This is a genomic window from Pseudomonas acericola (SeqCode), assembly GCF_053456465.1.
The window spans coordinates 57,672-115,342 of the sequence record NZ_JBRFJB010000001.1 but is presented as its reverse complement, the minus strand read 5'-3'; the positions used below and the strand labels follow the sequence as shown (position 1 = coordinate 115,342).

The 57,671-nt window shown below is 58.8% G+C and carries 48 protein-coding genes (2 of these 48 cut by a window edge); 20 read left to right on the top strand and 28 right to left on the bottom strand.

Annotation, left to right across the window (positions count from 1 at the left end; all coding sequences use genetic code 11):
- The 11 genes from ACU688_RS00510 to ffh all read right to left on the bottom strand — a co-directional run.
- Positions 1–2,611, bottom strand: partial view of a transporter substrate-binding domain-containing protein gene (locus ACU688_RS00510; protein ID WP_448184010.1) — the 5' portion only. The gene continues 947 nt to the left of window position 1, outside the view; the window shows 2,611 of its 3,558 coding nt (coding positions 1–2,611); it begins with the start codon at positions 2,609–2,611; its stop codon lies off the left edge, out of view.
- Between the two features lie 134 nt (positions 2,612–2,745).
- A complete protein-coding gene (thrC, locus tag ACU688_RS00505) occupies positions 2,746–4,155 on the bottom strand; it encodes a threonine synthase (protein WP_448183285.1) in 1,410 nt (469 codons plus the stop codon).
- A 103-nt stretch (positions 4,156–4,258) separates the two neighbouring features.
- Positions 4,259–5,563, bottom strand: coding sequence for a homoserine dehydrogenase (locus ACU688_RS00500; RefSeq protein ID WP_448183284.1), 1,305 nt, complete (start codon positions 5,561–5,563; stop codon positions 4,259–4,261).
- A gap of 129 nt (positions 5,564–5,692) precedes the next feature.
- On the bottom strand, positions 5,693–6,424 hold the full coding sequence (locus tag ACU688_RS00495; RefSeq protein ID WP_017736772.1) for a thioredoxin fold domain-containing protein: 732 nt from the start codon (positions 6,422–6,424) through the stop codon (positions 5,693–5,695).
- Positions 6,425–6,566: 142 nt separating this feature from the next.
- Positions 6,567–7,463 (bottom strand): site-specific tyrosine recombinase XerD, encoded by an 897-nt coding sequence (gene xerD, locus ACU688_RS00490; RefSeq protein ID WP_448183283.1) that lies wholly within the window; start codon positions 7,461–7,463, stop codon positions 6,567–6,569.
- 152 nt (positions 7,464–7,615) lie between these two features.
- A complete protein-coding gene (locus ACU688_RS00485; protein ID WP_017736774.1) occupies positions 7,616–8,029 on the bottom strand; it encodes an acyl-CoA thioesterase in 414 nt (137 codons plus the stop codon).
- Between the two features lie 82 nt (positions 8,030–8,111).
- Positions 8,112–8,462 carry a 50S ribosomal protein L19 gene (gene rplS, locus ACU688_RS00480; protein WP_003175895.1) on the bottom strand — a complete coding sequence of 117 codons (351 nt, stop codon included), beginning with the start codon at positions 8,460–8,462 and terminating at the stop codon, positions 8,112–8,114.
- 45 nt (positions 8,463–8,507) lie between these two features.
- Entirely contained in the window at positions 8,508–9,281 is a 774-nt protein-coding gene (trmD, locus tag ACU688_RS00475; RefSeq protein WP_177413985.1) for a tRNA (guanosine(37)-N1)-methyltransferase TrmD, read from the bottom strand.
- Positions 9,263–9,799: a ribosome maturation factor RimM gene (rimM, locus tag ACU688_RS00470; RefSeq protein ID WP_003175898.1), complete on the bottom strand. Its 537-nt coding sequence runs from the start codon at positions 9,797–9,799 to the stop codon at positions 9,263–9,265. The genes trmD and rimM overlap by 19 nt, the downstream gene beginning before the upstream one ends.
- A gap of 5 nt (positions 9,800–9,804) precedes the next feature.
- Positions 9,805–10,056, bottom strand: a complete 252-nt coding sequence (gene rpsP, locus ACU688_RS00465; protein ID WP_003238923.1) for a 30S ribosomal protein S16 — start codon at positions 10,054–10,056, stop codon at positions 9,805–9,807.
- 250 nt (positions 10,057–10,306) lie between these two features.
- Complete coding sequence (gene ffh / locus ACU688_RS00460; protein ID WP_003193965.1) at positions 10,307–11,683, bottom strand: signal recognition particle protein; 1,377 nt, start codon at positions 11,681–11,683, stop codon at positions 10,307–10,309.
- Between the two features lie 234 nt (positions 11,684–11,917).
- Here ffh and ACU688_RS00455 point away from each other — a divergent pair, with 234 nt between their 5' ends.
- From ACU688_RS00455 to ACU688_RS00445, 3 genes are all read left to right on the top strand, one after another.
- Positions 11,918–12,730, top strand: coding sequence for a cytochrome C assembly family protein (locus ACU688_RS00455; RefSeq protein WP_124525025.1), 813 nt, complete (start codon positions 11,918–11,920; stop codon positions 12,728–12,730).
- Between the two features lie 12 nt (positions 12,731–12,742).
- Positions 12,743–13,981, top strand: a complete 1,239-nt coding sequence (locus tag ACU688_RS00450) for a transporter associated domain-containing protein (RefSeq protein WP_448183282.1) — start codon at positions 12,743–12,745, stop codon at positions 13,979–13,981.
- Positions 13,982–14,360: 379 nt separating this feature from the next.
- Positions 14,361–15,674 (top strand): MFS transporter, encoded by a 1,314-nt coding sequence (locus tag ACU688_RS00445; RefSeq protein WP_207040576.1) that lies wholly within the window; start codon positions 14,361–14,363, stop codon positions 15,672–15,674.
- Positions 15,675–15,769: 95 nt separating this feature from the next.
- On the opposite strand, the gene purT is transcribed toward ACU688_RS00445, so the two are convergent.
- The 5 genes from purT to ACU688_RS00420 form a co-directional block, all read right to left on the bottom strand.
- Complete coding sequence (gene purT / locus ACU688_RS00440; protein ID WP_124525028.1) at positions 15,770–16,951, bottom strand: formate-dependent phosphoribosylglycinamide formyltransferase; 1,182 nt, start codon at positions 16,949–16,951, stop codon at positions 15,770–15,772.
- A gap of 69 nt (positions 16,952–17,020) precedes the next feature.
- Positions 17,021–17,488 (bottom strand): preQ0 transporter, encoded by a 468-nt coding sequence (locus ACU688_RS00435; protein WP_448183281.1) that lies wholly within the window; start codon positions 17,486–17,488, stop codon positions 17,021–17,023.
- 165 nt (positions 17,489–17,653) lie between these two features.
- The gene (locus ACU688_RS00430; protein ID WP_448183280.1) at positions 17,654–17,869 is read right to left on the bottom strand and encodes a DUF1289 domain-containing protein; all 216 of its coding nucleotides are present in this window, start codon (positions 17,867–17,869) and stop codon (positions 17,654–17,656) included.
- The gene (locus ACU688_RS00425) at positions 17,866–18,390 is read right to left on the bottom strand and encodes a gamma carbonic anhydrase family protein (protein WP_448183279.1); all 525 of its coding nucleotides are present in this window, start codon (positions 18,388–18,390) and stop codon (positions 17,866–17,868) included. The genes ACU688_RS00430 and ACU688_RS00425 overlap by 4 nt, the downstream gene beginning before the upstream one ends.
- A gap of 35 nt (positions 18,391–18,425) precedes the next feature.
- A complete protein-coding gene (locus tag ACU688_RS00420; RefSeq protein WP_017736785.1) occupies positions 18,426–19,028 on the bottom strand; it encodes a CoA pyrophosphatase in 603 nt (200 codons plus the stop codon).
- Between the two features lie 146 nt (positions 19,029–19,174).
- Here ACU688_RS00420 and ACU688_RS00415 point away from each other — a divergent pair, with 146 nt between their 5' ends.
- The 7 genes from ACU688_RS00415 to nagE all read left to right on the top strand — a co-directional run bounded on the left by ACU688_RS00415 (position 19,175) and on the right by nagE (position 27,664).
- Entirely contained in the window at positions 19,175–19,723 is a 549-nt protein-coding gene (locus ACU688_RS00415; RefSeq protein WP_124525033.1) for an NUDIX hydrolase, read from the top strand.
- A 24-nt stretch (positions 19,724–19,747) separates the two neighbouring features.
- On the top strand, positions 19,748–20,251 hold the full coding sequence (locus ACU688_RS00410; protein ID WP_017736787.1) for a L,D-transpeptidase family protein: 504 nt from the start codon (positions 19,748–19,750) through the stop codon (positions 20,249–20,251).
- A 263-nt stretch (positions 20,252–20,514) separates the two neighbouring features.
- Positions 20,515–21,273 (top strand): GntR family transcriptional regulator, encoded by a 759-nt coding sequence (locus tag ACU688_RS00405; protein ID WP_448183278.1) that lies wholly within the window; start codon positions 20,515–20,517, stop codon positions 21,271–21,273.
- A gap of 9 nt (positions 21,274–21,282) precedes the next feature.
- Entirely contained in the window at positions 21,283–22,389 is a 1,107-nt protein-coding gene (gene nagA, locus ACU688_RS00400; RefSeq protein ID WP_448183277.1) for an N-acetylglucosamine-6-phosphate deacetylase, read from the top strand.
- Entirely contained in the window at positions 22,382–23,392 is a 1,011-nt protein-coding gene (locus ACU688_RS00395) for an SIS domain-containing protein (RefSeq protein ID WP_448184009.1), read from the top strand. The genes nagA and ACU688_RS00395 overlap by 8 nt, the downstream gene beginning before the upstream one ends.
- Before the next feature lie 36 nt (positions 23,393–23,428).
- Positions 23,429–25,939, top strand: coding sequence for a phosphoenolpyruvate--protein phosphotransferase (ptsP, locus tag ACU688_RS00390; RefSeq protein ID WP_448183276.1), 2,511 nt, complete (start codon positions 23,429–23,431; stop codon positions 25,937–25,939).
- A gap of 27 nt (positions 25,940–25,966) precedes the next feature.
- Positions 25,967–27,664: an N-acetylglucosamine-specific PTS transporter subunit IIBC gene (nagE, locus tag ACU688_RS00385; RefSeq protein WP_448183275.1), complete on the top strand. Its 1,698-nt coding sequence runs from the start codon at positions 25,967–25,969 to the stop codon at positions 27,662–27,664.
- Positions 27,665–27,990: 326 nt separating this feature from the next.
- Here nagE and ACU688_RS00380 read toward each other — a convergent pair whose 3' ends face one another.
- Both ACU688_RS00380 and purL read right to left on the bottom strand, forming a co-directional pair.
- Positions 27,991–28,302 carry a YqfO family protein gene (locus ACU688_RS00380; protein WP_448183274.1) on the bottom strand — a complete coding sequence of 104 codons (312 nt, stop codon included), beginning with the start codon at positions 28,300–28,302 and terminating at the stop codon, positions 27,991–27,993.
- Positions 28,303–28,306: 4 nt separating this feature from the next.
- On the bottom strand, positions 28,307–32,203 hold the full coding sequence (purL, locus tag ACU688_RS00375) for a phosphoribosylformylglycinamidine synthase (RefSeq protein WP_448183273.1): 3,897 nt from the start codon (positions 32,201–32,203) through the stop codon (positions 28,307–28,309).
- A gap of 286 nt (positions 32,204–32,489) precedes the next feature.
- Between purL and mltF the strand changes: the two genes are divergently transcribed.
- Positions 32,490–33,950, top strand: a complete 1,461-nt coding sequence (gene mltF, locus ACU688_RS00370; protein ID WP_207040563.1) for a membrane-bound lytic murein transglycosylase MltF — start codon at positions 32,490–32,492, stop codon at positions 33,948–33,950.
- Positions 33,951–34,091: 141 nt separating this feature from the next.
- Here mltF and ACU688_RS00365 read toward each other — a convergent pair whose 3' ends face one another.
- The 5 genes from ACU688_RS00365 to treP form a co-directional block, all read right to left on the bottom strand.
- Complete coding sequence (locus tag ACU688_RS00365) at positions 34,092–34,364, bottom strand: PTS sugar transporter subunit IIB (RefSeq protein ID WP_448183272.1); 273 nt, start codon at positions 34,362–34,364, stop codon at positions 34,092–34,094.
- A gap of 2 nt (positions 34,365–34,366) precedes the next feature.
- A complete protein-coding gene (ptsP, locus tag ACU688_RS00360; protein ID WP_448183271.1) occupies positions 34,367–36,883 on the bottom strand; it encodes a phosphoenolpyruvate--protein phosphotransferase in 2,517 nt (838 codons plus the stop codon).
- A 125-nt stretch (positions 36,884–37,008) separates the two neighbouring features.
- Positions 37,009–38,229 (bottom strand): maltoporin, encoded by a 1,221-nt coding sequence (locus ACU688_RS00355; RefSeq protein ID WP_448183270.1) that lies wholly within the window; start codon positions 38,227–38,229, stop codon positions 37,009–37,011.
- Between the two features lie 69 nt (positions 38,230–38,298).
- Entirely contained in the window at positions 38,299–39,945 is a 1,647-nt protein-coding gene (gene treC / locus ACU688_RS00350) for an alpha,alpha-phosphotrehalase (RefSeq protein ID WP_448183269.1), read from the bottom strand.
- A gap of 125 nt (positions 39,946–40,070) precedes the next feature.
- The gene (gene treP, locus ACU688_RS00345; RefSeq protein WP_448183268.1) at positions 40,071–41,513 is read right to left on the bottom strand and encodes a PTS system trehalose-specific EIIBC component; all 1,443 of its coding nucleotides are present in this window, start codon (positions 41,511–41,513) and stop codon (positions 40,071–40,073) included.
- Between the two features lie 216 nt (positions 41,514–41,729).
- Here treP and treR point away from each other — a divergent pair, with 216 nt between their 5' ends.
- The 4 genes from treR to ACU688_RS00325 all read left to right on the top strand — a co-directional run bounded on the left by treR (position 41,730) and on the right by ACU688_RS00325 (position 46,570).
- Positions 41,730–42,434: a trehalose operon repressor gene (treR, locus tag ACU688_RS00340; protein ID WP_448183267.1), complete on the top strand. Its 705-nt coding sequence runs from the start codon at positions 41,730–41,732 to the stop codon at positions 42,432–42,434.
- Between the two features lie 89 nt (positions 42,435–42,523).
- On the top strand, positions 42,524–43,024 hold the full coding sequence (locus tag ACU688_RS00335; protein ID WP_448183266.1) for a sigma-70 family RNA polymerase sigma factor: 501 nt from the start codon (positions 42,524–42,526) through the stop codon (positions 43,022–43,024).
- Positions 43,024–43,965, top strand: a complete 942-nt coding sequence (locus ACU688_RS00330) for a FecR domain-containing protein (RefSeq protein ID WP_448183265.1) — start codon at positions 43,024–43,026, stop codon at positions 43,963–43,965. The genes ACU688_RS00335 and ACU688_RS00330 overlap by 1 nt, the downstream gene beginning before the upstream one ends.
- 115 nt (positions 43,966–44,080) lie before the next feature.
- Complete coding sequence (locus ACU688_RS00325; RefSeq protein WP_448183264.1) at positions 44,081–46,570, top strand: TonB-dependent siderophore receptor; 2,490 nt, start codon at positions 44,081–44,083, stop codon at positions 46,568–46,570.
- Positions 46,571–47,687: 1,117 nt separating this feature from the next.
- Here the strand turns inward: ACU688_RS00325 and ACU688_RS00320 are convergent.
- The 4 genes from ACU688_RS00320 to ACU688_RS00305 all read right to left on the bottom strand — a co-directional run bounded on the left by ACU688_RS00320 (position 47,688) and on the right by ACU688_RS00305 (position 52,866).
- Complete coding sequence (locus ACU688_RS00320) at positions 47,688–48,374, bottom strand: HNH endonuclease (RefSeq protein WP_448183263.1); 687 nt, start codon at positions 48,372–48,374, stop codon at positions 47,688–47,690.
- Positions 48,371–49,477, bottom strand: a complete 1,107-nt coding sequence (locus tag ACU688_RS00315) for an AAA family ATPase (RefSeq protein ID WP_448183262.1) — start codon at positions 49,475–49,477, stop codon at positions 48,371–48,373. The genes ACU688_RS00320 and ACU688_RS00315 overlap by 4 nt, the downstream gene beginning before the upstream one ends.
- 402 nt (positions 49,478–49,879) lie before the next feature.
- A complete protein-coding gene (locus ACU688_RS00310; protein ID WP_448183261.1) occupies positions 49,880–52,150 on the bottom strand; it encodes an NACHT domain-containing protein in 2,271 nt (756 codons plus the stop codon).
- Positions 52,150–52,866, bottom strand: a complete 717-nt coding sequence (locus ACU688_RS00305; protein ID WP_448183260.1) for a PIN domain-containing protein — start codon at positions 52,864–52,866, stop codon at positions 52,150–52,152. The genes ACU688_RS00310 and ACU688_RS00305 overlap by 1 nt, the downstream gene beginning before the upstream one ends.
- Positions 52,867–53,571: 705 nt before the next feature.
- Between ACU688_RS00305 and ACU688_RS00300 the strand changes: the two genes are divergently transcribed.
- The 5 genes from ACU688_RS00300 to ACU688_RS00280 are packed head-to-tail and all read left to right on the top strand — an operon-like array spanning position 53,572 to position 56,721.
- Complete coding sequence (locus ACU688_RS00300; RefSeq protein WP_448183259.1) at positions 53,572–53,817, top strand: TraK family protein; 246 nt, start codon at positions 53,572–53,574, stop codon at positions 53,815–53,817.
- 33 nt (positions 53,818–53,850) lie between these two features.
- A complete protein-coding gene (gene trbJ / locus ACU688_RS00295) occupies positions 53,851–54,591 on the top strand; it encodes a P-type conjugative transfer protein TrbJ (RefSeq protein ID WP_448183258.1) in 741 nt (246 codons plus the stop codon).
- A 2-nt stretch (positions 54,592–54,593) separates the two neighbouring features.
- On the top strand, positions 54,594–54,782 hold the full coding sequence (locus tag ACU688_RS00290; protein ID WP_122763835.1) for a hypothetical protein: 189 nt from the start codon (positions 54,594–54,596) through the stop codon (positions 54,780–54,782).
- A 2-nt stretch (positions 54,783–54,784) separates the two neighbouring features.
- On the top strand, positions 54,785–56,440 hold the full coding sequence (gene trbL, locus ACU688_RS00285) for a P-type conjugative transfer protein TrbL (RefSeq protein ID WP_448183257.1): 1,656 nt from the start codon (positions 54,785–54,787) through the stop codon (positions 56,438–56,440).
- The gene (locus ACU688_RS00280; protein ID WP_448183256.1) at positions 56,440–56,721 is read left to right on the top strand and encodes a hypothetical protein; all 282 of its coding nucleotides are present in this window, start codon (positions 56,440–56,442) and stop codon (positions 56,719–56,721) included. Before trbL ends, ACU688_RS00280 begins: the two co-directional genes overlap by 1 nt.
- A 542-nt stretch (positions 56,722–57,263) precedes the next feature.
- On the opposite strand, the gene repC is transcribed toward ACU688_RS00280, so the two are convergent.
- Positions 57,264–57,671, bottom strand: the 3' end of a protein-coding gene (gene repC / locus ACU688_RS00275) for a replication protein C, IncQ-type (RefSeq protein ID WP_448183255.1). Its footprint extends 495 nt past the window's final position; the window shows 408 of its 903 coding nt (coding positions 496–903); its start codon lies beyond the right edge, outside the window; the stop codon is at positions 57,264–57,266.

Here is a 57,671-nt window from a genome sequence, read left to right as displayed (position 1 = left end):
CCTGTTGTTCCACACCAATCCCCGGCCCACTGTCTTCGACACACAGGTGCAGGAATTCAACGCCGGCCTCATCACACTGGGCAGCGACGCTAACGCGGACCTCACCCTGCTGGGTAAACTTCAGCGCATTGCCCACCAGGTTATGCATGACCTGCCGCAGGCGCAGCGGATCGAACCAATAATCCCCTTGCGCCGCTGGGTCGAAGGCCAGGGTCAAAGCCAGGCCTTTTTTACTCGCCATCGCCTCAAACAGCCGCTGGATACCGTCGAAAAAACCCTTCAGGTCAGTGGTCTGCGGCACCAGTTGCAAATGGCCTGCTTCGATCTTGGCCAGGTCCAGGCTATCGCCCATCAACTCAATCAGCTCACGCGCGGAGCGATGGGCCACCTGCAAGGCTTCGGAGACGCGCTTGCCCTCAGCCAGGGCGCGTTCTTGTTCCAACTCAAGCAAGCCGATGATGGCGGTCATGGGGGTGCGAATTTCGTGACTGAGGGTTGAGAGAAACGCACTTTTTGCGTAGTTCGCGTCATCGGCGGCCTGGCGTGCGTCCATCAACTGATGCTCCAGGACCTTGCGCTCATTGATGTCGATCCACCCGCCAAGCAGCCCCTGCAATTGGCCGCGCGCATCGAAAAACGGCACCGTCCATTGGTAAACGTGGACAGTCCCGCCGTTGAACTCCAGTTGCCGATCAACAAACAACGACTGCTGTGTGGCCAGTTGCTCCATGTGCCCGGCATGCAGGCGCGCGGCCGTGGCTTCTGGCAGCAAGCCGCTTTCCATCAAGGTCAGGCCCTGGATCAGCTCCCGTCGGGTGGCCAACTGCTGTTCGTAACGGGTGTTACAGGTCACCAACCGGCCAGCCAGGTCCCGTACGAAAACCGGGTTGGGCATGCCATCGAGCAGGGCACGCTTGAAGGCCAACTGGTCGCTCAGTCGTTGCTCGGCCACCAGGCGCTGCTGGATCTGCCGCTTGAGCCGGCTATTCCAGACCAACGACACCAATACACACAACAGCGCCATGGCGACCGTCCAATAGGCCCAGGGCGGCACACGCTGCCAAGCCGACGTCGGGATCGGCACCGTGCCCAGCCAGCGCAAGCGCAACGCGCTCAACTCTGCCACCGGCATCGCTTCCAACGCCTTGTTCACAATGCTCAACAGCTCGGGCTGGTCCTTGCGCACCACCAGGCTGTTGGACGACCACTTGCCCTCCACACTGCGCCCGATGCGCAAGCCGTCGGACGGGTAGCTCTGCACCTCCACTTCATTCTGGATCGTCGCCGCCGCACGCCCCTGGATCACCTGCTCACGGGCCTGGGTATAGTTGTCGACGGAGAGAATCTCGATGTCCGGGTGTTCACGGCGAATAAAGTTTTCCAGCACATGCCGGGCCGGCAATGCCAACACCTGGCCGGAGAGCTCACTCAAGCTGGCCACTAACGGCGTGTCACTGCGCTGGACGAACACCCAACCGGCCCCGCCAAAACCATGGCTGAAGTCCAGGAATTGCCTGCGTTCCTGATTCTCGGCCAACGTGGTGTTCATATCCGCCCTGCCCGCTGCGAGTAACTCCAGGGTCTGCGCGGTGGAAGACACCTCCTCCATCACGAACTGCAAGCCGGTCATGCGGGAAATCCGGTTAAGCAGATCGATATTCAAGCCGACCCATTGACCGTCCTTGTCTTTGAAGAGGTACGGCGACTGTTGCTGGGACGCCACCACCACATGGGGATGGTGCAACAGCCACGCTTGCTCCTGGGCTGACAACACAATGCGGTCGGCGGCGATGCCCACCCCCAGGCCGGTGGTCCAGCGCGCGAGGATTTCACGTTGTATCGACTCGTCGATACTCGCCAGGGCGCGGTCCAGCATGCCGCCCAACAACGGGTCGGCCGTACGGGAAGCAAAGGCAAAGCCAATCGGCGCCAGCCGGCTCTCCACGTTTATCTGCAACCCCAGGTAAGGACGCAGTGACTTGTAGGCACGCACAATCACTTCATTGCCGATAAATGCATCGGCATCCCCCTGATTCAACGCTTCCAGGCCGCTGTAGAGGTTCGGGGCCAGCATGATCTGGCTGGCGGGATAGGCCCGATGCACGTTGCCGACATTGGCGTAGCCCTCCAGCAAGACCACCTTCTTGCCCTCAAGGTCTTCGTTCTGCGTGGTGTCGTCGCGGCGCACGACCACCACCGAACGATCCGGCATGTAGTCGCGGGTAAACCGCAAACCCGGCACATCCCGTTCATAGCCGTTGGCGCTGGTCAGAATATCGATGGCCCCACTGCGCAAGGCTTCCACCGCCTGCGCCCGCTCAGCGAAGCCCATCACCTGCATGGGCACATCGAGGCGCGCGCCGACCAGGCTCAGGTAGTCGGCGCTGATGCCCTGGTAGCGATTGTGGTCACGGGTGATATCAATCGGCTGGTAGTCAGCAATGGAGATGCCGACCTTCAGCGTTCGATGGCTCGCCAGCCATTGCTGCTCGGCGGCCGTCAACGGCAAGGGGGCCAGCGGGGTAAACGCCGGCACCAGTTTGAACGGCAGGCTGACGGCGGCCAGGCTTGCCGGCGGTTGACCGAGCAAGAGCAAACACAGCAGCCACAGGCACCTTCGGCTCAATAAACGCACTGTGTTGGAGACCTCTCTTTTTGTTATCGATTGCCCGCTGGAGTATGGCTTGCCCCAATGAAAAAGCCCGTCACGAAGACGGGCTTGAGCAACCTCGCAAAGCCGTTGGATCAGAGCGGCTTGCCACGATTGCCGTGCTGGCTCACAAACGCCTGCACTGCTTTCAGATCATTGGCCAACACGGTGCAACGCTCTTCACGCTCGAACAGGTCGGACAGGTGCGCCGGCAATTCCAGCGCCTTGCCAACACCCGCCTTCTCCACCGCTTCCGGGAATTTGACCGGGTGCGCGGTGCCGAGGATCACCATCGGGATGTCCAGGCTACGACGGCATTCGCGGGCGGCCTTCACACCGATGGCGGTGTGTGGGTCCAGCAACTCGCCGGTCTGGGCGTAGACTTCGGCGATGGTTTCGCAGGTCTCTGCGTCATCCACGGCCAGGGAGTCGAACAGCTTGCGGGTTTCGGTCCAGCGCTCTTCTTCAACGCTGAAACCGCCACCGCTCTTGAAGGTGTCCATCAAGCCGGCAATCGCCGCGCCGTTGCGACCGTGCATGTCGAACAGCAGGCGTTCGAAGTTCGACGAGACCATGATGTCCATCGACGGCGACAGCGTGGCGTGCAGGGTTTCCTTGACGTACCGGTTGCCGCTCATGAAGCGGTGCAGGATGTCGTTGCGGTTGGTGGCGACGATCAACTGGTTGATCGGCAAGCCCATGTTGCGCGCCAGGTAACCGGCGAAGATGTCGCCGAAGTTACCGGTCGGCACGGAGAACGACACCGAACGCGCCGGCCCGCCCAACTGCAGCGAGGCATGGAAGTAGTAGACGATCTGGGCCATGATCCGCGCCCAGTTGATCGAGTTCACTGCGACCAGGCGCGTGCCTTTGAGGAAGCTCTGGTCAGCGAAGCTGTTCTTGACCATTTCCTGGCAGTCATCGAAGTTGCCTTCGATGGCGATGTTATGGATGTTCTCACCGAAGATGGTGGTCATCTGGCGACGTTGTACTTCCGACACGCGCTGGTGCGGGTGCAGGATGAAGATGTCGACGTTTTCGCAGTGCTTGCAGCCTTCGATGGCGGCCGAACCGGTATCACCGGAGGTAGCACCGATGATCACCACGCGCTCGCCGCGCTTTTGCAGCACATAGTCGAGCAGGCGACCCAGCAGTTGCAGGGCGAAGTCCTTGAACGCCAGGGTCGGGCCGTGGAACAGCTCCAGCACCCACTCGTTGCCGTTCAGCTGGCGCAATGGCGCGATGGCGCTGTGGGAAAACACGCCGTAGGTTTCTTCGAGGATCTTCTTGAAATCTGCATCCGGGATGCTGCCGGTGACGAACGGGCGCATCACCCGGAACGCCAGCTCGTGGTACGGCAGGCCGGCCCAAGACGCGATTTCTTCCTGGGTGAAGCGTGGCAGGTTTTCCGGCACGTACAGGCCGCCGTCGGTGGCAAGGCCTGCCAGCAGGACGTCTTCGAAATTCAGGGCCGGTGCCTGGCCGCGGGTGCTGATGTAGCGCATGAAAGCAAACCTTTGGTTTGGGCTTCAAGCTTCAAGCTGCAAGCTGCAAGTTAAAGCGAATCGGCTTCCACTTGCAGCTTGTAGCTAATAGCTTGCAGCTAAATTAATTCAAATGTTCGACGCGAATACGGACGACCGGCCCAACCACGCCCTGAAGAGCTTCGAGGGCCCGAATGGCATCGTTCATGTGCTGTTCGAGCACGCGGTGGGTCAGCAGGATCATCGGCACCTGGCCGTTTTGCTCCTCGACTTCCTTCTGCATGATCGACTCTATGTTGATACCGCGCTCCGACAGGATGCTCGCGACCTGGGCCAACACACCCGGGTGGTCCTGGGCCTGGATGCGCAGGTAGTAGGCGCTTTCGCAGGCTTCGATCGGCAGGATCGGGTGGGCCGACAGCGAATCCGGCTGGAAGGCCAGGTGCGGTACGCGGTTTTCCGGGTCGCTGGTCATGGCGCGAACCACGTCCACCAGGTCGGCGATCACCGACGAAGCGGTCGGCTCCATGCCGGCGCCGGCGCCGTAGAACAGGGTCGAACCGGCGGCATCACCGTTGACCATCACGGCATTCATCACGCCATTGACGTTGGCAATCAGGCGGTCGGCCGGGATCAGGGTCGGGTGCACACGCAACTCGATACCGGCTGGGGTGCTGCGCGCCACGCCCAGGTGTTTGATGCGGTAGCCCAAGGCTTCGGCGTAGTTCACGTCGGCGGTGGTCAGCTTGGTGATGCCTTCGGTGTAGGCCTTGTCGAACTGCAGCGGGATACCAAAGGCGATGGACGCCAGGATGGTCAGTTTGTGCGCCGCGTCGATGCCTTCGACGTCGAAGGTCGGATCAGCTTCGGCGTAACCCAGGGCCTGGGCTTCGGCCAGCACGTCTTCGAAGGTGCGGCCCTTCTCGCGCATTTCAGTGAGGATGAAGTTGCCGGTGCCGTTGATGATGCCGGCAACCCAGTTGATGCGGTTGGCGGACAGGCCTTCACGGATCGCCTTGATCACCGGGATTCCACCGGCCACGGCGGCTTCGAACGCCACGATCACGCCCTTCTCACGGGCCTTGGCGAAGATCTCGTTGCCGTGCACGGCGATCAGCGCCTTGTTGGCGGTGACCACGTGCTTGCCATTCTCGATCGCCTTGAGCACCAGCTCGCGGGCCACGGTGTAGCCGCCGACCAGCTCGATGACGATATCGATTTCAGGGTTGGTGGCAACGGCGAAGACATCGTTGGTAATCGCAATACCGGTCGTTTCGAACTGAGGCTTTGGCGAACGCGTGGCAATTTGCGCCACTTCAATCCCGCGACCTGCGCGGCGGGAAATTTCTTCAGCATTACGCTGAAGTACGTTGAAGGTGCCGCCACCGACGGTCCCTAACCCACAGATGCCTACTTTGACCGGTTTCACTGAAGAACTCCCCATGAAACGGCCGACGCTAGGTCGGCCGTGGAAAACAGCCGCACGACTGCGGCTTGCAATTAACGACCCGCCGACGTGTCAGCGAGCCTTGATCGTCGATGCTTCGACGATGCTGGTTTATTTGGCACCGAGCGCCAGTTTGGCAACTTGTGGTGCCGGCTGGTAGCCCGGAATCACTTGGCCGTCGGCCAAAACGATGGCCGGTGTACCGTTCACACCGATGGACTGGCCGAGGGCGAACTGCTTGGAAACCGGGTTGGCGCATTTGGCCGCCTTGATTTCCTTGCCATCGACCATCTTGTCCATGGCGGCTTTCTTGTCGGCCGAGCACCAGACGGCTTGCAACTGCTCGTCACCCGGCGAGCCCAGGCCCTGGCGCGGGAACGCGACGTAGCGTACTTCCACGCCCAGCTTGTTCAGCGCGGGCACTTCGGCATGCAGCTTGTGGCAGTACGGGCAGGTGGTGTCGGTGAACACGGTGATGTGAGTCTTGGTCTCGCCAATGGCCGGGTACACCACGGTCTCGGCCACCGGAATACCATTGATCAGCTTGGATACGCCCAGGCGCTCGGCTTTCTCGGTGAGGTTGACCGGCTTGCCGTCTTTCAACTGGAACAGGTAGCCCTGGACGATGTACTGGCCGTCGGCACTGGCGTACAGCACGCGGCTGCCCTTGAGCTTGACTTCATACAGGCCGGCCATCGGACTGGCGCTGATGCTTTCGATCGGCGTGTCGAGTTGCAGGTTGGCCAGGCTCTTGCGGATGGTCTGCTCGGCAGCGTCATCGGCGACAACAAAGGTGGAAACCAACGCAATGGCTGCGGCGGCAATAATCTGGGTCAAGCGCATGGGAACTCCTGAAGGCAGATGCAGGGACGGGTGCAGGAACACTGAACTGAAAACACAGGTTTGGGCCGCCCCCTTTGCTAACCGGCAAAGCCTACCACAGTTGGGCCGCAGGGCAGCCCGCAGCGGCTTAAATTGGCGTTTTTCACCCGCGCGGGTGGTGCTTGGCGTGCATATCCTGCAAGCGCGCACGTGCCACATGGGTGTAGATCTGGGTTGTGGATAAGTCGCTGTGGCCGAGCAGCATTTGCACGACGCGCAAATCCGCACCGTGGTTGAGCAAATGCGTGGCAAAAGCATGGCGCAAGGTATGGGGCGACAGGCTTTTATTGATCCCGGCGACCTTGGCCTGATGCTTGATCCGGTGCCAGAACGTCTGGCGGGTCATCTGCTCGCCACGCTGGCTGGGGAACAGCACATCGCTGGGGCGCCCGCCGAGCAACTCACTGCGCCCGTCGCGCATATAACGCTCGACCCACACGATCGCTTCCTCACCCATCGGCACCAGCCGCTCCTTGCTGCCCTTGCCCATCACCCGCAACACGCCCTGGCGCAGGTTGATCTGTTCCAGAGTCAGGCTGATCAGCTCGGTCACCCGCAGGCCACAGGCGTACAACACCTCCAGCATGGCGCGGTCGCGCTGGCCGATGGCTTCGCTCAGGTCCGGGGCGGCGAGCAACGCATCGACGTCGGCTTCCGACAACGACTTGGGCAACGGCCTGCCGAGTTGTGGCATATCGACTTGTAGGGTCGGGTCGAGGGCGATGAGTTTTTCCCGCAGCAGGTAACGATAGAAGCCACGCACGCCGGAGAGGAATCGCGCGGTGGAACGCGGCTTGTAGTTCTGCTCAAGACGCCAGGCCAAGTGATCGAGGATCAGCTCGCGGCCGGCGTTGAGCAGTTCGAGGTTTTTTTCCTGTAGCCAGCCATTGAACAGCGCCAAGTCGCTGCGGTAAGCCTGGCGGGTGTTGTCTGATAGGCCTTTTTCCAGCCAGAGGGCGTCGAGGAAGCGGTCGATCAAGGGGTGGTCGATGGCGGGCATGGGGGCTCAGGCAGATTGCTGTAGTGTCTGTTAGATCCTATCGCAGGCAAGCCAGCTCCCACAGGGGTTTTGTGTCTGGCCAATGATTTGTGACCGACACCGATCAAATGTGGGAGCTGGCTTGCCTGCGATGGCCGCAACTCGGTCTCAAGTCAGTCAACAAACCCAGGCAACACCGGCACCGGCCGCTTATCGGCATCAATCGCCACAAAGCTGAACACTCCCTGGATCGCCCGTTCACGGCCATCGGCACTCATGCTCTCGACAAACACTTCCACTTCAACCTTGAGGCTGGTGTTACCCACTTTGATCACCCGGCCGATCAGTTCAACGATGGAGCCGGCAGGGATCGCATGATTGAAGTCGATACGGTCGGTAGAAACCGTCACCAACGGCAATCGGCAAAACCGCGTGGCGGTGATGAACGACACTTCATCCATCCAGGCCAAGGCCGTGCCGCCGAACAGCGTGTTGTGGTGGTTGGTGGTCGGCGGGAACACCGCCTTGGTCACATGGGTCACGGACAAGTCGGTACGGCGCTGGATTTCTTCAAGGCGGGTGGTCATTAGCAATTACCGGCAAATAGACAAATTTCAGGCACAAAAAAGCAGCCCGTAGGCTGCTTTTTTCTGCATCGGGAAGCTGGACTTAAGCCAGTTTTTCCTTGATGCGAGCTGCTTTACCGGACAGGTCACGCAGGTAGTACAGCTTGGCTTTACGTACGTCACCGCGACGTTTAACGGCCATGCTGTCGATTTGCGGGCTGTAGGTCTGGAAAGTACGCTCTACGCCAACACCGTTGGAGATTTTACGAACAGTGAAAGCACTGTTCACACCACGGTTACGCTTGGCAATTACCACGCCTTCGAACGCTTGCAGACGCGAACGGTCGCCTTCCTTCACTTTCACCTGAACGACAATGGTGTCGCCCGGGGCAAAGGTAGGGATCTCTTTGGTCATCTGCTCTGCTTCGAGTGCAAGGATGATTTTGTTAGTCATGCTGTGCTCCTAAGGTAAGTCAATGGACCTACCATCGATACGTTGTTAACTATCGTCCCGCGCGAGGATGTATTCCTCGAGCAGCTTCTTCTCTTCTCCAGAAAGCGAGCGGCTTTCCAGAAGATCGGCGCGTCGTTCATAGGTCCGACCAAGGGACTGCTGTAAACGCCAACGCCGGATGTGTGCGTGATTGCCACTTAGCAATACGTCGGGAACACGCTGATCCGCATACACCTCCGGTCGGGTGTAGTGCGGGCAATCCAGCAAACCATCCGTGAAGGAATCTTCCTCCGCGGAGTCCGCATGCCCTAAAGCTCCAGGCAGCAGTCGTGTAACCGCATCTATCAGGACCATCGCCGGCAGCTCGCCGCCAGACAGGACATAGTCCCCAATCGACCACTCTTCATCGACATGAGCATCAATAAAACGCTCGTCAATGCCTTCATAGCGACCGGCAATCAGGATCAATGCTTCCTCATTCGCCATGTCGCGTACCGCAGCCTGTTTCAGCTGACGGCCTTGAGGGGACAGGTAAATTACCTTCGCCTTCTCCCCGGCTGCGGCCTTGGCCTGGGCCAACGCGTCTTCCAGGGGCTTGATCTTCATCACCATGCCCGGGCCACCGCCAAATGGGCGATCGTCCACAGTGTGATGTCGATCCGTCGTGTAGTCTCGCGGATTCCAACAGGTGAGCTGCAACAGCCCCTGTTTCACCGCCCGACTGGTGATGCCGTACTCGCTGATGGCGGAGAACATCTCGGGAAACAAACTGATCACTTCAATGCGCAGATTAGCCACGCTTAGAAGTCCGCATCCCATTCCACCTTCATCTCGCCCGCGGCCAGGTCGACGGCCAACACGCATTGCTCCGTATAGGGCAACAGGCGTTCGCGATCATCCAGGCTGCCAGCGCAAGGCTTGACCACCATTACATCATTGGCGCCGGTTTCCAGAAGATGGTCGATTTTCCCGAGCAATTGCCCGAGTTGATCAATAACCTTCAGACCTTCCAGCTGGTACCAGTAGTACTCGCCGTCGGTCAATTCAGGGAACAGGTTGCGCGGCACGCAGATCTCATAACCGGCCAGAAGACGAGCTTCTTCACGATCATCAAGACCCTTGAGCTTTGCGACCAGGAACTTGTCGCTCCCGCGTCCACTGACCAGCTCGACCTGTTTCACACTCCCTTCGCGCTTGAGCGTCCAGGTTTTGTACTGCAACAGGTTTTCAGTCGGATCAGTAAAGGAATACACCTTCACTTCGCCGCGAACGCCATGAACAGAGTAAATCTTGCCGATAACGATCAAATCATCAGCAACAGCTGGCGTCGCGTTCATATTGCTCAGGCTGCGGCCTTAGCCGAGTCTTTCAACAGCTTGGCAACGCGCTCGGATGGCTGTGCGCCAACGCTCAGCCAGTAGGCTACGCGCTCTTGGTTCACGGACAGACGAACTTCTTGACCACGAGCGATCGGGTTGAAGAAGCCAACTTGTTCCTTGTGAGAGCCGTCACGTGGGTTGCGGCTGTCAGTTACGGTCAAGTGGTAAAACGGGCGCTTTTTGGAGCCGCCAAGGGCAAGACGGATTGTTAGCATGTGAACATCGTTCCTGTAGTCGGTGCTGCAAATCTAAATGCACAGCGGGCATAGGTGCCCGAAAGGCCGCATATTCTAAGGAATATCCGGACTTTTGCAAATGTCTTTTTCTGGCGCCTATCGGCGTGCCATTCAGATCTGCTATAGAGCCGTCGGTTAAAACGGCAAGTCAGCTCCCGCTAACCGCGGGTTTGCTGGAGATCCCACGTCCCTGTGGGTCGGAGCAAAAGCAGGCTTTTGCTCGAATTCTTTACATTTTCGGCATGCCGCCGCCGGGCAACATACCGCCCATGCCGCGCATCATCTTGGCCATTCCGCCTTTTGCGGAGAATTTCTTCATCATCTTCTGCATCTGCTTGTGCTGCTTGATCAAGCGACCGATGTCCTGCACCTGGGTGCCGGAGCCCATGGCGATCCGGCGCTTGCGCGAACCGCTGATCAGCTCAGGATCGCGGCGCTCGGCCGGGGTCATGGAGTTGATAATGGCTTCCATCTGCTTGAACTGCTTCTCTGCCGCACCCTGGGCATTGCCCATTTGCGCCAGGTTCACACCGCCGATGTTCGGCAGCTTGTCCATCAGGCCGCCGAGGCCGCCCATGTTCTTCATCTGTTGCAGCTGGTCGCGGAAGTCTTCGAGGTCGAAGCCCTTGCCCTTCTTCAGCTTCTTGGCCAGTTTGTCGGCCTTGTCCTTGTCGAGCGTGGCTTCGGCCTGCTCGATCAGGCTGAGCACGTCGCCCATGCCCAGGATGCGCGAAGCGATACGCTCCGGGTGGAACGGTTCGAGCGCTTCGCTCTTCTCGCCCATACCGATGAACTTGATCGGCTTGCCAGTGATGGCACGTACCGACAGCGCGGCACCGCCACGGGCGTCGCCGTCGACCTTGGTGAGGATCACGCCGGTCAGCGGCAGTGCATCACCAAAGGCCTTGGCGGTGTTGGCCGCATCCTGGCCGGTCATGGCATCGACCACGAACAGCGTCTCGACCGGGTTGATCGCGGCATGCAGCGCCTTGATCTCGCCCATCATCTCTTCATCGATGTGCAGGCGACCGGCGGTATCGACGATGACCACGTCGATGAACTTCAGCTTCGCTTCTTTAATAGCAGCGTTAGCGATATCGACCGGCTTCTGGCTCAGGTCGGACGGGAAGAAGGTCACGCCCACTTCGCCCGCGAGCATTTCCAGCTGTTTAATAGCCGCCGGACGGTAGACGTCAGCCGACACCACCATCACGGACTTCTTCTTGCGCTCTTTAAGGAAGCGCGCCAGCTTGCCGGCGGTGGTGGTCTTGCCCGCACCTTGCAGACCGGCCATCAGTACGACGGCCGGTGGCACGGCGCTGAGGTTCAGGTCTTCGTTGGCCGCGCCCATCAGGCTTTCGAGTTCGGCCTGGACGATCTTCACGAAGGCCTGGCCCGGCGTCAGGCTGCGGGACACTTCGGTGCCCACTGCGCGCTCTTTGACCGAGTTGACGAAGTCCTTCACCACTGGCAAGGCCACGTCGGCTTCCAGCAACGCCATGCGCACTTCGCGCAGGGTGTCTTTGATATTGTCCTCGGTCAGCTTGGCCTTGCCGGTTACGTGGCGCAGCGTCTGCGAGAGACGGTCAGTCAAGTTTTCAAACATGCGCGTTCCTTTCAGGCCCTACTCATCGAAATGCAGTGGTAGACCGAGGTAATGACGGCCCAGGCTGTGGTAAATCGCTATTAAAAACAGCGCTCGGCGAGCCTGCGGCGTGGGCAGGTCGCGGATTATAGCGAAGACTGCCGCCATGCACACCCGCTGTCTGGCCTGAGAGTCTTTCGTGTTACGCGGGGGTATGCCAAACTCAGCGTCTTTCGGGCTTGCCTAACAGGATTTATGCTCCCTTTGTCACCCAGTTTGCTACCCAGCCTCGCCGCCGCCCTTTTATACGCCGCTGCGACTCTCTATCAGGGCACTCGCCTGGCCCAAGGCACCAAGGCGGACAAGCGCCTGCTGGTCGGCCTTGGCGTCGCTGCCCTGCTGGCCCACGCTGCCAGCCTGTTTACCCACCTAATGACGCCGGTCGGCCTGGGCCTGGACTTTTTCAGCGCGGCCAGCCTGATCGCGGCGGCCGTGATCGCCTTGACGTTGATCGCCTGCTCGCGCATCCCGGTGGAGAACTTGCTCGTCCTGCTATTCCCCCTGGGCGTGCTGACGGTGCTGCTGTCGCAATTCGCCCCCACCGGCACCGTCCAGGTGATCGATGAGGAGCCGGGCATCCTCGCGCACATCCTGTTGTCGATCCTGGCCTACGGCATGTTCACCATCGCGGTGTTCCAGTCCCTGCTCCTGCTGTTGCAGGACCACCAACTCAAGCACAAGCACCCGTCCGGGCTGATCAAGAACTTCCCGCCGCTGCAAACCATGGAAAGCCTGCTGTTCGGTTTCCTCTGGGCCGGCTGGACGCTGTTGTCGCTGTCACTGATCTCCGGCTGGCTGTTCGTCGAAAACCTGTTTGCCCAGCACCTGGTGCACAAGACCCTGCTGGCGTGCCTGGCCTGGGTGGTGTTCAGCGTGCTGCTGTGGGGTCGCAACCGCCTCGGCTGGCGCGGGCACAAGGCGATCCGCTGGACCCTGGCCGGTTTCTGCCTGCTGATGCTGGCCTATTTCGGCAGCAAGCTGGTTCGCGAATACATCCTGCATATCTGACGGGCAGCGATCATGGACAACTTGCCCCTGGGGCCGATGCTCGCGGTAATCGCCTTGCTGGTGTTATGGGCGGCGCTGTTTACCGCCATCGAAGCCGCACAACAACACCTGCTGGCTCTGCGCCCCGGTACACGCCAGGGTGACAAGGCCGCGGCCCGCCTGAACTTCCCGCGCAACAGCCTGATTCTGTGCAACAGCTTGTGCCGTGCGGCGGTGGTGATTCTCTGCACGCTGCTGGCAATCTACGCCTGGGCGCAAAACGGCCCTTGGCTGGGCTGGATGATTTCCTGCGCGATCCTGCTGATCCTCGCCGACTACCTGCCCCGCGCCCTCGCCACACGCTATCCGCAGGCGGTGCTGGGCTTTGGCAACACGCTGCTGGGCGTCCCCCTGAAAATCCTTTATCCCCTGGCCTGGCTGCTCAATGGCATCAGCCTGTTGTTGCTGCGCCCGTTCGCCCGCAAGTCCGGCGTGGTGAAAAAGAGCGACGAGCCGTTGCCGGACCATGATGACGAACCCGAGCCCCAGGCCGACGAAGGCCGCACGCCCGGCATGCCGGGCATCCACGCCCTGGACAACATCACCGTCAACGACATCCTGGTGCCGCGCAGCGAAGTTGACGGCATCAACCTGGATGACCCGATCGACGAGATCATCGAGCAACTGCGCACCTCCCAGCGCACCCGCCTGCCGGTGTTCCACAGCGACATCAACCAGGTCGAAGCCGTCCTCAACACCCGGCAGATCCAGCACCTGCTGCCCGACGCCAGCCTGACCAAGGAAGCGCTGCTCGCGGCTTGCCACGAACCCTACTTCGTCCCGGAAAGCACGCCGCTGCAACTGCAACTGCTGAACTTCCACAAGCAACAGCGCCGCCTGGGCATGGTGGTGGACGAATACGGCGAAGTGCTGGGCATTGTCACCCTCGAAGACATCCTTGAAGAAATCGTCGGCGAATTCGAAAGCGAACAGGGTGCGGACAACCCGCATATCGAAGCGCAGCCCGATGGCCGCTACATTGTCGATGGCGCGGCGTCGATCCGCGAGCTGAACAAGAGCCTGAACTGGCACCTGCCCAGCGACGGCCCCAAGACTCTCAATGGCTTGGTCACCGAGGCGTTGGAGACGATTCCCGATTGCGCGGTGTGCCTGAAGATCGGGCGTTACCGCCTGGAAATCCTCGAGACCGAAGACAACCGGGTGAGCAAAGTGCTGATCTGGCACACCAGTCGTGTGCCCGTCGCCGCCTGACCCCACTCGGTCAACCTGTGGGAGTTGGCTTGTGTGGGAGCTGGCTTGCCTGCGATGCAGGCGACTCGGTTCATCAGTTGCACCGAGGCGATGCTATCGCAGGCAAGCCAGCGCCCACACAAGCCAGCTCCCACAGAGATCCAGTTTCAACCCGCCAGCCTCTTGTTGTATTTCAAAACCCCTTCCTATAATCCCTGCGGCTTACCAAAGCCCCGCCCGTCCGCGTGCTACCCGCACTTCAAGCGTCCAGGCACTGCTTTACCGTGTCTGACCGGTGTTCGCTCCCATCCCGAGCCGCCCCGCGCACAACCCTGATCCATGGGTGTTCGACCAATAATAATCCGCGTCCAAACGCGCAATGACCGCCAGGGATACCGCCATGAGCACCACCTATAACGAGGCCGCGACAGACGCCGCCCCGACCAACTCGACCGCACGGGTCGCCACGGCCAGCATCGTCGGCACCGCCATCGAGTTCTACGACTTCTATATCTACGCCACCGCCGCCGCGCTGGTGATCGGCCCGGTCTTCTTCCCGCAGACCTCCGGCACTGCGCAGATGCTGGCGTCGTTCCTGACCTTCGGCATCGCCTTTATCGCCCGCCCGCTGGGTTCGGCGTTGTTCGGCCACTTTGGCGACCGCATTGGCCGCAAATCCACCTTGGTCGCCTCGCTGCTGCTGATGGGCGTGTGCACCACGCTGATCGGTTTGCTGCCGGGTTACGACAGCATTGGGGCCTGGGCGCCGATCCTGTTGTGCGTGCTGCGCTTCGGCCAGGGCCTGGGCCTTGGCGGCGAATGGGGCGGTGCCGCCTTGCTGGCCACCGAGAACGCACCGAAGGGCAAACGCGCCTGGTTCGGCATGTTCCCGCAATTGGGCCCGTCGATTGGCTTCCTCGCGGCGAACGGCCTGTTCCTGATCCTGGCCATGAGCCTGAGCGACGAGCAGTTCCGCAGTTGGGGCTGGCGTATCCCGTTCATCCTCAGCGCGGCCTTGGTGATGGTGGGCCTGTACGCCCGCCTGAAACTGCATGAAACCCCCGTATTCGCCAATGCCGTGGCCAAGGAAGCACCGGTCAAAGTGCCGCTGGTGGAGCTGTTCAGCCAGCACTGGCTGCCGGTGCTGCTGGGCGCGGCGTCGATGGTGGTGTGTTATGCGCTGTTCTACATCACCACCGCGTTTTCCCTGAGCTACGGCGTGTCGACCCTGGGTTACAGCCGCGAGACCTTCCTCGGCTTGCTGTGCTTTGCCGTTCTGTTCATGGGCCTGGCCACACCGCTGGCAGCCTTGGCCAGTGATCGCTACGGGCGCAGGCCGGTGCTGATCGTCGGCGCGATCCTGGCGATCCTGTCGGGCTTTACCATGGAGCCCCTGCTGACCCACGGCTCAACCTGGGCCGTGGCGTTGTTCCTGGCGCTGGAGCTGTTCCTGATGGGCGTGACGTTTGCGCCGATGGGCGCGATGCTGCCGGAACTGTTCCCGACCCGCGTGCGATATACCGGCGCGTCGGCGGCGTATAACCTGGGTGGGATCGTGGGTGCGTCAGCGGCGCCGTTCTTCGCGACCAAACTGGTGGCGATGGGCGGGCTGAGTTATGTCGGCGGGTATGTGTCGGCAGCAGCGTTACTTAGCTTGATTGCGGTGCTGTGCCTGAAAGAGACGCGGGATAACGATTTGAACAAGGTCGCCTGATAGATCGCTATCGCAGGCAAGCCAGCTCCCACACTTGAAGGTATTCACAATTCAAACTGTGGGAGCTGGCTTGCCTGCGATGGACGCGCCTCGGTTTACAGCTCTACAACAACAGCCTTGGAAGCACGAGTAGCCTTGGCCCGAGCCGCTTCAATCGACTCATCCCGCGCCAACGCCACACCCATCCGCCGCTGGCCATTCACTTCTGGCTTGCCAAACAAACGCAACGCCGTGTCCGGCTCGCTCAAGGCCGCGCCAAGGTTGGCGAATGCGGTCTGGGTCGACTGCCCTTCCACCAGAATCACCGCCGACGCCGAAGGCCCGAACTGGCGAATCAACGGAATCGGCAGGCCGAGAATCGCGCGAGCGTGCAGCGCGAACTGCGACAGATCCTGGGAAATCAACGTCACCAAACCAGTGTCATGCGGGCGCGGCGACACTTCGCTGAACCACACCTGATCGCCCTTGATGAACAGCTCCACGCCAAACAGACCGCGACCACCCAGGGCCTCGGTCACCGCTTTGGCAACGCGCTCGGATTCGGCCAGGGCAATCGGGCTCATGGCCTGCGGCTGCCAGGATTCCTGGTAATCGCCCTTCTCCTGACGATGGCCAACCGGTGCACAGAACGTGGTGCCGCCAATGTGGCGCACGGTCAGCAAGGTGATTTCGTAGTCGAAGTCGATAAAGCCTTCGATGATCACCCGGCCTTTACCGGCACGCCCGCCTTCCTGGGCGTAATCCCAGGCTGTCTGCACGTCATCGGCGCTGCGCAGCAGGCTCTGGCCCTTGCCCGACGAACTCATCACTGGCTTGACCACGCAGGGGAAGCCCAGGTCCTGCACGGCCTTGCTGTAGTCTTCGAAGGTATCGGCGAAGTGGTACGGCGAAGTTGGCAGATCCAGTTCTTCGGCGGCCAGGCGACGGATGCCTTCACGGTTCATGGTCAGCGAGGTGGCACGCGCCGTCGGGATCACGGTGAAGCCTTCGGCTTCCAGCTCCACCAGGGTGGCGGTGGCGATGGCTTCGATTTCCGGCACGATGAAGTGCGGTTTCTCGGCTTCGATCACCGCACGCAGGGCGGCGCCGTCGAGCATGTTGATCACGTGGCTACGGTGCGCAACCTGCATGGCAGGGGCGTTGGCGTAGCGATCCACGGCAATCACTTCAACGCCCAGGCGTTGCAGTTCGATTACCACTTCCTTGCCCAGTTCACCGCAGCCACACAGCAAAACGCGGGTCGCGGTTGGCGACAATGGAGTTCCGATTCGGGTCATCTCAGGTCCTCAGGGGAGCGGATCATGGGGAGAAAGGCCGGCATTTTACATGAACTGTAAAAATTGGCCTCAGTTGACGACGGGGCGCTTGCGCACGCGCCAGGCCGTGATCAGCCACACCACCGTAACCCCGGCGAATTTCGACGCCAACGCAGTGCCGGCCACGGCCGGGGTGAGTGCGCCGATCAGGCCGAAAAAAATAAAGGTATCGAGGGGAATGCTCAGCGCCGAACTGATCCACAGGCGGTCGTGGAGCGGGCGTTTGGTGATGCTGAACACCAGCCAGTCGATGCACTCGGACACGGCGAACGCCGTGGCGCTGGCGAGGGCGATGGCCGGGTCGGACGTCACATACGACAGCACCAACGCCGCCAGCATGGCAACGATTGCGCCGTGGCCGAAGCGGGTTTGCACCATGTCGCGCAGGATAAAGACCAGGCCACCCCAGGCGGACCAGATGACGTCCAGGTGCGGGGCGGTGGAGAAAGCGAAGTTGATCAGCACGACGCTGCTGATGTAGGCAATCAGGAAGAGCATGGGAAAGTGGACCTGTGGGTTATGCCGCACAGGGTACTTCACAATTGGAAATATGTCGTCGGGGAGGGCCTCATCGCAGGCAAGCCAGCTCCCACATTTGACCGCGTTTATCCTGAAGGAATGCGGTCAAAATGTGGGAGCTGGCTTGCCTGCGATAGCGATCTATCAGGCCCCCGATTTCCCAGAGACCATAAACACCATCCCCCCCGCCACCGCCCGCTCATGACACAACCCCAACACCACCCGGCGCTCGGCATTGTCCATGCGCCCCCAGCGCGTGATCTCATCCACCGTACGCTGGCAGCCGGTACAGATATCGTCATCATCCAGCGCACAAATGCTTACGCATGGCGACGCAACGGGGCGTTCAATCGGGTTCATTCTTCCTGCTCAACCAAGTCACGCGCGTAACGCTGCGAGTTATGCACATAGTGCGCGGCGCTGGCTTCGAGCATCTTCTTCTGCGCCTCGGTCAACTCACGCACCACCTTGCCCGGCGAACCCATCACCAGCGAACCGTCAGGAATCTCCTTGCCCTCACCGATCAGCGAGTTGGCGCCGATGATGCAGTGCTTGCCGATCTTGGCGCCGTTGAGGATGACGGCGTTGATACCGATCAGGCTGTAGTCGTCCACCGTGCAGCCGTGCAGCATGGCGTTGTGCCCGATGGTCACGCCGGTGCCCAGGGTCAGCGGGTAGCCCATGTCGGTGTGCATCACGCTGCCGTCCTGCACGTTGCTGTTCTTGCCGATCAGAATCAGTTCGTTGTCGCCACGCAACACCGCGTTGAACCACACGTTGGCGCCCTCCTCCAGCTTGACCTTGCCCACCAGCGTGGCATTGGGGGCCACCCAGCTGTTGGGGTGCGTCTCGACGCGGGCGTCGCCCAGGCGGTATTTCATGGTTTTTCCTCACGGCTCGCCATTCAAACGATGGCTTAGATATTGATGAAGCTTTTCGGTGGCTGGTGCAGGCTGATCTTGGCGTCGTCATAGAGCAGGTTGATCAGCTCGACAATCATGATCGCCGTCAGGCCCCAGATCTTGTATTCACCAAACCGATAGCTGGGCACGTACCAACTGCGGCCCTGGTAATCGATCCTGTGGGTATGTTCCCGCGGGTCCTGTCGGAAAAACTCCAAGGGCACGCTGAACACGGCGGCAATCTCGGCATCGTTGGCCAGGTACTCGACGTAATCGGGGATAACGCCTACATAGGGTGTCACCCGAATGCCATGCAGGGAAATCAACGGGCTCAACGGACCGATCACTTCCACCAGGCCAGGTGGCAGGCCGATTTCTTCTTCGGCCTCGCGTAGCGCGGTGAAGATCAGGTCCGGGTCTTCAGGATCGCGGCGCCCGCCAGGGAAGGCCACTTCGCCGCCGTGGGTCGACAGGCCGCTGGCGCGCAGGGTCAGGATCAGCTCAGGTTCGTCACTGCGGGTAATCGGCACCAGCACCGCGGCCTCGGGGAAACGCCCGTCAGTCTCCAGGGTGTGGGGAGTGTGATTGCTTACCCGGCGAAGTAGCTCGTCCAGCATGAGTCATCTCGGTCTGTTGGCTACCTTGCATCATGCACCAAAGCGTGCGGGCGCCCAACCCCAAAACCCGGGGGCTGTCGCTAAACGACAACTTGCAGGGCCCTGCCCGCCAAGCCAAGATAGACGCACTTTCCAGGAACCCCAGCATGAATTTCTGCAGCCAGTGCGGTAAACCGGTTACCCAACGCATCCCCGAAGGCGACGGCCGCCTGCGTTTTGTGTGTGATCACTGCTCGACCATTCACTACCAGAACCCCAATATCGTCGCTGGCACCGTGCCCGTGTGGGGCGACAAAGTGCTGCTGTGCCGTCGCGCCATCGAACCGCGCCTGGGTTACTGGACCCTGCCCGCCGGCTTCATGGAAAACGGCGAGACCGTCGAACAGGCCGCCGCCCGCGAAACCCTGGAAGAAGCCTGCGCCCGCGTGCGCAACCTGAGCATCTACACCCTGATCGACGTGCCGCACATCAACCAGGTGCACATCTTCTACCGCGCCGAGCTGGTGGACCTGGACTTCGCCGCAGGCCCCGAAAGCCTTGAAGTGCAGCTATTCGATGAAGCCGACATCCCTTGGTCCGAGCTGGCTTTCCGCACGGTCGGACGTACCTTAGAATGCTTTTTCGCTGACCGCCGGCAACAACAATTCCCGGTGCGCAGCGAAGCGGTGCCGCCGATGATGCCATCGCCCAAATAACACTCCAGGCAGGAAATCGTTTTAATGCGTCTGTTGCTCGCCCTTATCTGCCTGTCGTTTGCTACCTTGTCATCAGCCTCCACGGTGGAAACCCTCGGCGGCAAAACCGTCGAAAAAGTCCTGGTCCTCAAGTCCGCCCACCAATTGCAACTGATCAACGACGGCAAGCCCCTCAAGACCTACCGCATTTCCCTCGGCAAAAATCCCAAGGGCCACAAGCTGATCGAAGGCGACCGCCGCACTCCAGAGGGCCTGTACTGGCTCGACTGGCGCAAGACCAGCGACCGCTTCAACCTGGCCATGCACATTTCCTATCCCAATATCAGCGACGCCGCCCGCGCCCGCCGTGAAGGCGTGAAGCCCGGGAGCATGATCATGATCCACGGCACCCCCGACACCGAGGAATACCCGGAGCAGTGGTTCCACACCCTGGACTGGACCGACGGCTGCATCGGCATGCGCAACGTGGATATGCGTGAAGTGTGGAACCTGGTCAAAGACGGCACGCTGATCGAAATCCGTCCGTAAGCGGCGACCGTTCGTAAAATAATTCAAAAAAAATCCCTCCTCCCGAACACGCCTGCCGGTGAATACCAGTTCACCGCGCCGGGCTGCACTGTTCTGCGCGCGATAAAGACCTCTCTAATACCACTTGATACAAGGCCCCATTGCAGGGCTCTAAAACCGTGGACCGCACCGTTTTGGCTGCATTGACATGGTATTTAAGTGGTATTAATTTCCGGCCAATACCGGGCGACAACACTCCAATAACCGCATCGGAAACCTTAGCGATGAACCCTATCCTGGCCCTGCGCCCCGACGACACCCAATCCACGCCGCTGTACCTGCAACTGGCGCGCAAACTGGAAGCGGCGATCCATGCCGGCCAGTGGACATCCGAACAGGCGCTACCCTCGGAACGCGCGCTCTGCGAGCAGTTGAGCATTTCGCGGGTCACCGCCCGCAAAGCCCTGGAAGTGTTGTTTGCCCAAGGCCTGATCCGCCGCAGCCAAGGCTCCGGCACCTTTATCACGCCGCGTCTGGAACAGCCGCTGTCACGTCTATCAGGCTTTAGCGAGATGCTGCGCCTCAAGGGCTTTGTGCCCAGCTCCCAATGGCTGGAGCGCGACATCACCCCGCCGACCCACGAAGAACTGATCCGCCTGTGCCTGTCGCCCACCGACAAAGTGGCGCGCCTCAAGCGTCTGCGTAAGGCCGACGACACGGTGATGGCCATTGAGATGACCGCCATGCCCGCCGCCGTCTTGCCCAACCCGCAGGTGGTCGGCAGCTCGCTGTACGAATACCTGGAAGGCATTGGCAAACCCATCGTGCGCGCCCTGCAACATATCCAGGCAATCAATGCCTCGGACGAATTCGCCAAGCTGGTGGGCATCGCCCCCGGCACCGCCATGCTGCTGATGACCCGCGTGGGCTACACCGCCGACAACACGCCAATCGAAATCACCGACACCTATTGCCGCAACGACTACTACGACTTTGTCGCAGAGCTGCGCCGCTATGACTTTGCCGCCGAGTTGCGGCCTTAGAGAACTGCCATGTCCGAAGACAATATCCTCACGCCCCACGGCTGGATGCGCGGCCGCCTGGTGCACGAACACGGCAAGGTGATCGCCATCGACGGCACGCCTTGCGACCCGGCCGACAACGATTTGCCCTACCTGCTGCCAGGTTTTATCGACCTGCACGTACACGGCGGCGGCGGCAAGGACATCATGGAAGGCTTTGCTGCCTTCGAGACCATTACCCGCACCCATGTGCGCTTTGGCACCACGTCGCTGTTGGCCACGACCATGACCGCGCCGGTGGACGAGATCTCCAGCGTGCTCGACCAACTCGGCACTTTTTGCGAACAACGCCCTACAGGCTGCGCCCGGGTTCTTGGCGTACACCTGGAAGGGCCCTACATCAATCCGGGAAAACTCGGCGCCCAACCCAACTTCGCCCACACCGCGCTGATGGATGAAGTGGAAGCCTACCTGCGCCTGGCGCCGATCCGCGTGATCACCATCGCGCCGGAAATCGCCGGCCACGACGCGTTGATCCGCACCCTCAGCCAACGCGGCGTGCGCATGCAGATCGGTCACACCCTGGGCAGCTATGAAGAAGGCGTCGCCGCCCTCGCCGCCGGCGCCACCAGCTTCACCCACTTGTACAACGCCATGAGCCCGCTGCATCACCGCGAGCCGGGTATCGTCGGCGCCGCGCTGGCCCACGCCAAGTATGCCGAGTTGATCCCCGACTTGCTCCACGTGCACCCCGGCGCCATGCGCGTCGCCTTGCGCGCGATCCCGTGTTTGTACTGCGTCACCGATTCCACTGCCGCCGCCGGCATGCCCGACGGTGAATACAAGCTGGGCAGCCACACCGTGACCAAATGCCTGGGCGGCGTACGCCTGGCCGACGGCACCCTGGCCGGCAGCACCCTGACCATGGATCAGGCGCTGCGCAACCTGGTGAAAATCGGCCTGCCGATCAGCGAAGCCTCACAACGCCTGTCGCAATTTCCGGCGGACTACCTGGGCCTGGAAGAACGCGGCCGCCTGCAACCCGGCAGCTTTGCCGACTGCGTGCGCCTGGACCGCTCCCTGCAACTCACCGACGTAATGGTCGAAGGAGAAACCATTGACTTCAAAAATGCTTGAAGAGGCCCTGGCCTCCTGCGACGCCGTCGCGGCACAGCTGCAACGCCTGGAACCGACGCTGGCAGAAATCGCCGGCCGCCTGCGCCGCCAACCGCCGCAAGTGGCGATGACCATCGCGCGCGGCAGTTCGGACCACGCCGCCAGCTACTTTGCCTATTTGGCGATGCAGCACGTGGGCATCCCGGTGGCGTCGTTGCCGATGTCGGTGGTGACCTTGTTGCAGGCGCCGATGAAAGTCAGCGGCCAGGTCGCGTTCGGCTTCTCCCAGTCCGGCCAAAGCCCGGATCTGGTCAACAGCCTGCGCCTGCTGCGCAAACGCGGCGCGCTGAGTATCTCGCTGGTCAACGCCGAAGACTCGCCGCTGGAAGCCGCCTGCGAATTCCACGTGCCGCTGTGCGCCGGCCCGGAACAGAGCGTCGCGGCGACCAAAAGCTTTATCGCCACCCTCAGCGCCAGCGCGTTGCTGGTCGGCCACTGGAACGCCGAAGCTGACTTGCTGCAAGCCTGCCAGGCGCTGCCCGACGGCCTGCGCGAAGCCGCCACGCAAGACTGGAGCGCCGCCATCGACGCCCTGCGCGGCTGCCAGCAACTGATGGTGATCGGCCGTGGCGCCGGGTTTGCCATCGCCCAGGAAGCCGCGCTCAAGCTCAAGGAAACCTCGGCGATCCAGGCCGAAGCCTTCAGCAGCGCCGAAGTGCGCCACGGGCCGATGGCCTTGATCGGCGCCGACTACCCGCTGCTGGTCTTCGCCCCTCGCGGCGCCGAGCAGGCCGGCCTGTTGAGCCTGGCCGCCGATATGCGCCAACGCGGCGCCCGGGTGTTGCTGGCCGCACCGGACGATATCGCCGAGCGCGACCTGACCCTGAGCCGCGCCGAACACCCGAGCCTGGACCCGATCCTGGCGATCCAGAGCTTTTACGTGATGGCGGCCGGTCTGGCGGTCGCCCGGGGCATGAACCCGGACCAACCGCGCCACCTGAGCAAAGTCACCCGCACTCACTGAGTCGGTTGCCGTGTTTTCCTGATGAGTACCGTGCCGATGTCCTACAACAATAATGAATTGACCCTCAGCGCCCCGTTAAGCGGGCCAGTGCAGGCCCTGGGCAACGTCCCCGACGAAGTCTTCGCCAGCGGCGCCATGGGCGACGGCATTGCCATCGACCCGCTGAACGATTGCCTGCATGCCCCGTGTGACGGCGTGATCATCCACGTCGCCCGCACCGGGCACGCGCTGACGATTCGCGCCGACAACGGTGCCGAAGTGCTGATGCATGTGGGCATCGATACGGTGGAGTTGAACGGCGAAGGGTTTGCGTTGTTAGTCAAGGACGGCGCGCGGGTGCGTGAGGGGCAGGCGCTGGTGCAGTTCGATCTGGACCGGATTGCGCGGCAGTGCAAAAGCCTGGTCAGCCTGATCATTCTCACGAACGGCGAGCACTTTGAGCTACGGTCGGTGGCGGGAAAAACCGTCAAGGTCGGTGAGCCGTTGCTGCAGATCGTCGCGCGCTCAGCGGCTTCGATTCAGGCGTCTGTGGATAACTCCACGGCCGAAGCCAGCGCCCGCGTACGCATCACTCATCGAGGCGGCGTGCATGCGCGCCCGGCAGCGTTGATTCGCAAGACCGCCCAGGGTTTCAGCAGCCAGGCGCAGTTGCACTTCGCCGGCAAGTCGGCCGCGTGCGACAGCCTGATCGGCTTGCTGGGCTTGGGCATTGGCGAAGGCGACGAGGTGCGTGTCACCTGCCGTGGCAAGGATTGCGAGGCGGCGTTGCACGCCTTGGTCGCTGCGCTGTCCGTTGCACCCGAGGATGAACATCCCGCGCCCGTTAGCGTTGCTCCACGCCGCGCGAATAGCGAAGCCGGCGTGTTGCAGGGCGTCTGTGCAGCACCCGGCCTGGTGTGCGGCCCGCTGATACGCCTGACCGGCATCGACCTACCGCCAGACACCGGCCAGCATTCCGCCGACGAACAACTGCAACAGTTGGACGTCGCGCTGGAACAGGTGCGCAGCGAAATCCGCAGCACCCTCGCCCATGCCCGCCAGCGCAAGCACGTCGAAGAAGAAGACATCTTCGCCGCCCACCTCGCGCTGCTTGAAGACCCGACACTGTTGGACGCAGCCACCCGCGCCATCGAACTCGGCAGCGCCGCTACCCACGCCTGGCGCGATGCGCTCCAGGCCCAGTGCGACGTCTTGCTCGGCCTGGGCAAACCGCTGTTTGCCGAGCGCGCCAATGACCTGCGCGACCTGCAACAACGGGTGCTGCGCGCCTTGCTGGGCGAAGCCTGGCACTTCGAATTGCCGGCCGGGGCGATTGTCAGCGCCCATGAACTCACCCCATCGGACTTGTTGCAGTTGAGCGCGCAGCACGCTGCCGGCATCTGCATGGCCGAAGGTGGCGCAACCTCCCATGTCGCCATTCTGGCGCGCGGCAAAGGCCTGCCGTGTGTCGTAGCGTTGGGCAGCGAAGTGCTCGACGTGCCCCAAGGCCAACGCGTGGTACTGGACGCCGCCAACGGCCGTCTGGAACTGGCCCCCAGCGCAGCGCGCCACGCCGAAGTGCATCAGATTCGCGATGCGCAGACACTGCGCCGCCAGCAGCAACAGGCCCAGGCGCAATTGCCAGCACAGACGACTGACGGTGTAAGCATCGAAATCGCTGCCAACGTCGCCTCCAGCGCCGAAGCCCAAGTAGCGTACGAAAACGGCGCCGATGGTGTCGGGCTTTTGCGCACCGAATTTCTCTTCGTCGACCGCCGCACCGCGCCGGATGAACAGGAGCAACGCCAGGCCTATCAAGCGGTACTGGATGCGATGGGCGACAAGACGGTGATCATCCGCACCATCGACGTCGGCGGCGACAAACAGCTCGACTACCTGCCGCTGCCGGTCGAAGCCAACCCGGTGCTGGGTTTGCGCGGGATTCGCATGGCCCAGGTGCGGCCCGAGCTGCTCGATCAACAACTGCGCGCGCTGCTGCAAGTCTCGCCGCTGGAGCGTTGCCGCATCCTGTTGCCGATGGTCAGCGAAGTGGATGAGCTGCTACAGATCCGCCAGCGCCTGGACGAACTCTGCGTGGAGCTGGAACTGACCCAACGCCCGGAACTCGGGGTGATGATCGAAGTGCCCGCCGCCGCGCTGATGGCCGAGCAGTTGGCCAAACACGCGGACTTCCTCTCGATCGGCACCAACGACCTGTCCCAGTACACCCTGGCCATGGACCGCGACCACGCCGGCCTCGCCGCCCGCGTCGATGCGCTGCATCCGGCGCTGCTGCGATTGATCGCCCAAACCTGCGCGGGCGCGGCCAAGCAGGGGCGTTGGGTCGGCGTGTGCGGCGCCCTCGCCTCCGACCCGCTGGCCACGCCGGTACTGATCGGCCTGGGCGTCAGCGAGCTGTCGGTGAGCCCGCCGCAGATCGGTGAAATCAAGGACCGCGTCCGGCACCTGGACGCGGCGCAATGCCGGCAACTGAGCCAGGGCCTGCTCGACCTGAGCAGCGCCAAGGCCGTGCGCCAAGCCTGTCAACACCACTGGCCGCTGAGCTGACAACAACAAGAAAAAAGGAGACACGCCATGTACCAACACTTTATCGAAGGCCTGCAACGCCTCGGCCGCGCGCTGATGCTGCCGATTGCGATCCTGCCCATCGCCGGCCTGCTGCTGCGCCTGGGCGACACCGATCTGCTGAACATCGCGGTGATGCACGACGCCGGGCAGGCGATCTTCGCCAACCTGGCGCTGATCTTCGCCATCGGCATCGCCGTGGGTTTCGCCCGCGACAACAACGGCACCGCAGGTTTGGCCGGGGCGATTGGTTACCTGGTGATGATCTCCACGCTCAAGGTGATGGATACGAGCATCAACATGGGCATGCTCGCCGGTATCGCCAGCGGCCTGATGGCGGGTTGGCTGTACAACCGCTTCAAGGACATCAAGCTGCCGGAGTACCTGGCGTTTTTTGGTGGGCGACGGTTTGTGCCGATTGTCACGGGGTTCAGCGCGGTCGGGCTGGGGGTGATCTTTGGCTTGATCTGGCCGCCGATCCAGCACGGCATCAATAGCTTCGGCGTGCTGTTGATGGAAAGCGGCAGCCTCGGGGCGTTCGTGTTTGGCGTGTTCAACCGCCTGCTGATCGTCACCGGGCTGCACCATATCCTCAACAATATGGCGTGGTTTGTGTTTGGCAGCTTTACCGATCCGCTGACCGGTGCGGTGGTGACCGGCGACCTCACCCGCTACTTCGCCGGTGACCCGAAAGGTGGCCAGTTCATGACCGGCATGTTCCCGGTGATGCTGTTCGGCCTGCCGGCTGCGTGCCTGGCGATGTACCGCAATGCCCTGCCGGAACGGCGCAAGGTGATGGGTGGGATTTTCCTGTCGATGGCGCTGACCTCATTCTTGACCGGGGTGACCGAGCCGATTGAATTTGCGTTCATGTTTCTTGCGCCGTTCCTGTACCTGATCCATGCGCTGCTCACAGGCTTGTCGATGGCGGTGACCAACCTGCTGGATATCCACCTGGGCTTTACCTTCTCCGGTGGGTTTATCGACATGGTGCTGGGTTGGGGCAAGTCCACCAATGGCTGGCTCGTATTCCCGGTGGGGTTGGCGTATGCGCTGATTTATTACAGCGTGTTCAGCTACTGCATTCGCCGGTTCAATCTGAAGACGCCGGGGCGTGAGGATATCCAGGTGGTGCAGGCCGAGGTGATGACCGATAACCAGCGGGCCAGCGCGTACATCCGCGCATTGGGTGGTGCTTCGAACCTGTTGAGTGTGGGCGCGTGCACGACGCGCCTGCGCCTGGACATGGTGGATCGCAACAAGGCGGTGGATGCGGAGTTGAAAGCGCTGGGCGCCATGGCCGTGGTTCGACCGGGGAATGGCGGCAGTTTGCAGGTCGTGGTCGGGCCGATGGCCGATAGCATTGCCGATGAGATTCGCTTGGCCATGCCTTCATTTGTTGCCAGTGCGCCGGTGATCGCTGCGCCTGTGGATAAGCCGGTGGCGGTGAATGTGCAGGAGGCCGAGAAGTGGCTGAGCGCTTTAGGTGGCCGGGCAAATGTGCGGCAGCTAGAAGCCGTGGCGATGACGCGGTTGCGGGTGGAACTGGGGGATGATTCGGTATTGTCCGAAGCGGATCTGACTGCACTGGGTTGCCAAGGTGTGAGCCAGCTGGATAGCGGTGTTTGGCACTTGCTGATTGGTGACAAGGCGTCGGGGTTGGGTGAGGCGTTGGAACGGTTGGTAGCACGCCCGATCAATGCCTGACTTGTGCGGCGAGGGAGCTTGCTCCCGCTGGAGTGCGAAACGCTTCCAAGATTTTTGGGGCCGCTGCGCAGCCCAGCGGGAGCAAGCTCCCTCGCCACAGCGTGAATGATATTGATCGTTCCCACGCTCCACGCGGGAACACGACCATGCTGATATTTGAGGTGCCAGGACTGACGCCATCGCGGGGAAGCCCGCTCACACATTTTTGATCTGTGAATACATTCAAAATGTGGGAGCTGGCTTGCCTGCGATGAGGCCCTCACAGCCAACAAAAAACCCGCCGGCCAAACTGGCCCAGCGGGTTTCTTGTTTTTGCAGCAGACGAATCAGAAATCCGCCAACTGCCACACTTCATAAGCCGGTGTCTCGTACGGATGGCTGAGTTTCAAAGCAGCCACGACAGCCACGATCAATTCATCCGCCACCACCAACTCCACCTTCCATTCTTCAACCACTTCAACCTGGCCCACTTGCCCGATAAACGGCTGGCTGCCGTCCATCGCGCGGAACTGGCCCTGGCCCAGCACTTGCCAGGCGCAGTTGTTGTAGCTGCCGATGCGCCCGCCGCCGGCTGCGAAGACGGCGGTTTTCACCGTTTCCACATGGCTGTCGGGCACAAAGAAGGCGAGCTTGTACACCGTCTTAGTTCACCCACACACGAGCGTTACGGAACATGCGCATCCACGCGCCGTCTTCGTTCCACTCTTCCGGGCGCCACGAGTTCTGCACGGCGCGGAACACACGCTCCGGGTGCGGCATCATGATGGTGACGCGACCGTCGCGGCTGGTGAGGCCGGTGATCCCGCGCGGCGAGCCGTTCGGGTTGGCCGGGTAGGTCTCGGTGACCTTGCCGTGGTTGTCAACGAAACGCATGGCCACGCAACCGGACAAGTCGGCTTCCAGCAACGCTTCTTCGCTTGCGAACTCGGCGTGGCCTTCACCGTGGGCGATGGCGATTGGCATGCGCGAACCGGCCATGCCTTGCAGGAAGATCGAGTTGGACTCTTGCACCTGCACCATGGCGACACGGGCTTCGAACTGCTCGGAACGGTTGCGCACAAAGTGCGGCCAGAACTCGCTGCCCGGGATCAGTTCGCTGAGGTTGGACATCATCTGGCAACCGTTGCACACACCCAGGGTGAAGCTGTCGTTGCGCTCGAAGAAGCCTTGGAACGCGTCGCGGGCACGGCTGTTGAACAGGGCCGACTTGGCCCAGCCTTCACCGGCACCCAGCACGTCGCCGTAGGAGAAACCGCCGCAGGCCACCAGGCCTTTGTATTCGTTGAGGTCAACGCGACCGGCGAGGATGTCGCTCATGTGCACGTCGATCGCATTGAAGCCGGCGCGGTCGAACGCGGCAGCCATTTCCACCTGGCCGTTGACGCCCTGCTCACGCAGTACCGCCACTTGTGGGCGGATGCCTTTCTTGATGTAAGGCGCGGCGATGTCCTGGTTGACGTCGAAGCTGAGCTTGGTGCTCAGGCCCGGGTTGTCTTCTTCCAGGATCACGTCGAATTCCTGCTCGGCGCACTCAACGTTGTCGCGCAGACGCTGGATCTGGTAGCTCGTCTCGGCCCACTGGCGTTGCAGCAGACGGCGCTGACCGGCAAAAACAGTATCGCCGTTGAAGGAGATGTTGATTTCACCGTTGTTGATCGGCTGACCAATCACCGCCACGCAGTCATCCAGGCCAGCAGCGCTGAACTGTGCAAGTACGTCTGGGGTAGCGTCCTGGCGAACCTGGATCACCGCGCCCAACTCTTCGTTGAACAGGATGCCGTTGATTTCGGAAGCATCCTCGGCAACGCTGTCGAGCACGATGTTCAGGCCGCAGTGACCGGCGAAGGCCATCTCGACAACGCTGGTCAGCAAACCACCGTCGGAACGGTCGTGGTAAGCCAGCAGGTGGCCGTCGGCGTTGAGGCCCTGGATCACGGCGAAGAAGGCTTTCAGGTCTTCAGCGTCATCGACGTCCGGGGCCTGGCTGCCGAGCTTGCCATGGGTTTGCGCGAGGATCGACGCGCCCATGCGGTTCTGGCCACGGCCCAGGTCGATCAGGATCAGATCGGTGGTGCCCTTGTCCATGCGCAGTTGCGGGGTCAGGGTCTGGCGGATGTCGGTGACCGGTGCGAAACCGGTAACGATCAGCGACAGCGGCGAGGTCACGCTCTTGTCGGTGCCGTCTTCGTTCCAACGGGTGGCCATGGACATGGAGTCCTTGCCCACCGGAATGGTGATACCCAGCTCCGGGCACAGTTCCATGCCGACTGCTTTGACGGTGTCGTACAGGCGGGCATCTTCACCTGGGTGACCGGCAGCGGACATCCAGTTGGCCGACAGTTTGATGTCAGACAATTTACCGATACGCGACGCAGCGATGTTGGTGAGGGTTTCACCAATGGCCATGCGGCCCGACGCCGGGGCGTCCAGCAAGGCCAGCGGGGTACGCTCGCCCATGGCCATGGCTTCACCGGTGTAGACGTCGAAACTGGTGGCGGTGACGGCAACGTCGGCCACCGGAACCTGCCACGGGCCGACCATTTGGTCACGGGCAACCAGACCGGTGATGGTGCGGTCGCCGATGGTGATCAGGAAGCTTTTGCTCGCCACGGCCGGGTGGTGCAGCACACGTTCGATGCTGTCGGCCAGTTCCAGCGTGCTTGGGTCGAAGTCATCGCCCAGCTCGGCTTCACGCACGGCCGAACGGTGCATGCGCGGGGCTTTGCCCAGCAGCACTTCCAGCGGCATGTCCACCGGGCTGTTGCCGAAGTGGCTGTCGGTGACGGTCAGTTGTGGCTCGGCAGTGGCTTCGCCGACCACGGCGAACGGGCAGCGCTCGCGTTCGCAGATGGCCTGGAAGCGTGCGAAGTCTTCAGCGCCGACTGCCAGCACATAACGTTCCTGGGATTCGTTGCTCCAGATTTCGTGCGGGGCCATGCCCGGCTCGTCGTTTGGAATGTTGCGCAGTTCGAAACGGCCACCGCGGTCGCCATCGTTGACCAGTTCCGGGAAGGCATTGGACAAACCACCAGCACCGACGTCGTGGATGAAGCTGATCGGGTTCTTGTCACCCAACTGCCAGCAACGGTCGATGACTTCCTGGCAGCGACGCTCCATCTCTGGGTTTTCGCGCTGTACGGAAGCGAAGTCCAGGTCTGCCGAGCTGGTGCCGGTAGCCATGGAGGAAGCGGCGCCGCCGCCCAGGCCGATCAACATCGCCGGGCCACCGAGCACGATCAGCTTGGAGCCGACCAGGATCTCGCCTTTCTTGACGTGTTCTTCACGGATGTTGCCCATGCCGCCAGCCAACATGATCGGCTTGTGGTAGCCGCGCACTTCATCGCCACGCGGGGTGGTGATGGACTGTTCGAAGGTACGGAAGTAGCCGGTGAGGGCCGGACGACCGAACTCGTTGTTGAACGCGGCGCCGCCCAGCGGGCCTTCGATCATGATGTCCAGCGCAGTCACGATGCGCTCAGGCTTGCCGTACGGCACTTCCCACGGCTGTTCAAAGCCCGGGATTTGCAGGTTGGATACGGTGAAACCGGTCAGGCCCGCCTTTGGCTTGGCGCCACGGCCGGTAGCGCCTTCGTCGCGGATCTCGCCGCCGGAACCGGTGGCTGCGCCCGGGAACGGGGCAATCGCGGTCGGGTGGTTGTGGGTCTCGACCTTCATCAGGATGTGCACCGGCTCCTGCACCGCGCCGTACTGGCGGGTCTCTGGGTCCGGGAAGAAACGCCCGGCGACGGAGCCGACGATGACCGAAGCGTTGTCCTTATAAGCCGACAGAACGCCTTCGCTGTGCATCACGTAGGTGTTCTTGATCATGCCGAACAGGCTTTTTTCCTGGCTTTCGCCGTCGATGTCCCAACTGGCGTTGAAGATCTTGTGACGGCAGTGCTCGGAGTTGGCCTGGGCGAACATCATCAGTTCGATGTCGTGCGGGTTGCGCTGCAAGCCGTTGAAGGCGTTGACCAGGTAGTCGATCTCGTCGTCGGCCAGGGCCAGGCCCAACTCGGTGTTGGCCTTCTCGAGGGCGGCGCGACCGCCACCGAGCACGTCAATCGCGGTCAGCGGCTTGGGCTCGGCGTGGCTGAACAGGCCGGCAGCCTGTTCCAGTTGGCTGACGATGATCTGGGTCATGCGGTCGTGCAGGCTGCTGGCGATCAGCTCGGCTTCGGCATCGCTGAACTGGCCAGCGACATAGAAGGCGATACCGCGTTCCAGGCGCTGGATTTTCTCCAGGCCGCAGTTGCGGGCGATATCGCTGGCCTTGCTCGACCAGGGCGAGATGGTGCCGAACCGTGGCAGAACCAGGAACAAGCGGCCGGTCGGCTCTTGAACGGGAACGCTTGGGCCGTACTTCAGAAGGCGTGCCAGCACTTGCTGTTCGTCGGCGGTCAAGACGCCGGTGGCTTCGGCGAAGTGAGCAAATTCAGCATACAGGCCTGTAACCGCTGGAACCTTCTGGCTCAGTTGTTCAAGGAGTTTGCTGTGGCGAAAGGCAGAAAGGGCAGGAGCGCCGCGCAGGATCAACATCTTCGGGACAGCCTCGGGAAGGGGTGTGCTTTGAGGCCGTGCATTCTAGCGTAAACCGTCGCCAACGGCACCCGAAACGGCACGGCTGGCGGCTGCCGAACGTCAGTTGGCACGGTTTGGACGCTTTCGGGGCATTTCCCCGGGCTTTTCGCGCAGTTATTTTAACCGTCACAATTGCCCGCCAACCCGCATTTCTGCGGGCTGCAGCACGCTTTGGCGGCCACTAGCAGACAACGCCCACGCTGTCGAGATATGGCGCCGTGGGCCGTTTGCGTATACTGCGCAGATGTTCTCCCCAACTGCTTTGCGCCCGCGATGTGCCAAATGGCTCTTCGCAACCGGACTCTTCCTGCTGCTCAGCGCCTGTGTTGATAAACCCAGCACGCTTGAGCGAATCAAGGAGGATGGCGTATTGCGGGTGATTACCCGGAACAGCCCGGCGACTTATTTCCAGGACCGCAACGGTGAAACCGGTTTCGAATACGAACTGGTCAAGCGCTTTGCCGATGACCTGGGCGTCAAGCTGGAGATCGAGACCGCCGACAACCTCGATGACCTGTTCGGCCAGTTGGGCAAGACCAACGGCCCGGTGCTGGCTGCCGCTGGCTTGGTCAGCAGCGAGCAGCGCCAGCAGCAGGTACGTTTCTCCCATCCTTACCTTGAAGTGACCCCGCAGATCATCTACCGCAATGGCCAGTCCCGCCCGACGAACGCGGCCGACCTGGTGGGCAAGAAGATCATGGTGCTCAAGGGCAGCACCCACGCCGAACAACTGGCGGCGCTTAAACAGCAGAATCCTGCGATTGAATACGAAGAGTCCGACGCCGTTGAGGTGGTCGACCTGCTGCGCATGGTGGACGAGGGGCAAATCGACCTGACCCTGGTGGACTCCAACGAAGTGGCGATGAACCAGGTGTACTTCCCCAACGTGCGCGTGGCGTTCGACCTCGGCAACGCCAGCAACCAGAGCTGGGCCGTGGCCGCCGGTGAAGACAACAGCCTACTCAACGAAATCAACAGTTACCTGGACAAGGTCGAGAAAAACGGCACCTTGCAGCGTCTGAAAGATCGCTATTACGGGCACGTTGATGTACTCGGTTATGTAGGCGCCTACACCTTCGCCCAGCATTTGCAGCAGCGCCTGCCCAAGTACGAGAAGCACTTCCGCGCCTACGCCAAGGAAGAAAAGGTCGATTGGCGCTTGTTGGCCGCCATCGGCTATCAGGAATCGCTGTGGCAACCGGCGGTCACCTCCAAGACCGGCGTGCGTGGCCTGATGATGCTGACCCAGAACACCGCCCAGGCCATGGGTGTGTCCAATCGCCTGGACCCCAAGCAAAGCATCATGGGTGGCGCCAAGTACCTGGCCCGGATCAAAAGTGAACTCGATGACAGCATCGCCGAGCCGGATCGCACCTGGTTCGCGCTCGCGGCCTACAACGTCGGCGGCGGCCACCTTGACGATGCACGCACCCTGGCCAAGCGCGAAGGCTTGAACCCGAACAAGTGGCTGGATGTGAAGAAGATGCTGCCGCGCCTGTCGCAGAAGCAGTGGTACAGCAAGACCCGCTACGGCTATGCCCGTGGTGGTGAGCCGGTGCATTTTGTGGCGAACATCCGGCGCTACTACGACATTTTGACCTGGGTGACCCAGCCGCAGTTGGAAGGCAACCAGGTGGTCGAAGGCAATCTGCATGTGCCGGGTGTGGATAAAACCAAGCCGCCCGAAGACAATCCGAAACTCTAAGAACATCACCGAACCCATGTGGGAGCGGGCTTGTGTGGGAGCTGGCTTGCCTGCGATAGCGGTGGGTCAGTCGCCACATGAGCTGTCTGATCCACCGCTATCGCGGGCAAGCCCGCTCCCACAGTTTGATCTTCATTGGGCTTAGAGACCGGTGAGCAGATGCACCACGCCACCCGTCAGCACCATCACCCCCGGCACACCAGCTGCCTTCAACGCCTGCTCGTCCAATCGAGTCGCATCCTGCAACTGCACCCTCACCCGCGTCAGCGCCACGCGCTGCTGCGACTTGAGGTTATCCGCGCCACCCAATGCCTTCAGCACCTCGGCCGACAACAACGCCGGCGTTGCCGCCGTCTCGGCCACCAGATCCGGCGTCAGGGCTTTCCAGAACGCCCGCTGCAATTTCTCGAACATGCTCAAAGCTCCACGACAGGTGAGGTTTCAACGGTAGCCGCGTGATACTGGCGCAACGCTTCACGCACTTGCGCGGCTTCTTCCAGGCCCAGCACCTGGCGGGCGATGATCTGGCAGTCGGCCAGGTCCAGCTCGCGCACGGTGGCCTTGATGGTGGGGATCAACGGCACGCTGACCGACAACTCATCCACCCCCAGCCCGAGCAATACCGGCACCGCCAGCGCTTCGGAGGCCAACGCGCCACACACACCGACCCACTTGCCGTGGGCATGGGCGGCCTTGACCGTGGTGGCGATCAGGCGCAGCACCGCCGGGTGGAAACTGTCGGCCTGGCTGGCCAGGCGCGGGTGGTCGCGGTCCATCGCCAGGGTGTATTGGGTCAGGTCATTGGTGCCGATGGAGAAGAAATCCACATGGGGCGCAAACACATCTGCCATCAGGGCGGCGGACGGTACCTCGATCATGATGCCCAGCTTTGGCAGCTCGGTGAGCCCGAGCGCCAGCGCTTCTTCTTGAAGAATCGTGCGCGCCTGGTGCAGCTCGGACAGCAGGCTGACCATCGGCAGCATGATGTGTAGGCGCGCAAACCCGGCGCTGGCGAGGATCGCGCGGAATTGTTCGCGCAACAGCTGCGGGCGTTCCAGGCACAGGCGAATGCCGCGCAGACCAAGGAAGGGATTGGTCTCGGCCTCCATCGGCACATAGGCCAGCGGCTTGTCACCGCCGACGTCCAGGGTTCGCACCACCAAGTTGCGCTCACTGCCCAGGGCACGGGCGATCTCGGTGTAGGTCTCCGCTTGTTCTTCAGGACTTGGCGCGCGATTGCGGTCCAGGTAGAGGAATTCGGAGCGCAGCAGGCCGACGCCCTCGCCGCCCAGGGTCAACGACTGCTCGACTTCTTGCAGCGAGGCAACGTTGGCACTGACGTCGACGTGATGACCATCGCGCGTGGTTGCCGGTAAAGCCGCCTGCGCCACCTCGCGCTGACGTCGCAGGATGTGCTGTTGACGCGCCGTTTCCAGCTGTTCGATTTCCGCCAGGTCCGGGTCCAGGTGCAGTTCGCCTTTGTCGGCGTCCAGCAGCACTTGCTTGCCATTGGCCAGTGCCAACACCTGCACCGGCACACCGCAAATCGCCGGCAAACCCAGGGCACGGGCGAGGATCGCGACATGGCTGGTGGCCCCGCCACCGACGGTGACAAAACCCAGGACCTTGCGGGTATCGAGACTGGCGGTTTGCGATGGTGTGAGTTGTTCGGCGATCAGGATCGCCCGCTCCGGCAAGTCCCAGGCGCTGTCTTGAATACCCAGGATCAGCTTGAGCACGCGCTGGCCGACATCGGCCAAGTCCGCCGCACGTTCGGCGATCAGTGCATTGCCCAGGCCCTGGAACAGTTTGACGGTGGCGAGCGTGGCGCTGTTCCAGGCAAAGGCGGCGCTCTTGCCTTGCGCCAGCAGGTCGTGGGCGTGTTCGAGTAAGGTCGGGTCTTCGAGCAACTCCTGGTGGGCGCGAAAAATCTGCGCCTGGGCGCTGCCGCTGGCCTTGTCTTGCAAGGCTTGCAGCGCTTCGCTTGCCGCCAGCAGGCCGCGCTGCAAAGCGCCACGCTCGGCCGCCTCCCCGCTGCCCGGTTCCGTGATGTTCAACGCGGGCTCGGTCACTTGCACCACCTGGCCAAACGCCGAGCCCGGCGACGCACACACGCCGCGCAACAACGTCGACGACAACACCGGCTCAATCACTTCAGCCGGTGCCGCGACCGTCTCGCCGCAACCGTCAGCCAACAACGCCACCAATGCCTTGATCGCAGCATCGGCATCCGCTCCCGCTGCGCTCACTTGCAGGGTGTCGCCATGCACGGTTTGCAGCGCCATGATCGCCACCAGCGACTTGGCGTTGGCGCTCTGGGTTTGCTTGTGCAGGTAGATGCTCGCGTTGAAGCCTTTCGCCGCCTGGGCCAACACCGCCGCCGGGCGTGCGTGCAGGCCGTTGGCGTTGGGCAGCGTCAGCGGTTTGGAAAACAGTGCATCGCCCTCCTCCTCGTCCACTGCGCCAACCGGCGCGCCTGGGGATAAGTGCATCAATGGCTGGCCCACCTCGACCAGACCATTGGCCAGCAAGGTGAACGGCTCGCCGCTGACTACCAGCATCAGGGTCAGCAAACTGCGGGCATGCAGCGCCACGTAGTCGGCATCAAATTCGATCAGCGCTTGCCCGGCCTCCACCTGCTGGCCTTCCTGCACCAAGCGGGTGAAGCCTTTGCCGGCGAGGTTCACGGTGTCCAGGCCGATATGCAGCAACACCTGCACGCCGTGCTCGTTGGTGATGCTGACGGCATGCCCACTGTCCTGGATATTGCTGATCACCCCGGCCAACGGCGCGCAGAGGGTCTGCGAGGTCGGGTCGATGCACAGGCCGTCGCCGATCAGGCGGCTGGAGAATACCGGGTCGGGCACCGAGTCCAGCGCCAGCAGTACACCGGACAACGGTGCCAGCAGTTCCAGGGGTTGAGTTGTGGTCATGACTTCACCTGTTGTTTTGTTCTGTAAACATCATTGGGTGGAAACATATTTCAGATTCAGCGAGGGCCCCTGTGGGAGCCGGGCTTGCCCGGCTCCCACATAAAGCTCATTCACTTGAAGCCGCGTTACTTCCACCAGTATTCGACCTGCACACCAAAATTCGACCCATGCCGCGCCGTACCGTACGAACCCGTATCAGACAACGCCGAACCCGCCGCCAGCTCATTCGCCGCGCGCTTGGCCGCTTCGTTCCAGGTTGCATAGGTGTAGTACAAACGCACTTCCGGGCGCGCCCAGAAATCCGGGCCTTTGGGCGACCAGGTCGGCGCAAAGGTAAATTTGCTCAGCTTGCGCGTACCGCCGCTGGCATCGACCTGATCATGGCCAAGCTCAGTGACCAGCTTGAACTGCTCGCTGATGGCATACGCCGGGCGCACGCCGACCGACATCCAGGTCTGGTCCTGGCTACCTGGGCGAATATCCTTCTGGTACACCGCCTCGATCTGCCCGCCAAAACGCGGGGTCACCTGCCAGTCGAAAAACTCCACGGCGCGGTAACTCTTGCTGCTGTTATCCAAAAACGTATTGCCGGTGTAACCGAGCCCGGTGCCGGGGCCTTCGCCGTATTGCAAGGCGAACTTGTTCTTGCCACCAAGGAAGGGTTTTTGCACGTGCTGCGCCGTGATCGCCCAACCGCTGTTGGTGTCGCGCCCGCCGGCTTTTTCGATGTAGCTCAAACCCAGCTCCAGCTCGCCACCGGGGTTGGTCTTGAAGCCCGCGACGTTGAAGTCGTGACGGGTGGCGTATTCCTTCTGGTACAGGTTGTCCTTGCGCGAGATCGCGTAGCTGTACTTGAGATCGCCGATGAGCACGTCCTCGATACCGCCGCCCGTGGCGCTCTGGTTCCAGTAGTAGAAGTCGGAGATATGGATGTCGTTACGCTTGTAGTAACGCCGCCCGGCCCAGATCGAGCCGCCGTTGAGGCTGGGCAGGTTGGACCACTGCGCATACATCTGCGGCATGCGCGCCGAGCCGTTGTTCTCGCCCTGGAACTTCAGCTCGCGGTCGTACTTGTTGTACAGCGATGCCATCGCATCAACGCTGAGCACCGAGCCGTCGTCGAGGGTCAGCAGGTCCTGGCGCAATTCCAGCTCGGCGTATTGCTCACATTCGTTGCCCAGGCGGTATTTGGATTGCGCCCCCGGCAACTGGAAACATTGCTGCGGGCCGCTGCCCGTTGACGTCCCCGCGCCACTGCGCAAGTAACCGGCAAATTCCAGGGCCTGAGCGCCAAAGGGCAAGCTCAGACAGGATGCAACGAGGCCCAGCTTTATTGTTGTTTTCATGAAGCACTCCAGTCTTTTTATTATGGTTTTTGCAGCGCCCCGTGCTCCCACACGGGGGTACAACGGGCCTCAATCCTTGAGGTGCAGCACAAACGATTCGTAGGGGCGCAACACCACCGTCGCGGTTTGCTGCGGGCAGTCGGGGTAGTTGCTGATCAGCAGGCGTTGCTCGCTCGTCGCGTTGATCACGTCAGCGGGCAGCTGGATTTCGCAAGGTGTGCCGTAGAAGTTGTTCAGCACCAGCAGGCGCTCGCCGTGACCTTCGCGCAGGTAGGCCCAGACCTGGAGGTGATCTGGCAGCAGTTGGCGGTAAACACCGGCCTGGATCAGCGGTTCATGGCGACGCAAGGCGATCAGCGCGCGGTAGTGATGCAGCACTGAATCCGGGTCATCCAGCTGGCTTTCGACGTTGATCTGCGCCGCGTTCGCCGGGATACCAATCCACGGCTCACCACTGCTGAAACCCGCATTCGCCCCGGCATTCCACTGCATCGGCGTACGCCCGTTATCTCGCGATTTCTGCATGATCGCCGCCATGCTCGACGCTTCGGACTCACCGGCATCGCGCTTGAGGCGGAAGATATTCAGGGTCTCCACATCGCGGTACTGCTCGATGCGGTCGAAGCCCGGGTTGGTCATGCCCAACTCTTCGCCCTGGTACACATACGGCGTGCCCTGGAGGAAGTGCAGCGCGGTGGCGAGCATCTTGGCCGAGACCACGCGATGCTCGCCGTCGTCGCCAAAGCGCGAGACCACGCGCGGCTGGTCGTGGTTGCACCAGAACAACGCGTTCCAGCCGCCGCCGGCCTGCATGCCCAATTGCCAGTCGGAAAAGATCTGCTTGAGCTGGAGGAAATCGAAGTCGGCTTTCACCCACTTTTGCAGGTTCGGATAATCGACTTTCAGGTGATGAAAGTTGAAGGTCATCGACAGCTCTTTCGACGCTGGATTCGAATAACGAATGCAGTGTTCCAGGCTGGTGGACGACATCTCGCCGACGTTGATCAGGTCGTGGCCTTCGAAGACTTCGCGGTGCATTTCCTGCAGGTATTCATGCACGTTGGGGCCGTCGGTGTAGAAGCGCCGGCCGTCGCTGTGGTCTTCGGGGAAATCGGCGGGTTTGGAGATCAGGTTGATCACGTCCAGGCGGAAACCGCCGACGCCCTTGTCACGCCAGAAGCGCATCAGCTTGAACACTTCGGCGCGCACCTTGGGGTTGTCCCAATTGAGGTCGGCCTGGGTGTGGTCAAACAGGTGCAGGAAATACTGGCCGGTTTGCGCCTCGTATTCCCAGGCCGAACCGCCGAACTTGGATTCCCAGTTATTGGGCTGGTCGCGCCAGATGTAGAAGTCGCGGTACGGGTTGTCGAGGCTGCTGCGCGCCTGCTGGAACCACTCGTGTTCGATGGAGGTGTGGTTGACCACGATGTCGAGCATCAGCTTGATGCCGCGCTTGGAGGCTTCGCTGATCAGCAAATCGCAGTCGGCCATGGTGCCGTAGCTGGGGTCGATGGCGTAGTAGTCGCTGATGTCGTAGCCGTTGTCGCGCTGCGGCGAGCGCAGGAACGGGGTGATCCACAGGCAATCGACGCCCAGCCATTGCAGGTAGTCGAGTTTGTCCACGATGCCCAGCAAGTCACCGGTGGCGTTACCCGCGTGGCTGTGGAAGCTTTTGGGGTAGATCTGGTAGATCACCGAGTGTTGCCAGTTTTGCATGGGGATTCCTTCAGTAGAGTTGTGTACTGGCTTTGCGGGCCTCATCGCAGGCAAGCCAGCTCCCACATTTTTGATTTGTGAACACATTCAAAGGTGGGAGCTGGCTTGCCTGCGATAGCGGTAATTCAGGCAACCCTGTACCCAGGCCGAACAATCTTCATGCTCAACCCACAGGTCAAAACAAACGGCACCACGATCGCAATCACCATCCCGATCACAAAACTCGGGATGTACTGCGGAATGATCGAGATAAACCCAGGCAAGCCACCGACACCAATGGCCGACGCCTGCACCTTGTTCAGCGACAAGAAAATACTGCCCAGCGCCGAGCCCAGCAGCGCGGCATAGAACGGAAACTTGAAGCGCAAATTCACCCCGAACATCGCCGGTTCAGTGATGCCGAAATACGCGGAAATCGCCGAGGTGGACGCCATGCTTTTGTCCCGCGCATTGCGGGTCATGTAGAACACCCCGAGCGCGGCGCTGCCCTGGGCCAGGTTGGACATGACGATCATCGGCCAGATAAAGGTGCCGCCCTGGGTGGCGATGAGTTGCAGGTCCACGGCGAGGAACATGTGGTGCATGCCGGTGATCACCAGCGGCGCATACAGCAGGCCGAAAATTGCCCCGCCGACCATTGGCGCCAGGTCGAACAAGGTGACCACGCCTTCGGTGATCAGGATGCCGAGGTGACGGGTCACCGGGCCGATGATCGCCAGCGCCAGCACGCCGGTGACGACGATGGTGGTGATGGGCACGACCAGCAGCTGGATCGCATTGGGCACCCGCGCCCGCAGCCATTTTTCGATGACGCTCATCACATAGGCGGCCATCAGGATCGGCAGGATCTGCCCCTGGTAGCCGACTTTTTCGATCTTGAACCAGCCGAAGATATCGAAGTACGGCAGGCTCTGGCCGTCGAGGCCGGCGACCGCCTTGCCGTAGTTCCAGGCGTTGAGCAGGTCCGGGTGCACCAGCATCAGGCCGAGCACGATGCCGAGGATTTCACTGCCGCCAAACCGCTTGGCCGCCGACCAGCCCACCAGCGCCGGCAGGAACACAAACGAGGTGTTGGCCATCAGGTTGATCAGGCTCCACAGGCCGTCGAGGTTCGGGTACGCCTCCAGCAGCGTCTGGCCCTCGATGAACATGCCCTTGGCGCCCATCAGGTTGTTCACGCCCATCAACAGGCCGGCGATGATCAGCGCGGGCAGGATCGGCATGAACACGTCGGAAAATACCCGCACCAGGCGCTGCATGGCGTTGGTCTTGTCGGCGCCCTTCTTCTTCACATCGGCGATGGTGGCGGCGGCGAGGCCGGTCTGTTCGCGCAGGGCGGCGTAGACCTTTTCCACTTCGCCGGGGCCGATGACTACCTGGAATAGGCCGCCGGTAAAGAACGAGCCCTTGACCAGGTCGACCTGGTTCAGCGCGCTGCTGTTGACCAGGCTCGGGTCCTTGAGCGCCAGGCGCAGGCGCGTCACGCAGTGGGCGGCTTGCTCAAGGTTGTCGCTGCCGCCGAGGTGTTCGAGGATCTCGCGGGCAATATTCGAATAGTCGTGGCTCATGCTTGGTTTCCACTTTGATTTTTTTATTTGGGGGCAGTCATTGGCAGCACGCCGTGGGCAAAAGTACTCGTCTGTACGAGTTAAAGCAATAACTCGTACAGACGAGTTTGAAAAAGTTTATTCCGTGTAGGACCCGACTGACTGTAGGTCGAATGGACAAACCCCACCCATGCCACTAAGGTTCCTGCCTGAACGCAAAGGCACAGAGCCATCCCCATGAGCAAATACAACCAGATCTACACGGATCTGCTTGCCAGCATCACCACCGAACGCCTGCAACGCGGCACGCGCCTTCCCTCCGAAACCGAACTGATGCACAGCTACCAGGCCAGCCGTGGCACCGTGCGCCGGGCCATCGAGCAATTGCAGGAGCGTGGGTTCGCGCAAAAGATCCACGGCAAGGGCACCTTCGTGTTGTCGCCCAACCCCATCGAGTTCCAACTGGGCGGCATCGTCAGCTTCTACGAAACCCACGCCGACCTGGGCGATGACGTACGCACCGAAGTGGTCGAATTTAGCCAATTCCCCCTGGAAGGCTCATTGCAGCAACATATCGAAGCCGAGCCGGGCACCCTGATTACCCGCATCAAACGGGTGCGGCGTATTGGCGGCAAACGGGTGATCCTCGACATCAACCACTTCGTCGCCGAGCTGATTCCGGGGCTGGACCGCGAGATTGCCGAGCAGTCGATCTACGCGTTTATCGAACAGACCCTGCAACTGCAAATCGCCTACGCCCAACGCACCATCGAAGCCCTGCCCCGCAGCAAGGACGACCAGGCGCACCTTGACCTCGAAGGGCAAAGCCATGTGATCGTGGTGAGTAACCAGACGTTTTTGCAGGATGGCCGGCAGTTTGAATACACCGAGTCGCGGCATACGTTGGATAAGTTTTACTTTTCGGATATTGCGCGGCGCTGACGGCGTTCCCTCGGGAATGATCTTGCGCAAATCCATCGCGGGCCAGACAATGCGATTCATTATCAATTGAACCATTGGTTTTGCCGCTCATGCCCGCTCCCGATCCTTGCGCCCTGCACGTGCTGTACAGCGAACACAATGGCTGGCTGAAAAGCTGGTTGCGCGCCCGTATGGGTAACGCCAGCGATGCGGCGGACCTGGCCCAGGATACTTTCGTACGCCTGTTGACCTCCCGTGATGTCGAACAAATCCGCGAGCCGCGCACCTATCTGAGCGCCATTGCCCGCGCGCTGATGATCGACAAGTTCCGCCGACGCGCCCTTGAGCAGGCCTACCTCGAAGCCCTGGCCTTGCGTGCGGAGCCGCTGGATATCTCACCCGAAACACGCCTGATGATCCTGGAAACCCTGGTGGCGATCGACAGCATGCTCGACGGCCTCGGCGAGCGCACACGGCAGATCTTCCTTGCCGTGCAGTTGGAGGGCTTGAGTTATGTGGCCACCGGCGAACGCCTCGGCGTCTCGGTGACCACCGTCAAGAAACACGTGATCCGTGCCATGACCCACTGCCTGCTGCTGACGGAAGACTGATGGCCACGCCCTTGGACCTGCCCACCCTCGAAGCCGCTGCCACCTGGTATGTGCGCCTCAACAGCACGCCGCCGACCGAGGCCGACCACCAGGCCTGGCGTCAGTGGCTGGCGGCCAACCCACAGCACGCACGGGCCTGGGCCCGCGTGGAAAAATTGCAAAGCCAGTGGGCCAGGCTACCGGCCGATGTTTCCCTGTCCACCCTGGCCGGGGTCAAGGCGCGCCGCCGCGCAGTGCTCAAGACCCTTGGCCTGTTGCTGGCGGTGAGCGGCAGTGGCTGGCTGGCCGCCGGGCACCTGCCGTACCCGGCGATGCTGGCCGATCAACGCACCGCCACCGGCCAGCGTCGCCACCTGCGCCTGGACGACGGCAGCCAGTTGGACCTCAATACCGACAGCGCCATCGACATTGCCTTCAACGCCGAACTGCGCCTGATCCGCCTGCATCGCGGCGAGATCCTCGTGGAGACCGCCCGCGACAGCCGCCCGTTTATCGTCGAGGCGCCCCAAGGCAGCGTACGCGCGCTGGGCACCCGCTTTATCGTGCGCTGCGGGCCGACCGTCACCGACGTGTGCGTGCTGGATAAAGCCGTAGAGCTGCGCCCGTTGAATCATCCGTCACGCGTGCTGCGCCTGGATGCTGGCCAGCAGGCCCATTTCGACCGCGACCAGATCAGCGCCGCAACCCTCGCCCCGCCGGGCGCCGGCGCCTGGAGCCAAGGCATGCTGACGGTGATCGACTGGCGCCTGGCGGACTTTATCGCCGAACTCAGCCGCTATCGCCCGGGCGTGCTGCGCTGCGCACCAGCGATTGCCAACCTGCGTCTGAGTGGCGCGTTCCGCATCGATGACACCGATACCATCCTGGAAAACCTCAGCCAGTCGCTGCCGGTGAGCGTGCGTTTCGTCACGCGCTATTGGGCCAGCGTCGAAGCCGCCTGAAGTTTTTTGCGAATAATTCCCATCAAGGGTTGCCGATTCCAATTTTCGTTCGGCCATGTACAGGAAAGCAGCGATCACGACTGCTCCCCTGCCCTGCCAACGGAAGGAAACCTGTATGTCACGATTCACCCTCAACGCCGCCCGGCCGCTCGCCCACGCCGTTCACCTGGCGGTGGCGCTCGGTGTCTTTTCGGCCTTGAGCCTGGCACCGACCCACGCACTGGCGCAAAACCAGAGCCATGCCTACCAGATCAATGCAGGGTCGCTCGGCGCGGCCCTGAGCCTGTTTGCCACGGCGGCGAATGTCACGTTGTCGTTCAGCGTCGAGCAGACCCAAGGCATGACCACGCCGGGGCTGACCGGCACTTACAGCATCGACGAAGGCCTGGCACGCCTGCTCGCCGGCAGTGGCCTGCAAGCGCAGCGCCAGGCCAACGGTGCCTATGTGCTGGTGCCGGCTGCCAAGGGTGACGCACTGCAATTGGGCGCCACCACCATCTCCGGCCTGGGCTTGGGGGCGATCAGCGAGAACAGCGGTTCCTACACCACCGGGTCCACCAGCACGGCGACCAAGCTGAACCTGAGCCTGAAAGAAACACCGCAGTCGGTCAGCGTCATGACCCGCCAACGCATCGACGACCAGAACCTCAACAGCATCGGCGCGGTGCTGGAACAGACTGCGGGGATCAACGTGCAAAGTCCCGGCAGCGACCGGCTGTATGTGTTCTCCCGTGGCCTGGCCATCGACAACTACCAATACGACGGCATGCCCACCACCTCATTTGCGTTCAGCCAGGCGTTGCCGCAGGCGCTGTCGGATATGGCGATCTACGACCACATCGAAGTGCTGCGCGGCGCTTCCGGTTTGCTGTCGGGCACGGGCGATCCTTCCGGCACAGTCAACATGATCCGCAAGAAACCCACCGCGACTTTCCAGGGTTACGTCAGTGCAGGCCTTGGCTCGTGGGATCAATATCGCAGTGAAGTCGACGTCTCCGGCCCGTTGACGCCTACCGGCAACCTACGCGGGCGAGCGGTGGCGGCCTATTCCCAAGGCAACAGCTTTACCGATCACCTGCAGACGGAAAAAACCATCGTCTACGCCGTGATGGAAGCCGACCTGAGCGATAACACCTTGTTGACGGTCGGTGCCGAATACCTCAACAACGACCCGCGTGGTTTCTCCACCACCGGGCTGCCACTGCTGGACAACAAGGGCAATCGCCTGAGCACCTCACGCAGCGACAACCCGGCCAGCCGCGACAGCACCAACCGCCAGGAATCGGTAAATGCCTTCGCCTCCATCGAGCACAAACTCGATCACGACTGGAGCTTGAAGGTCTCCGCCAACTCCATGTACGGCACCCGGGACTACGATTCGATCACCGTCGGCACCACCACCGGTTTCGTCAACGCGCAAACCGGCAACGGCCTGAGCTACACCGCGACCAAAGGTGACAACACCCAGAAACAACAGGGCCTCGACGTGATGCTCTCCGGCCCCTACCAACTGCTGGGCCGGGAACATGAACTGGTGATGGGCTTCAACTACCAGAGCTACGAAAACCGCCGCAACGGCTACGGCAACCTGATGGCCGACGGCAGCAACAACAATGGCGTCAGCGGCAAGCCGGTGAATATCTACAGCTGGAATAACTACGCGCCCAACGCGACCTATAACTTCAACCGCGAAGACGACGACATCGACCAATGGCAAAACGGCGCCTACCTGGCGACGCGCTTGAAGCCGGTCGACGACCTCTCGGTGATCCTCGGCGCCCGCGTCAGCAACTACCGCTACGACGCGCTGTTTCATTACCACGTCGCCAGCCTGCAGCCGTACAACACCGACGACACCGTGCGCATCAACGGCAAGGTCACGCCCTATGCCGGCGTGGTGTATGACCTCACGCCCAACCACTCGGTCTACGCCAGCTACACCAGCATCTTCAAGCCACAGGCGTACCGCAACACCAGCGGCCATTTGCTGGACCCGCGTGAAGGCGATAACTACGAGATCGGTTTGAAGAGTGACTACTACAACGGCCGCCTGAACACGGCCATTGCGTTGTTCGAAGTGGACCTGGAGAACGACGCGATTGCCGATGGCACAGTGGCCGGCAACGACCTCGTCACCGCCTATGCGGCGAAAAAGACCAAGACCCGCGGCATCGACATGGAAGCCAGCGGCGAACTGCTGCCGGACTGGAACCTCAACGCCAGCTACAGCCACAGCGTGGTCAAGGACGCCGATAACGAGCGCGTCAAAACCATCATCCCGGCCGACATGATGAAGGTCTGGACCACCTACCGCCTGCCCGGCGAGCTGGACCGCCTGACCGTCGGCGGCGGCGTGAACTGGCAAAGCGGCATTCACATGACGGTAAGCAATTGGCAACTGCCGGCCTCGACCAAGGTCAAGCAAGGCGACTACGCCACCGTGAACCTGATGGCCCGCTACCAACTGACGCCGCAGTGGTCGGCCACCGGTACGCTGAACAACCTGTTCGACAAGAAATACATCAGCTCGCTGGACGAGAACTTTCGCAGTGGCTCGTACGGGGCGCCGCGGAACTTTATGTTGACGACCAAGTACGCGTTCTGAGGCAGCCCCGAACCGCTGCCTTCGAGGACAAACTCAAGAAAAACAAAACCCCGGCACCAGGCCGGGGTTTTGTTGTTCAGCATTCACCTGCTAGCGCAGGATCATTCCCACTCTATTATCAACAAGCAACAAAAGTCTTTTATTATTAGTGGATTACCAATGATAGGTATCAAAAAACCATGAAATATGCCATGTTGATTATATAGGCAGCAGCTCGCGTTCTACACCGGGGACACTCCACCAGCGACCATGACTGAGCGTCTGTATCTTGGTGTTGTAGCTGATAAATACTGATCCAGTAGAAACTGCTTCATCGATTCAAAACTGAGGCGCGTACTTTACTGCTTCTGCTAACTTTTCGAGCCGGCCCCCTGCTGTTTTTGGTGCGAGTTTCCTACGACACATCTGAGGATGCTCAACAAAAATCTGGACTCGACTGGGTCTTGGATAAACGAGTCATTGAGCTGATTCAGCAAAACCTAAGCTCAGTCCAACGAGGAGCAGAACTCTGAGGCGCTTCTGCGGAAGGCCGAAAATGGCAACTTTCGATCTTCTCGAACTTGGACTATCAGATACCAGCATCGTGCCTCGCGCTTAAGTCGATTTGCAGATCAGCGCTTCGATCTGTCCGGGTCGGACTTCGGCTCGACGTAGCTTGAACAAATCCAGTACGAAATGCCAATCGTTGCTGCGTCCAGGGCAGATACAACTGTCTGATCGTTCCATACTGCTCAGACGTACTGCCAGATAAGCGCTCCTCCCTTACGGCTTTGTCCCCGCGCTTAACGGGGGGGCCTGGCCAGTGTCAAGCCTCCACTGAGGATTCCAGAATGTACCAGTCGAGAAAACTCAAGATCGGATAGCCAGTCCGTAAAGATATTCAATGTCCTTCCCTTGATGGTGCCACTGCTACTAACTGAGTTCCTTCTTAACGTTAGGCCTTCCACATGGTTCTAGGGGAGCAAATGCTTTTGATACCATATCGGTATTACCCGACCTCTCGATGACTGTATCGATCTTTCAGCGAGACTAGCGACCTATCAAGTAAACCTCAAAGGCTACCTCCAACAAATCCTTAAGCAATTTTTTCAGACAACAAATTCTGACTAAAAAATTTTCAAATATTTGCCACTAACGTCTGCAGCAACTTCTTGACGGTATCGGAATTGGCATTACGATTTGACTGAACATACTGACCTAGCTTTTGAGCAGCTAGAGCGACCACGGGATTTGCTGTCGCCTTCACCTCAAACTCGCTAACTTCTTGTAAAAGTGAAGAGCAAAGTTTTATACCTGCGGGCGTCTTACCCAAATAGGCACGAAAGTACAAATGATTTGTCTGAACAACTAAACGCTCAACGTGATCAGCAAACGAATCATGACGCGGATGAAAACATCCCCACGCCCCTGAGTACTGGTGATAATTTTTTGCAAAGGGCGCAGATATTACATAAAAATCAAGCGCAGCCTTAAGCATATTACATGTCACGCAAACCCGAACAAGGTTATCTTCAACAAATGTAAATTGCGGATAGATAGAGGCCGGCAGTATATGATCGATATTTGAGTTTTTATTGTGAAAAATTCTATCCTGACAATATCCGCAACGATCTGATAGCCCATGCACATATTCAGTGACCGCATAGTATATTCGTTTTCCAACGGCCCCATCATTATAAAGAGTGCTCCACAAGTTGTGTGTACCTGCAAGCGACTCACGGTAATACTTGAAAGCCATTTTTATTGCTTCTTTACGCTTCGCCTTCTGTGAATACAATTTATTAATAATAATCAAAAGCTTCATTCTTTATCATCCGACGGACTCGCATGCAGCCCATCACGTTTTGGCATCGCGACTAAATCCCTGATAGCCATTTCAAAATCTTCCAACGTACTCTGAATAAACTCGTTATCCTCTTCAGTGTGAGATGCGTACTTGAGTTCTTCCCTAAACCTCTCAACAGATGTAAGGGGCTCAAAAGGGGCCAACCCTTCCTCGGAGTCATCTAGACCTTCTCCACTTAGGTGGTCAACTACACGAGTGACAATCGCAGCAAGCTCCTCAAAGACATATTTATTATCCGGGGTGAGCGTATTAAAACTTTTAAACAGGATCCGCTCAACATTAAATTCTTGACTTGAAATTTTAAAAAGAGTGCCATTTAACAAACTATAACAATCAGCACCAGCCTTGAGCGCACTAGAAATAATTACTGGTGAATGAGTAGCTATATAACAGCCAACCCCACTTCTCAAGGACAGTAACGAATGAAATAATTCTGGCCACTTGATTTGCCACTCAACATGCAAGCTAACTTCCGGCTCATCAATAAAGTAGCAAACACTGTCTTCGATTGAAGCAACTACCTTCAGGGCCGTTGTAATAATGTACTGCTCTCCGGAACTCAACGCAGAAAAAGTATATGGTACGCCACTTTTATAAAAAATAATCTCAAAAGGCCGTTCTTTCGCATAAATCGTTTCTGCATTCAACGATACAAATTTTTTTGTCAACTCTTGGGTTTCGAATGGCTTCGTAGTAGAGTTCTTCTTCTTTTTATAACCAATACCAACTTTTCTGTCAAAATCAATCAACTCAAGAAACTTGTCGAATTCGACACTTAGTTCTGCATTAAGGACAGACAGATAAAGTAATACTGAATTTGCAGCGAGAGTACCATTGTGTGTACCGTTTCCAACAGTGCGATTTCCTAAATAACGGTAGTATCCGTTGGCCGTCGCCCTAACCTGGGATCGAAACTTAAACTTGTCGGATACACCCGAGGCGATAACTACGACTTTCCGCGTATCACAAAGTCGTTGCGCGTTTTCTTCTAACGAGCGACTTTTTCCTGATCCGTTATTACCGATAATGTAAGTAAACTTACTGCTTTCTGGAAATTTCATAATTTTCAGTAATGGTCATTTAATAAAATACCTATAAATAATCATGTAATAAGCCGTAGCTCGGCATACAGACTAGAGTTAGGACTCTGCATCTGTAGCTTAATTACATAACCTCGTTCGAACGCATCACCTTCTGTCGTAATAGGATAGGCAATTCGTCAGAATCACCTCTCGAGAGCACTGGGAAACTGCTGAGCAGTAAACTAGTCACGTGGACGACTACTCATCAGGTCTCTCCCTTTCAAATGAGCGAGCAGATCAAGGCTATGCGATGCAGCGCGACGTCCTATCAATGTCAACTCCCCGAGCCCATGGCGCTGAGATCCAGAGGGCCCGCCCGCCTAGGCTAAAGCGGGCGTCCCCCAGATTCCATCTAGCAATGAGATAGCTTAACGGAGACTATTACTTATTGAATCCAGAGATGAATTTCTCATAAGAACCTTGAGCTCCAGCAAGATGAGTATTGAGAGACTGCAATGGACGACCCAATTTAAATCGTCGCTGCTGACCAGATCCTCTATTTTCAATTTCCTCTACAACTTTTGTAGAGACCAGGTCAGGCAAGGTATAGTCAATAAATGTCTGCCCTCTATCGCCAAGCTTTATTTTAATTACCGACTCACTAATATGGGTACTGCGCATGAAATATCGAAGTAGTTTTTCGACACTTACAAGTCTTTCATCCATAGACAGCGACTCAACATCAACTGCCTCAGCCGGCTCTCCGTTTTTAAAACTTGAGTTTTGCTTTTCTAAGAACAACTGGATAGCATTTGGCTCCCAGATTTCAAGCGCAGAATCTTCAATACGAATAGAATCGATAGCGCATGACACGAAAGAGTTGTTATGCAATTTAGTAGACATATAAATTCTCAACTGACCGAACGTACAGCTTTCGAACTGACATGAGATAATTTCAGTAAACTCGTAACTACTATGAGAAAAGTAGCAATTAATAAAAATTACATTTTCCAGCTTACAATCCCGTATAGAATCAACCCCAAAAACCATATCCTCTAAAACGAGACCCTTGGAATCAATCTCGCTAATCAATCTAAGCACCAGATTCCCACAGTTTTCTTTCGTGTAGGAGGCCTGACCATCAAGCTTACTAATAGAGGCTAAAAACTGAGCGACCTCTAGTATCTTGCCCTGTCCCTCTCTCTTAACACTACGAATAAATTCAAACTGGGAGTTTTCGGGCAAAATACCTCTGCGTAATACACTCAAAGTTTCCGAGGTTGCGCTCTTATTCAGGGGTAGCACGATACGAGCAAGACCGTCGCCTAAAAAGTATTGACGAAACTCATCATGATCAAATTCTATCGCTAAACTTATGTCAGAAGAGGCAACAAGCAGCGCATGTCCTCGAATTCGATCGCGAACCTGTTGAGCTTGTAAAGATGACTTACGCTTTAACTCACAGAAGTACTCAGCAACGACATCGAGATGATCTTGTTTCAAATACTCGATTCGGCTTTCCCACATATTTACGGCAATTAATGAAAGAAGCTCACAGTGTTCCTCCACTGTAATTAAAGTGGCTCCCATTTCACCAGATCTGTCTATCCACTTTTCATTTGCTTCACGTTCGATGATACTTCGAACGAAGACAGAGAAGAAATCCGATCCAGAGGCGTGTATTTTCTCGATGAAATTTTCAAGCGAGGAACTTTGCTGTGCAATATCTACCAAGCGTCGAACCAAAACAGGGCGTGTCAACAAAGAATGGTCCGCCCCCAACCGATCAGCGACACGTTGATAAATCTCGTCCGCGTTCTTCAAGTTACGATTAGAGCAATATTGCAAAAATTGAGTTTGTTCCCATCTATTTAACTCAAGCTTCGAAAACCCTACAGAGTAGCTACTAATTGTATCGTAGAGTTTTTCTTGTGACCTCAAATTTTCGAATTCAAAGTATGCTTTTCGTGCAGCGACCACTACAGCGCCAGTAGAATTCAGTGCGCCGACTAGAATGCCCATAGCAGAGAGGGCTTCTCCAGAACTATTCTCAACGAACATCTCTTCAAAACCATCAAACGCTGGAACAATAACTCCCATTCTGACAAGAGCAAGAAATGAGTTATAGTACAGAAATGGAAATCGATATTTGTTTTGCAAAGCACCTACAGTGATATCATCAAATCGCAGGAAATGTCTGCCACCGAGTATAATTGGAACTAGGAGCCAATTTGCTCGTCCTTCAGAAAACTCTTTTGCCTGCTTTCGTGCAGCGGCATTAATAAGTGATGTTTTCCCTTCCCCTGCATCGCTTGTGACATAAAGAACTGTTGTCTCTAAAGGACTTTTCGTATCCAGCGCGCTAAGGGCTTCATTAAGCGCATCCGCAACATGAAAGGCCTGACCATCAGGCCGCGACTCTAAAGTAGGTAATAAATCTGCTGCAGGTGAAACAAAATTAGGGTGACTTGGTATTTGCTCGAGAATACGCGAACTTAAAAGCTGCAACTTAGCTAGCCTTTCTACTATCCACCTGCTAGCAGAAATTTCTCCCGCCCCCTCATCGACATAGATATCACCAAACCTTGATGAAATACCAGCATCAACGACATCTCCATTAATAGGAAACATCATACGATGACGGTCAAAAATTATTTCGGAACCAGGATCTGCGAAAGTTGCGACAATAGACTTAAATGTATCAATCTGCATTATTGTATTCCTAGTTCAATAAGAGTGGAAGCGCCAACCTTTATGGGCAGCAACGCATTACTCATATTCGGATGCACTCGTATAATTTTCGCCCCTCTCATTAGCAAAGTTCTAATTGGTGGCAAAAAGTCATCATCCGCACTTAGTATAAAGAGAAAGTCATATTTCTGATCAGAAAGATATATAAGATCACATGTCAACATCGTATCAACTAGTTTTTGCTCATGCCTGTATACTAAAGAGGAACCGCCGGTCACACACCCTAATGTTGGGCAACTCCCTTTTTGCAAAAGCTTTTTTGCTAAAGGCAATGGACATGTGGAAGTACTGCAACCGACAGACGCGGGTGTCTCAACGCGAATATTGCTCGGACGGCCTTTTCTGCGATATGTATTAAATAACTGATGACCTGGCTCTTCCAACAGCGATACAGCGAGCTCGGCTGTTGTCATGAATATTACTACGCCTCCTCGCTCACTAGGTACGCGTAATACCGCTGGAAATTCACTTTGAATTTTAACCGAAAGCTGTTGCGATAAAACGCTCAGATCATCACCTTCATACCAACCACCGTAAAGCCGCACCTCACAACTTGCAATACCTGGAGGGAACATTCCAGACGCTTGAATTAATGTTTTTTGCACAACATCTAAAATCCCGGACGACTTTTGGAGTGGACTCAGGTTGTCATAATCAACACACATAGTTATCTTCATTAAAAAATTTCGCCTGAAGACAAGTAGGGCACTTTTGAAAGGAAGTAATGTTTTAGATAAGCACTACGAGAGAATTGTAGATTTTTGATGGTCGTCCGCTTTTCGCAGTGAACGGCAGTGTTGCCATTATCTTCAGGACAGGCGTGATCTGTACGGTGGCAATGCATAGGATCCCTCCAAGCGGCTTATCCAGTTTTTTTGAAAACTCTTGGTTCAGCTTACCACGTCGTTCAGCGTGTGCCATAGGAAAGCCATCACGTCCAGTCATGTACCTAGATACGCCAGATCTGGGTCTCAGGATTCGTCCTTGCATGGTTTAGCCTATGAATAGCCATAATTCAACGAATTAAATTTGATCTTTATCAATAGACGCCGCTACGACAAGCCTTCGTTGGACTCTTTCTTTCCAATCCGCGGCAGCGGATGTAGGCCTCGCAGAGCAAGATACGTCGAAGCGAAGGCGAGTAAGGCAGGTGGTGGAGGCCCTAGCTGCGGAGCAGCGTAGGCCTACAACACACATCTTGCCGCCCCGTTGGAAGCGATTCAATGCGATTCAAAACACGCCCCCCCCTCAATCAAGTTAAATTTCTATAAATCGCATACAGCCGCATTGAATTGCTTAGATCCGACTTAAATCTACTTAAACCGCATATAATCGCGTTATGTTTCATTAATTTTCTCTACCTAGTTATTCTGTGTTTTCCTATGCCTTTATCCATGCTAAAACTAACAGCATCAACAGGAGGAAAGCCGATGCAAAACAATGATCTAAAGCCTATAAAAAGAAGAGCTGGCCGCTCTGAGTTCTTCTCGATCAGAAAGGAGTTAGAAACTAAAATACTACTCGGCTACCCTCTTGCATGGATCTATGCGGAATACATTGATCGATTTAGCTTTGGATATGTGCAGTTCACACGTTACGTCGCTCGTTACTGCAAACAACCACGTTAATTCATTATGATAGGTAAGCACTGGAGACAAAAAATGATAAAAGGATGGAGATTATTATTAACAGCCTTTACATTAATGTTCACCGAACAGAACGCCTTTGCTATCTACTGCACAAACTGCTCTACATTCTATCAACAGATGTTCGAGTACGCTGAAGCAGTCAACACGGCGCTGAACACGGCAGAGCAGCTTTCGACGCAAGTCCAGCAATACAACAACATGGTCACGCAGGGCGTTTCTTTGCCGAACAGCATGTTTGGCAGGATCACCCAAGACATGCAGCGCGTGGCCAGCATCTACAATCGGGCTCAGTCATTGGGTCGCAATGTGGAGAATCTAGACTCGCAATTCAACACGCAGTTTCCCGGCTATAAGACGTATTTACAGAAGTTCATCCAATCGAGCGGCAAGGCAACGGACGTTATGCCGGATCGCTATGAAAAATGGTCAGCGCAAGGCTTCGATAACGCCAAGACGGCGATGCAAGCAGCGGGCATGAACATCAGCACGTTTGAGACAGAAGATGCGCACCTTGAACAACTGGTGAACCGTTCGCAGTCATCGGCTGGTCGCATGCAGGCGATCCAAGCCGGGAACGAGATTGCAGCTTCAAACGTGCAGCAGCTCCAAAAACTACGTGACTTGGTCGCGACCCAAATAACCCTGCAAGGCAACTACATTGCTCAAGAAACCGAGCGCCAGGCAACAAATAATGCTGCTGTTGAACAATTCCAATCACGCCCAAACACTCGCGGCCCGTCTCAGGGGTTCTAAACATGATGATTCAAAAATGGTTTCTGGCTGCACTGATCACTGTATCGGGAATTAGTGGCGCGGCCTTGAACAACGTTGTTTCTGCCGGGAGTGATTGCGCAACAGTTGCTGAAAAAATTAAACAATCTGATGCAGCCACTCGAAAATTCCAGGAGCGCCCGAATACTCGCGGCCCATCTCAGGGATTCTAAATATGAGACGCACAACTATTTTCACAGTAGCTCTAGCATCACTGTTGCTGCCCTTTGGAAACGCAATGGCTGCGGGTCTTGATTTGGCGCAAAGCAACACGTCAATGACAGGACTTTTAGTGTTAATACAAAATGCCTCTAATGACTGGGGGCCTCGTCTTCATGGCTATGCCGTAACTGTATTTTGGAGTTTGGCCCTTATCCAATTTATATGGACGTTTGTCCCTTTGGTGTTCAAGCAGGCGGATTTCAGCGAGCTAATCGGCGAATTGATCCGCTTCCTTATGATCATCGGTTTTTTCAATATCCTGCTTGACCACTCAACGGAGTGGGCAGGTACCATTATTGATAGCTTCAGGCAAGCAGGTGCACACGCAGCGAGCTTGCCAACTTCTGAGCTAATGCCTGGTGACATGTTTGCCATGGCGGTCGAGTTTTCGCGGTCGATTCTGAGCGGAATAAGCATCTTTAACGGGTCACTAAATATCGTTGTTGCGCTCGCCGCCCTCATTGTTTTGCTGTCTTTTTCCTTCATTGCGGCGTTCGTCTTTGTGACTTTGGTTGAGGCTTATGTTGTTATTAATGCCTCTGTTTTGTTTATGGCCTTTGGCGCATCCCAATGGACGCGGGAATACGCGCTGGCCGTTATTCGCTACACCGTTTCTGTGGGTGCTAAGTTATTCATAGTGACGCTGATAGTTGGCCTGATTTTGTCTGTAGCTGAGAAGTGGCAAGCTGCTTATACCAATGATGAGGCTTCTCTGATGACTTTGGTTGGATTGTCGTTGATCTGCGCTTACCTAACCAAAACCATCCCTGATTTGATAGCGGGCATGATTAACGGCTCGTCTATGGGTGGCGGCAGCTCTCTCGGTGGTATGGCTGCGGCTGGTTCGGCTGGTGCAGCCGCCGCAGTGGCCACTATTGCGACCGCAGGCGCAGCAGCTCCGGCAGCCGCAGGGGTACTCGGCGCTGCCGGGAGTGGTGCTAGTGTTGCAAGTGCGGCATCCGGTAGTGGTGGCCTTGCCGCATCGATCAACTCCAGCTTTGCCGGTGGTGGAAGTGCGGCCAGTGCAGGTGGTGGCGCAGTCAGCGCTGGTGCTGGTAGCGCGGGCGTCGGTTCTGGCACTGGCGGCAGTTCTGCCGCTAAATCGGCTGGTGCCAAGGTCGGGGGGAGCGCCTCTGGTGGCCCTAGCGGTAGCGGCCCAGTTCCGCAGTCAAGCCAAGGCGTACAGCAAGCGGCCAAACAGGCCGGGAAAGCGGCGCAACGCAACGTGGACGAACCCAAGGGCGAGGCCGCCGCGACCCCACAAGGGGTTCCAGGCGGCGGTCGTTCGCAATCAACCCCGCAAGCGTCCCAACAACGCACTGACGACGCGCAGGAGGGTCGCAGCGCCATTAGCGGACATCAGGTGGCCAACGCGCTAACGCGAGGCACTGGCATCCTTTCTGCTATCTCTGTGCCCGGCATGGAAGGCGCGGCAAGCATGGGTGGCGGATTTGGTGGTGATCAAAGCCAGGTCGATAGTGGTTCTGGTAGCGGTAGTGATAACAGCATCGAAGCAAGCGAGACGTCTGACATCATTCGCCCGGCTCAAGAGCCAGCGGCAGTACCTAATCAATCCAAAAACGACACGAATAAACCGGAGCTTCCCTAATGATCGAACTTATCCTTTTTTGTGTGTTTGCCACTGCTTACGCCTTTGGTATGCAGCTCCTCGGCCGCTGGCTACGCTCGCGTGGTCATGGTGCAAAACTGGAAGCTGTCGGGAAGCATTACTATGCGTTGCAGTCCCGGATCAGCCCGCTGGCCCTGCCTGTGGCTGTTGGTCTATTAGGCGCGGCTCAATCCTACAACCGATTGCCTCTATTCGGCAGTAAACGACAAGCTGCACAGCTCGATCAGTTGCGTGCTGATATGTCGAACAACAGAAAGTAGCCTCAACTCTAACTCTGTTAAATCCAAGCCCTGCACATGCAGGGCTTTTTTGTGGACACCAAAAGGAAAGCAGTGGTCGGCCCCGCCTATTACACACTCAGACGCTCTGAAGGGTCGCGCACTGGACGACAAGCCAAACAGGCCACACTTTTATGTCAACCTCCCGGAAGTGGCTGCAATACGCGGCAAAGACCGGATTTGCGGCTGCTTTACCTGCCGCATGGGGTCGATTGCCCCTACCCTTTCTTTTTGGTTGTAAATCTGAACGCACTGACGACACGATTTGTCAGGTGCGCTGATGTTGTGTATTCGACGAACAGTCTCACTGCTCGCACGAGGCCAATGCAGAGACCCGGCAAGTGCGCTTCCCTTTTGGTGTTCAACGGCCGTAGGCCGACCAAGAGCAGCAAGCTATGCGCTGCGCCTTCAAGGCGCGGCGCGAAGCGCGCATGTTGGAGATTCTTAGAGAATCTTGGATGGAATTCGCAAACTGGCCGCAAAGGCCTACCGCTGCTGGGTTTTCAGAAACTGGCCGGGTGCCGTTAACGTGGGGTTTGGGTACTGAAAACTTGGGAGCTGGGTACTGTTAACGTGGGGCGGGTGCCATTATCGTGGCCCTTGGGACGCCCGATTTCCCATTTAGCCTTGGCATATTCGTCCAGCTTCCAACCCACAGCGACCAACTCGACCAACGCCTTGCGTGCTGTTTTACGGCGCTTTTTGATAGTATTTGGGTTCGTCGTCTCGTCTGGCCAAACATAGCCACAAAGTGTGTCCAACTCGACCAGCCGCGACTTGCCGAGGTCAATAAAGCCACATAGACGTTGATGGATCAAACGGGCGGGATCGGTCTGCAACCCCCTCACTTCATCCATGTTTATGCGGATGTATTGCCCGCCCGTGATTGCGCGAGCAATCAGAGGGTTCAATGCCACGTATAGTTTGCCGTC

Bases quoted from the DNA above. Each gene is read 5' to 3' on its own strand.
- ACU688_RS00430 (WP_448183280.1), bottom strand. From the start codon at position 17,869: ATGAACCCGATTGAACGCCCCGTTGCGTCGCCATGCGTAAGCATTTGT.
- ACU688_RS00450 (WP_448183282.1), top strand. From the start codon at position 12,743: ATGGACAACTTGCCCCTGGGGCCGATGCTCGCGGTAATCGCCTTGCTG.
- ACU688_RS00435 (WP_448183281.1), bottom strand. From the start codon at position 17,488: ATGCTCTTCCTGATTGCCTACATCAGCAGCGTCGTGCTGATCAACTTC.
- ACU688_RS00485 (WP_017736774.1), bottom strand. From the start codon at position 8,029: ATGACCACCCGCCTTGAAGAAATCCAGCGCCGTACCGACTTGTCCGTG.
- thrC (WP_448183285.1), bottom strand. From the start codon at position 4,155: ATGCGCTACATCAGCACCCGCGGCCAGGCACCGGCCCTGAATTTCGAA.
- trbJ (WP_448183258.1), top strand. From the start codon at position 53,851: ATGATAAAAGGATGGAGATTATTATTAACAGCCTTTACATTAATGTTC.
- rimM (WP_003175898.1), bottom strand. From the start codon at position 9,799: ATGAACGCGACGCCAGCTGTTGCTGATGATTTGATCGTTATCGGCAAG.
- ACU688_RS00355 (WP_448183270.1), bottom strand. From the start codon at position 38,229: ATGAAAACAACAATAAAGCTGGGCCTCGTTGCATCCTGTCTGAGCTTG.
- ACU688_RS00300 (WP_448183259.1), top strand. From the start codon at position 53,572: ATGCCTTTATCCATGCTAAAACTAACAGCATCAACAGGAGGAAAGCCG.
- ptsP (WP_448183276.1), top strand. From the start codon at position 23,429: ATGTCCTACAACAATAATGAATTGACCCTCAGCGCCCCGTTAAGCGGG.
- ACU688_RS00305 (WP_448183260.1), bottom strand. From the start codon at position 52,866: ATGAAGATAACTATGTGTGTTGATTATGACAACCTGAGTCCACTCCAA.
- ACU688_RS00410 (WP_017736787.1), top strand. From the start codon at position 19,748: ATGCGTCTGTTGCTCGCCCTTATCTGCCTGTCGTTTGCTACCTTGTCA.
- ACU688_RS00365 (WP_448183272.1), bottom strand. From the start codon at position 34,364: ATGTTCGAGAAATTGCAGCGGGCGTTCTGGAAAGCCCTGACGCCGGAT.
- ACU688_RS00335 (WP_448183266.1), top strand. From the start codon at position 42,524: ATGCCCGCTCCCGATCCTTGCGCCCTGCACGTGCTGTACAGCGAACAC.
- ACU688_RS00495 (WP_017736772.1), bottom strand. From the start codon at position 6,424: ATGCGCTTGACCCAGATTATTGCCGCCGCAGCCATTGCGTTGGTTTCC.
- ACU688_RS00420 (WP_017736785.1), bottom strand. From the start codon at position 19,028: ATGCTGGACGAGCTACTTCGCCGGGTAAGCAATCACACTCCCCACACC.
- ACU688_RS00290 (WP_122763835.1), top strand. From the start codon at position 54,594: ATGATGATTCAAAAATGGTTTCTGGCTGCACTGATCACTGTATCGGGA.
- rplS (WP_003175895.1), bottom strand. From the start codon at position 8,462: ATGACTAACAAAATCATCCTTGCACTCGAAGCAGAGCAGATGACCAAA.
- ACU688_RS00425 (WP_448183279.1), bottom strand. From the start codon at position 18,390: ATGAAATACCGCCTGGGCGACGCCCGCGTCGAGACGCACCCCAACAGC.
- ACU688_RS00455 (WP_124525025.1), top strand. From the start codon at position 11,918: ATGCTCCCTTTGTCACCCAGTTTGCTACCCAGCCTCGCCGCCGCCCTT.
- mltF (WP_207040563.1), top strand. From the start codon at position 32,490: ATGTTCTCCCCAACTGCTTTGCGCCCGCGATGTGCCAAATGGCTCTTC.
- treC (WP_448183269.1), bottom strand. From the start codon at position 39,945: ATGCAAAACTGGCAACACTCGGTGATCTACCAGATCTACCCCAAAAGC.
- ACU688_RS00310 (WP_448183261.1), bottom strand. From the start codon at position 52,150: ATGCAGATTGATACATTTAAGTCTATTGTCGCAACTTTCGCAGATCCT.
- ACU688_RS00415 (WP_124525033.1), top strand. From the start codon at position 19,175: ATGAATTTCTGCAGCCAGTGCGGTAAACCGGTTACCCAACGCATCCCC.
- ACU688_RS00405 (WP_448183278.1), top strand. From the start codon at position 20,515: ATGAACCCTATCCTGGCCCTGCGCCCCGACGACACCCAATCCACGCCG.
- trmD (WP_177413985.1), bottom strand. From the start codon at position 9,281: ATGGGATGCGGACTTCTAAGCGTGGCTAATCTGCGCATTGAAGTGATC.
- treP (WP_448183268.1), bottom strand. From the start codon at position 41,513: ATGAGCCACGACTATTCGAATATTGCCCGCGAGATCCTCGAACACCTC.
- purT (WP_124525028.1), bottom strand. From the start codon at position 16,951: ATGACCCGAATCGGAACTCCATTGTCGCCAACCGCGACCCGCGTTTTG.
- nagE (WP_448183275.1), top strand. From the start codon at position 25,967: ATGTACCAACACTTTATCGAAGGCCTGCAACGCCTCGGCCGCGCGCTG.
- ptsP (WP_448183271.1), bottom strand. From the start codon at position 36,883: ATGACCACAACTCAACCCCTGGAACTGCTGGCACCGTTGTCCGGTGTA.
- rpsP (WP_003238923.1), bottom strand. From the start codon at position 10,056: ATGCTAACAATCCGTCTTGCCCTTGGCGGCTCCAAAAAGCGCCCGTTT.
- ACU688_RS00325 (WP_448183264.1), top strand. From the start codon at position 44,081: ATGTCACGATTCACCCTCAACGCCGCCCGGCCGCTCGCCCACGCCGTT.
- ACU688_RS00395 (WP_448184009.1), top strand. From the start codon at position 22,382: ATGCTTGAAGAGGCCCTGGCCTCCTGCGACGCCGTCGCGGCACAGCTG.
- trbL (WP_448183257.1), top strand. From the start codon at position 54,785: ATGAGACGCACAACTATTTTCACAGTAGCTCTAGCATCACTGTTGCTG.
- ACU688_RS00445 (WP_207040576.1), top strand. From the start codon at position 14,361: ATGAGCACCACCTATAACGAGGCCGCGACAGACGCCGCCCCGACCAAC.
- purL (WP_448183273.1), bottom strand. From the start codon at position 32,203: ATGTTGATCCTGCGCGGCGCTCCTGCCCTTTCTGCCTTTCGCCACAGC.
- ACU688_RS00330 (WP_448183265.1), top strand. From the start codon at position 43,024: ATGGCCACGCCCTTGGACCTGCCCACCCTCGAAGCCGCTGCCACCTGG.
- ACU688_RS00320 (WP_448183263.1), bottom strand. From the start codon at position 48,374: ATGAAGCTTTTGATTATTATTAATAAATTGTATTCACAGAAGGCGAAG.
- ACU688_RS00315 (WP_448183262.1), bottom strand. From the start codon at position 49,477: ATGAAATTTCCAGAAAGCAGTAAGTTTACTTACATTATCGGTAATAAC.
- ffh (WP_003193965.1), bottom strand. From the start codon at position 11,683: ATGTTTGAAAACTTGACTGACCGTCTCTCGCAGACGCTGCGCCACGTA.
- nagA (WP_448183277.1), top strand. From the start codon at position 21,283: ATGTCCGAAGACAATATCCTCACGCCCCACGGCTGGATGCGCGGCCGC.
- ACU688_RS00280 (WP_448183256.1), top strand. From the start codon at position 56,440: ATGATCGAACTTATCCTTTTTTGTGTGTTTGCCACTGCTTACGCCTTT.
- xerD (WP_448183283.1), bottom strand. From the start codon at position 7,463: ATGCCCGCCATCGACCACCCCTTGATCGACCGCTTCCTCGACGCCCTC.
- treR (WP_448183267.1), top strand. From the start codon at position 41,730: ATGAGCAAATACAACCAGATCTACACGGATCTGCTTGCCAGCATCACC.